Here is a 45,658-nt window from a genome sequence, read left to right as displayed (position 1 = left end):
AGTGGGCGTCACTCCGCGGCCAGAAGGATGAGCGGAACCTAATACGTCCCGGCGACTTATGCCCGAATGAGCACGCGCGGCGTCATCTTTCTCGATCAATGGATCGCCAACAACGTCCCTGGGACCACCAACGCGGACGTGATCTCCGTTGACGAACTCACGCACAAGCTCATTGCCGATGCCAAGGCAGTCGGCATAAAGCGGGGGGAGATAGACGAGGAGGTCGACAGCCTCTATCAAACCATCCTTGATGCTATAGTGCATTCCAACCCGGTTTGACGAAGTAGTCGTCGCTCGCGGTCTCAGGGCGGCGTGGTCAGTTTCTCCACAGTGGCGATGATCGCTTTGGCGAGCGCCTCCGCCTCATCCCTCGGGGCCGGCCCATAGAGCGCATTGACCATCTCTCGGCTAGGCAGGACGCCGGCGGGACACGTTTGCTCGATCACCATTCTGATCAAGCCGAGGGCCGCGTCACAGTCCTCGGCAGAGATCATTATCGAGGGCAGAGTGCGCAGTCGCTCGAAGCTCTCGGCAGCTTGCGACTTGAAAAGACTGCGCCGTAGACACGCGCCAGCAGCCTCAGCCGGAACAATCGGGACTAACATTTGTTATAAAACATGGAAAAGGCCAATCCCCCCGAACCGACCCCGGACAGCGTTTTGCTGGCCGCTGCACGGCTGCAAGCCGCTCTCCAAAAGCGATCCAGCGAAGCAAAGGGAAGTGAGGCGGCCGCAGTGGGCGTCACTCCGCGGCCAGAAGGATGAGCGGAACCTAATACGTCCCGGCGACTTATGCCCGAATGAGCACGCGGGGCGTCAATTTCCTTGACAAGTGGATGAGCTGCAATGTGTCAGGTCTGGCAAGTTCGGACGTGATTTTCAGTTGCCGAGTCTATTCAGAAGCTTTTCGCCGACGCCAAGGCGATCGGGATCAGCAGCACGGAAATCGAGGAAGAGACCGGCAGCGTCTATGAAACGGTGCTCGATGCTATCGTCCACCACGATGCCGGGTTGGCGGACTGACTGGTCTTCCTTGTGGCGGATCGTCCACATCACTGTGTCAGCGCCGTCTCCGAGGGCCGCTTGTTGTAGTCGCATTTGCCGGTCACGTTGTAGAAGAAGTCGGCGTTGCTGACTGGCGCCGGGACCGAGTTGCCGCCATCTTCCCAAGCCTGGTAGGCTGTCGCGCCGCAAGGCACCACGCTGAAGATGTCGACAGGCTGGCCGGTGGCCGTCTCGGTCAAGGTGGTCGCGCTCAAACCGCTATAGAGCCGGTTGGACGTCGTTGGATCGTTTGAGATCAGCTTTTTCGGGTTGCCCGACGGTACGTCCATCTGCAAATAGAGGCCGCCCATCGCGCTGACGTCGATCGCCGCGCCGGCGCTGTTGGCCGGATACATCGTATCGACGCAGTAGTATTTCGTGCCGCTCGCATCGGTCTTGAGGGTCACGCCGCTTGGCGGATTGTTGCCGACGGTGCAGACCTGCTTCTGGACCAGCGTGGTGACGGTCTTGCCGGCTGAATCGGTGGTGAGGACGTTGACATTGGTCGTGCCGTAGCCCTTGGGATCCTTGGTGTTCCCATAGGTATAGTCGATCGTCATCAGCGGCTTGGCCACCGTCGCACCGAATTGCGTGCCGTAAAGCGTCATTGTCTTGTTCCAGTAACCCGAAACCCCGGAGACCTTGAAGGTAGCCGCAACCAGCGCGGGCGGCTTGCTGACCGCAGAGGCGACGGCGATCGGTACGGTGTTGATCCTGGCGATGCTCATGAAAACGGTCGGCATGGCGAAGCTCGCCGTGGCCTGCGCCGTGGTGGCGGTGGTGGTGTTGCCGGCCACGAAGTTGGTCAGCGTCGCGGTGCCTTGTCCACCGTTCGCGGCGAAGGAATCCTGCAGCAGCGTCTGGCGCTGCGCCAGCGTCGACGTGATGTCCATGGTCGTGATCGTCAGGATCGCGGCATCCAGCGCCTGCTGCTGGTTGGATTTGGTCTGGACCGCGCTTGTATAGTCGACCGAGAAGCCGATGACCGCGATCAGGGGCATCAGGCTCATCAGGAAGAGCGGCATCATCGACCCGCTGCGGGAGCGGGCAAAGCCGCGCAAAATCCTGAACATTTCAAACCCCCGACAGACATTAGCGAGCGTGCAATTACCACGAGCCGGCGAACCAAGCTCTAATGTGACCCATCAAAGTTTATGCATTCTTTGCCCGTAGGTGGTTCTTTCGATTCTTTTGCCGATCTCACCGTCCGATGTTACGGCCTAAATCTCTTCGTCGAACAGGGTCACAGGCCCAACCGGCTAATCGAAGATCTGCCGTCAACGGCCCGCTGGCTCACGCCCGGCGGGCTTTGTTATTTCCGCTTTGGAAATTCTATCACCTTCGCCTCAGGCTCCAGCTCCAGCGGTTCATGACCAGGCCGCTCATGCCAGAAGACTTGGCGCAGATCCCGTTGGTCGACCCGCTGACCGCAGTGCGGGCAGTTGTAGAAGTGAAGATGCTCTTCAATGTGCTTCCCTCCATGCAGTTTGCCGGGAATCGGGGGGCCGAGGTCAGATAGCTTCGTCATGCGGGTGGCAACATCCGGCCACGCCAAACGTTCCGGAACTACTTTAGCTAAAGCTTATTGAATCGACGGTTTGCGTGAGTGAGTTGATGCGTCTGAAGTTCATTAAGCCAATGGAGCCCGAACTGGTCGACACCCCGCCACAGGGCGCCGAATGGCTCCACGAGATCAAGTTCGATGGGTACCGGACCCAAGTCACAAAGGACGACGACGGGATTCGGCTGATCACCAAGAATGGCTACGATTGGACAGGTCGCCATATCCAGCTTGCCGGCGAAGCAGCGGCGATCGAAGCGAAGGATTTCATCATCGACGGTGAGGCGATCACCATCAATGAAGCTGGCCTGTCTGACTTCCATGCACTGCAATCAGCCGTCACGAGCCGCAATCCGTCGCGAGACCTCTATCTGGTGGCGTTCGATCTCCTGCACCTCAACGGCTACGATTTGCGCGACATGCCGGTGGAAGACCGCCGCGACATTCTCCAGGCATTGATCCCGACCGGTGGCCGCATCCAGTTCAGCGAAGCGATGCCTGGGACCGGCGATGCCGTCTATCACCTTGTCAACCAAGCCGGCCTGGAGGGCATAGTTTCCAAGCGCAAGAACAGCAAATATCGCAGCGGGACGACGATGAACTGGCGCAAGATCAAGTGCTATGCCGAAAAGGAAATGGACATCATTGGCGTTCAACGCGAGGCGGGCAAACCAGCCATGGTCCTCATGGCAGACAAGGGCCGCTATGCCGGCGGCGCCTTCGTCACGTTCAAGGCTGATAAGCGACAAGCGCTTTGGATCGTGTGCAACGGAAGGTCGGCGGGCCGGCTCCGATAGGCTTGGCCAAGGCAAAGGCAGAATGGCTCAAGCCCGGTCTGGTCGGCCGCGTGCGGTTCCTGAAGGGCGAGGAGAAGCTACGTCACGCCAAGCTGCTCGATTTCCGGGATAGGCAATAGCCAACGCTTGCCTGCCGTCAGAGAGGCGGAGGCTGTCGGCGAGGGCGGCGCGATCGAATAGCGGTCCCGAAGTAGACTCTTGCTTTTCGGGTCCCTATCTCTGGTGCATGTGCGGACGAGTTTTCGTGAAAACCACAATCCCTGACATGGTTCGTCGGTTCGAATTCGCCCATCCTGGCGAGGTCGAACGGCTGGGCAACAGCTTTCCTCTCTGGAACGGCGCGCCAAGCCTGACCTATCCGATCATCATCCGAGAAGAGCTGTCGACCAGCATGGCCGGCTTTGTTTCGGCTCGCTGGGGCTTGGTCCCCGGTTGGGCTCGGGAAGGTGGCGGCCGCCCGCCACCTGTCAACGCCCGCTGCGAGACGATCGCCAGTAATGGCTTGTTCCGCAAGGCTTACAATGCGCGCCGCTGCCTGGTGCCCGTCGACGGCTATTTCGAATGGCAGAAGCTCGACGCGTCGGGAAAGAAAAAGCAGCCCTACGCCATCGCGATGAAATCTGACGAGCCTTTCGCCATGGCCGGGATCTGGGAAGAGTATACCGACGAGGTAACCGGCGAACTTGTGCGGACCTTCGCCATCGCCACTTGCGAGCCGAACGAGCTGATGGCGACCATCCACGACCGCATGCCGGTGATCCTGGCGCCGGCCGAGTACATGCGCTGGCTTGGGCCGGAGCAGGACCCTCGCGAGCTGATGAAGCCCTTTCCGTCCGATCTAATGAAGATGTGGCCGATCGACAGCAAGGTCGGTTCGCCGCGCAACAACACGCCCGACATCATTGATGAGATCGGTCGCGGGCCTACTGATCTGTTTGACGTCTAGGTTCCGGGCTTTGGAGGCCGCTGCCACGACACATAGGGCATCTGATCGTAGACCCTTTGCAGCCGGTTCGGTGCACTCCCGTCGGGCAACACGTGCCGTTTGAGCTCAGCCACTTTGCGCATTGAAAAACCTTGCTGGCGCCGAGACATTGCCGACACCCGAACTTCCTAAATCCTGCCAAGTACCACCTGCCCACCTACCTGAGACGGCAAGAACGTCAGGGGCATAAAATAGTTTCACCGGCTAATCCACGTCCGAGATTTTGCCGTTCGTGAGGTGCGTCTCGATTTTGCTGAGCGCCTTGCGAATGACGTCGACCGCCTGCAAGTTGACTGCGAAGTCGAAATTGCCTTCCGCCGTCTCGAAAATTAGGACGCCGATCTTCGTTTCGTCGTCCCTCAGCATGCCGATGCCAATTCCTGTGGGCATATACGGTGGTCTATCTACCATGGGTTTCCTCCTTCAGAGATAGCGCTCCCCGTCGCCTCGGTGCTCGAAACAGAACCAATGCGGCTCTTGGCGAGGCCGAGCAAAGCCGAACCCTCCGTGCTTCGCGCAACCCGTGTGCTCGCACATGTGCCCTAGCGGATGTTCGGCCTTCAGGACTTGGGCCAGCGCCGCTTAGGTTCTTGAGCCGCGAGAGAGATAGTATTCTCATCCCGCTCATCGATGTCGATGACGTGACGGGCCGCGAATGGCAGTTCGACGCCGCTCCAGAACACCTCGTTTTGCTCTATCGCGCCTGGATCATTGTCCAGAATGCCGAGATAGCCGCCGGGGATACGCTCGCGAACAAGCACCCACATGCGTTCCACCGCAACGGACACGTCCGGATCACCGATGCGCATACGGAAGATCAGCTTGGCCAAGTCGCCCGGCTGCAGTCCTTCCCGGGCCTCACGAGGAGGACACCAAAAAGTATCGGGTGCCGCCCGATGGTATTCCTCCCCATCATCCAAGCACCAACCATCAACGTCGAAATCAGGTTCTCTCATAGGGAAGAGCTACCGCATCGGTGGAAGGTCTGCAAACCACCCCAGCTCGGTCATCCGCATTTATGAGTTCACGGCCTAGCACTCTGGCGCGCTCGCGTGGCGCTGGCGTTATGCCGTCGGGAAGCCTGATTGGTTCGTCGCTCATCTGCGGAAAGATTCCATAAGACCGCTTGACGGGCAAGGAATTTGTTCCTTTTCTGTTCTCAGGGCGCACGAACCGATCGACACCCTGGGGAAGGCGACCCGGCACAATATGATTGTGAAGGTGGAATGCAGTTGCGGCAATGTCCGCTACTGCAGATCGGCCGATCTCATGATGGTCTATGGCGGCGGCGCTGATCCGTTGAAGCTGAAATTCGACTGCAACCGGTGCAAGCCATCGGTCAAGATCACGCTCCTCGAGGTCCATCCCGAACACCTCCCCAAGAGGCTGATGATCCACAAGCCGATGAAGGTGGACGGCAAGATCACCTGGTACATCGAAAGCTTTCGGGGATGATCGTAGCGAGCGGCCGTGGGCGTCCTTACAGCAATCGCGATATAACGTGGATCAGGTGGGCAACTCGCGTACCAAGGCCAATGGTGAATTCGCCTTCGTTGAAGGCTAAGTCCAAACCGAGGAATCCTGCCCAGCAAAAAAGCAAAGGCGAGAAGCGCACTCACAAAAGAAACATTGAATATACCTCAGCGTAGGTTGTGCGGTGATGGCGACCTCGTCGCCAAACCTTGGTGCGGGGCCTTCACAAGATCAGCGGGAACCTAATATGCGCCGGTTGCTATTGAAAAATGACCACACGCGCGCCAATTTCCTCGACAGGTGGATGGCAGAGCATCTGCCGGATGCGGTGACCGACGACCCGGGCGCGATAAACGATCTAGCCGACCACGTCATGGAAGCTGCGGACCGAGAGGGCATCGCGGTAAGCAAGATCTATGAGGAAGTCGACAGCGCCTTCGAAGTGATCGCAAAGGCGATGCAGCACCGCGATGGCAGCTTGGCCATTGCGGACCGCCGCGGACGGGGACAGTCGGTCCCGCGTCCCGTCCTGCGGCCGGCGCTATGCTGACGCTCCTACGGCTGTCCCGTTCACCGCCCGCGGCGGGGGCGAATTTCCTCCGTCCAACGCGCGACAATCGTCCGCTGTTGCGGGAGCGCGCAGGACTGCGGTTTGCACGCCCTTGCTCCCGCTCTCGCTCCACAAGCCGATCTTGAATGGATAAGGAGCTTTTCGTAGTGACGAACTATGTCGCGGAGGTAGTCTTGACCGAATCTATACCTTCAGCTCCTGTTAGGGCGAAAGCATGAGGGTCACTTCCAAACGTCCGATGCCGGTAAAATGTCACGGACGACGAGACACTGTACGCCATATGGGGACAGATAACGAATGCAGAGCCATCACATGGCGGGCGACAATCATTCTGGCCTGTTAGCGACCGGCGGACCTGCAGGTCTGGCCGGCGCGGTAGCTCTCGAGGCAGTGCGTCGGCCAACTTCATTCCAATCGTCGAGGTGTTGCTTTCGAAGAACGGCCTGCACTTTGCTGCGGCCAGGAGCATGCTGTCCGGGATCGGTTCGGGAGGTTCGGCCTTTTCCATCTATAAACAAAATGTTAATCCGGTTCCGAGCAGGCGTGCCTTCGGGATCACCCGGGGCGCCAGGAAGAAGACTTCTTTCCCGATCTTTTTCCCACCGGGAGTTTGTCATTGTCGGCTAGGTTGCTGAGGAAGCCGACGAGCATCTTCGCCTGCTCGGACGTGCAGGAATATAACCGCCGTTGGGCTTGGGTTCGGGATTTGACAATTCCGAGTTTGGCCATATCGGTCAAATGCTGTGAGAGGGCGGATTGTGTCCCGCCGATTAAAGAGACCAGCTCCGATACCGATCTCTCACCATCCATCAGATGAACCAGGATCAGCAACCGCTTGCGGAAGCCCAGCGTTGCGAGTAGCCGCGAGGCAGCGGAGAGCTGCCTTAGGGAAGGCCGGCCCTTAGCTCGCGTGCGCCTGCGAAGGTTGGGATCATCTTTGATTTCAGCCATACGCTGTCTCACGTAGGTACTCAAATCCACCTCGCGCGGCTAAACACGTAAAGCCCGCCACTGAGGGAACGGTGGCGGGCTTCGTTTGAAAGCTGTCCGAACAACTCTCGGGCGCCTCTGTCCGGGGGCGCTGGGAAGTCAACTAGAGCCGCTACAATCGGTTCCCGCCGCAAGGAAAAAAGTCAGTAGCGGGGCAAGTGCAGGAGTGCGCTGGAATCAACCAGCATGGGTCAACGGGTGGACGCCTGGGTGGTTGCGCGCAGGCCTGGCAGCCAACTTGGGTCGGCGCTGTAACGCTGCGCCAGGCTCGATAACGCCACAGCTATATGACTCCAACCGTAAGTTCCGCACACGACGGGCTGGAATGGCCTGCTGCCGGTTTCGTGGACACGGAGATAAGGTGTTTAACGGAACTGGAGAGTTGGAATGCAAAGAAGGAAGTTCAGCCGCGAGTTCAAGCTTGAGGCGGTGAGATTGATCAAGGATCGGGGCGTTGCGGTTGCCCAGGGTGCCCGCGACCTCGATCTCCACGAGAATGTGCTGCGCAAATGGGTGCGCGAGCTGTCGACCGATCCGCAGCATGCGTTTCCCGGTCATGGGCAGATGAAGCCGGAGCAGCAGGAGATCGACCGGCTGCGCAAGGAAGTGGCCAAGCTGAAGGCGGAGCGCGACATCCTAAAAAAGGCCGCAGCCTACTTCGCGAGGGAAGTGACATGAGGTTCGCTTTCATCGCGAGGCACCGGAACATATGGCCGGTGGCATGGCTGTGCAGTGCGCTGGATGTATCCCGGTCGGGCTTCCATGCCTGGCTCAACCGCAGTCCCAGCGCCCGCTCCCGGCACGACGAGATCCTCGTCTCCAGGATCGACCGCAGCTTCAAGAGCAGCGATCGCACCTATGGTTCCCGTCGCGTCTGGCACGATGTTCTGGCCGAGGGTCTCTCCTGCGGCCTGCATCGCATCGAGCGGCTCATGCGGGAGAACGGTTTGCGGGCCCGGCCTCGGCGTCGCGGACTGCCGAAGGATACGGGCGAGCGAGCGGCAGTGTCGGACAACCTCCTCGACCGCACCTTCGAGGCATCGGCACCGAACCTGTCGTCGGCTGGGCGATGAAGGCCGACATGACAGCCCAACTCGTCACCGATGCGCTCATCATGGCGATCTGGCGCCGAGGCAAGCCCGACAGCCTGCTTCATCATTCCGACCAAGGATCGCAATACACGAGCGAGCAGTTCCAGCACCTGATGGCCGACCACGGCATTACGTGTTCGATGAGCCGGTCGGGCAATGTCTGGGACAATGCGGCCATGGAGAGCTTCTTCTCGTCGTTCAAAACCGAACGCACAGCCCGCAAGGTCTACAGGACAAGAGATGCCGCCAGGGCGGATGTGTTCGACTACATCGAGCGCTTCTACAACGCTCGGCGGAGGCACTCGACACTGGGCTATCTGAGCCCCGTGGAGTTCGAGGAAAAAGCTATGTTAGCTTAACCGCGTGTCCGAAAAACCGGCAGCAGGCCAATTGGCGATTCTGGTCGTGGGGTGATCCTGGTCGTAGTTCGAGCTTGCCAGCGCGTCTAGGCGCATGAAGCCTTCTATGTTTTGAAAGGGCTAGAGGGTGGCTCAGCAAGGGTGATGCGATTTCCGTCCGGGTCCGCAAACTGGGCAATCCGTCCGTAGTCACCCTCGGACTCGCCGGTGAGTTTCACCCCAGTTTCCTCGAGCGATCTACGGGCATCATCCATTCTTGGGACAACAACGGTCAGTCTACCGGATCCTGCATTGTCCCTGTCCTGGAAGATTTGAATATTCGCCCCTGCGATGCCGCGCCATTGGATCAATCCGTCCATGGGACGATCGTCAGGCTCCCGGGCGAAAAGTTCGGTATAGAACTTCTCGGCACGATCCATGCTTGCTGTGGCGAGGGTGGCGTAGATGCCTTGGATTTCCATTAGATACCTCCGAAATGCCAGCACCTGTAACGAATAAGGCTTGGCTCGGTTCCGAACTCATTTCTAGGCGGCGGCAGAGGCAGAGGTCACTGGGGCGAGCCGCGCACGTGTCTGCTCTTAAGCCTCTCCCAAGCATCACTCAGGGGGGTGAGTCAAACGCCGAGTCGTTTTTGCTTTGCGTCGAATCTCCGAGTGAGATTAGTTTCGCGTTGCAGTGAGGGAAGGGCCATGCCGATCTATCAAAAAGTTACAGAAGCTGGCGTGTTCGATTCATCCGAAGTGGCCTTGATAGGCCGTGTGTTCGAGAAGTTGAAAACCGGGGGTCAGTCACCAGAGCATCGTGAAGCGCTCGCTTCTCGTATTATAGCAAACTATCAGGCTGGGATCAGAGACGAGGAAGAACTGGTAGCCGTATCTAAACTGCCGCTGGGGCGGTGAAGTCGAGACGTGCACGTTTCATGTCCCGGTTCTAGGCCAGACATTTGGAAGTCAGGGGCAAGTGGCAAGGCGCTGTCAGGCTTGCGCAGGATACGCCATCGATCGCTTCTTGCCTTCATCGCAGGTGGCGTTTTGTTTGCCAGTGTGATGTCGACAAGAGGTGGGGGTGGGGTCGACGATGCTCGACAAAAACGGATGTCGACAAAACTGGATAGCTGAAGGAACAAAGTTGGCGCGAGTACGTTCGCAGGGCCGGTGGGTTGCCGGGAGGAATAGGAATGTTGCTTGCCTTGGAGAACGCGATTTCGTCGGCTGTTCTGGCTCGCAGGAGTGGGCGTGCGGAAATTTACGGCGTCGTCGACCTCATCACTTGGAGACAGCAGACCTGCAGTCAGCGGCAGGCGTGCTGGCAACGCTGAAATAGGTGTGAGCTTTCGGGAGATTGTCCGTTCGGACCAGACCCAGGAGACTGTCGAGGAAGGCCAATGTCCGGCTCCTTCAAACGGAAAGCGACGCTTGGCCAGCCATAGTCGGGCGTTCCTTCGGAGCTACGATCCGGTGTGGGCTATTCTGTAGACAGTGACTTTCCCGAGCATATGGATTTCAGACTGCGGGCGAACAATGAAACGTTCCCAAAGTAATTCGGGTATATGTCGACAAGCTGTTCCACCTTATCCACCTCGACCAACGAAACCGTCCAATCAATTCCCCTTAGCGCGATCTTCTTCTCTATTTCTTCCAATTTCCGCGCCCCCATGATGAGAGTTCGGAATGATTGAATCGTAACGTTCTGATCCGCTCTATATTGCACCAAATGATGCCGAAAATGTCGCGCTGGCTGTACGAGGCTCTCTGAGCGGAGGGTAAGATTCGTGATATCTGCCAGTATACTTGTTGCACCTATACGCCTGTTGATATCCCGCAGTTCCCGCACTCGGTCATCGCGATCCGGACCACCGACACGAATTGGACACTGCTCAACCTGGGCGAATTCCGCCGACATAAGCTGGAAAAGACGTAGCCAATCCTGCTCCCCGTTTCCGTGCTTCAAATCCTGGCGCTGGAACAGCCCGACGGCCTCAACTGCAGTTGCCCATGAGTGCTGAAGTGTGGTCCGAACTTGCAATTCGATGCGTCGTCCCTCGAAAGCCTGGGTGTGGGCAGCTCTGGGTCGGTACTGGAAAACAATATGGTGACTTCGATAGCCGTCCGGCTTCGGCTCATCGATATAGTTAAATTCCCGACAGTGCATCTCATGGGGGAACTTGTCTCGCAGCGATTCTAGAAGCAAGCGGACGCTATCGATATCGGGCATGATCGCTCGGCAGCCGCCGATATCGTTCATGGTGTCCAAATTGGTGGTGGACTCTCGAAGCTTCCGACAAATGGATGCCAGACGCTTTGGACGCGATGCCATGTCGCCCTTCAATCGCAGGGCTTTGATGTGGTGACCGACAGAGAATCGAACGCTCCGCATGGGCAGAAAGTGCGAGTCGCGCCAGCTATTGGCGATTGAGAAGATTCGCATCGTGTCCACGTACTGGCCGGCAGTGGTGTCTTGTCCGAGCTGCATAGGTTTTGCCAGCCGATCGCCTGCCTTGCGAACGGCTTGCATACTGTATTTGAGGCGCGGGTACTCAGTCATTGGACCACAAAGTCAAGGTAGGCCGCTTCATTCTGAACTGGGCGGGACGACCGCAGGAGAATCGGATCTCATGTATCGTACCGCTTTGTATCCCTCGAGTCCGCTCAGGGCGGCTGGATCGAAGCCACAAGACCAGGACGGTGCCTCCTTGAGTTGCCTCTGCGGTGACTCACCGGCCCCGGTAGCTTGGGCGCACGCAACTTCGCAACCATGCAGTTGCCGTCGCGTACTAAATGCGGCTCTCGAGTGTCCTTCCTGCCGCTTGTGGTGCCGCACATGTTTTGGGTAGCGGGCGAAGGGCGGGAGGGAACCTCATGCAGGCGGATCGGAGCGCTCTTCTTGGGTGTCGCCGCCGTCACCCTGGCCATTGCCGACATGCCGCCGTCTTCGAGCCGGGCATGTCTACGGCCTTGAACTCGTCGGCCCGGCTCCTTCGAACGGTTCAAACCTATTGCAACTGCCCGGATGGGCCATTCTCGGTTGCGGCCTGTCGGTTCACGTTCAGGCCATCTGAGTTCACGTCGTGATGAACATCCCAGTGAAAGCGCCACCTTTGCGCTTGCCCTGAAGGCATCCTATTCTGGAGGAATAGCATCCGCTCGTGGGGACAGAATGTCGGTCCTGCCTTTCTTGAGAATTCACGCACCGCTAAACGCGGTGCTAGCTGCGCCTGGGCTGCTGGCGGTGGCCGCGCTCACCATGCCGGACATGTCCGCACGAAGCAGGCTGGCTCTGACTGCCGTGCTGGCGGTCATTTGGGGCGCTTATCTCCTACAGATGGCCGAGACTCTGATCAAGCACTGGGCGGGAGACCTTCGGGACAGGACGCCTGCAATCGCCATTGATATGCTCGCGGTTTTGGTTCCACTCGCTGCATTTCTGCTCGAAGGCACGCCCGACCGGAGCCTCTACTGTGCTGTCTGGCTGCTCAAACCGCTGCGCGACTCGACCTTCTTCCCGGTACTGGGCAGGGTGCTGGCCAACGAAGCGCGTAACCTGATCGGCGTCACCACGCTTTTCGGCGTCGTTCTGTTCGGTGTCGCGCTCGCGGCCTATGTCATCGAGCGCCACATCCAACCGGAAAAGTTCGGCAGCATCCCTCAGGCAATGTGGTGGGCGGTGGTCACGCTGTCCACCACCGGTTATGGCGACGCCATTCCGCAAAGTTTCGCCGGCCGCGTCCTGGCTGGGGCGGTCATGATGTGTGGCATCGGCGTCTTCGCGCTGTGGGCCGGCATTCTTGCCTCCGGCTTCTATCAAGAAATCCGTCGCGAGGATTTCGTCCGCAATTGGCAGTTGGTCGCCGCCGTGCCGTTGTTTCAGAAGCTCGGCCCGGCCGCGCTGGTCGAGATCGTGCGCGCCTTACGGCCTCGTAGTTTGCCGGCCGGCGCCGTGATCTGCCGAAGGGGCGAGACCGGGGATCGAATGTTCTTTGTTGTGGAGGGGCGGGTGAGCGTCGTGATGTCGAACCCAGTGGAGCTTGGCCCTGGCGCCTTCTTCGGCGAGATGGCGCTGATGAGCGGCGAACCGCGTACGGCGACCGTCAGCGCCGCAACGGCTGTCTCACTCCTGTCGCTGCACGCGGCGGATTTCCAGATGCTATGCAGCAGCAGCCCGGAAATCGCGGAAATCATCCGCAAGACCGCGCGCGAGCGGCACGGCACGGCGCCGACGGCTTGACCGTACCAAAGTCTTCGTCAGGAGGAGGGCGCAATGGCTAGGCTGTCCAACTGCTTGTCGAGAATGGCTGGCTGGAAGGGTCGCCATTGAGACGACGGGCCGCGGGCAGCCGCCTGGGGTAATGTCGCGTTGCGCCAAATTGTCAACTGAACGACCGCCACCAAACGGCGGGGCTAAACATCAGGTGCCTCCTCCAAGGTTAGGCGCGCGGCAGCAACAACATTCGCGAGCTTGCCAGCTAGCAGAGTATCTATCGGCGAGTTCCCGCCAAGCTTGTCCGTCGGCGCCATCAACCATCTCCAGGCAAGCCGATGGTCGCCAAACATGGCGATCAATTCGGCTATCCCATCTGCAGGGCGAGCATCGACAAACTGCTTCAATGGAAAAACAAACCTGCTGCTTCCAGATTTAAGTGCGATCACCTCATCGCGTTTCTGCCACCGAAAGAGCGTCGACCTCGGTATCCCAAAATGCCTTTCTATCACTGTTGGCCCAGCTACCGGCCCCGCCCAATCACTCGCCGCACTGAGAGGCGCTTGGGGGACCGCCGGTGGCGGTACCGCTTTGAAACGCTGCAGTCGTGGATCAAATCGGCCTTGTGCCTCTGCCACTATATGCCCGATAAATATCTGAGCGAGGTTTTCAACATCATCCTCGATAGTTGGGAGGGCTCGCTGAACAGCCTGAGTTTGAACACCGATTGCTGAAGATATATACCCTGCCAATCTCGCGGCAATTCTAAGGGCCGGCTTGCCGATTGTCGGATCGTGCTCAAGAAGAATTTTCGACACGGCGGCAGCCACCGTATTTTCCAGTCTTGGTCGGCTGGCTTGCTTAACAAGGTTTCCACCTCGTGAGAATCGCCGCCTAGTGACCATGCAGATTACCTCTTCAAATGCTACCTAAGTTGCGTGACCCCTGTTTAGCCGAGGAGACGTAGTACCTCAGTGCGTTGCGGAAGTCATAGACGGCAAACACAATGCACAATTGGCACCGTTCTGTCCAGTGGAGATGGTGACGTTGCTTGGAGTAATGCTTGGCCTACATTGTGTTCGAGCACCACCAAACCTAAACTCCGCGAAAAGACGTGGGGTCGCTGGCGCTTTTGCGCGCAGCCCTGACGAGATTTTCGTCATGGCCCGGTTTCGTTCTTGATCTCCAGCGCTGCCGGTAGCCCTTCGAGCACAGTGACGCAGCCATCGAGATCGTTGGTGGCCAGATGCGCGTAGCGCATCGTCATCGACATCGTCTGATGACCCAGCCACATCTGCACGCGCCTGATGTCGATGCCACCCTGGACGAGGCGCGCAGCACAGGTGTGACGCAGGATATGGGGTACGACCTGGTGGTCGGCGCCAAGTCCAACCTCGGCTTTCGCCTCGTTCCATATGGCACTGAACTGTGCCCGGCTCAACTTGGTGAACGGGCCTTTCGGCCGAGGGCGTCCGTCCGGAGGCATCCTGATCACCTCCTTGACCCGCTCGGTCATCGGGATGGTGCGGCTGCGGCCGGATATGATGGTTTGGAAACTGACGCGATGTTCCTTGATGTCGTTCCAGGTCAGCCCGAGCGCCTCGCCGAGACGGCAGCCGCTATCGACCAGGAAGACGGAAAGCCTGTAAGCATCCTCGCTGCGGCTCTTAATGGCGGCGAACAGCCGCGCTTCTTCATCCCTCTCGAGAAAACGAATCCGTCCCGCCCGCTCTTTCTGGCGGCGGAACTCGTGCAGGCTCTCGAGATCTCCCATGTTGTAAGCCTTGCGGAAGTGGTCGGGAGTTTCGGATCAACCAAAAGATTGAGCCTCCCCTAGCAGGGCAGCGCCTTCGACCACTCGGCCGCCTCTGCGTTGCGCCGCTGGATAAAGAAAAGCGCCGGCACAATCAACAAGGCCGTGTCATAATATGGAGAAGGTGAGCGCGCCGAACATTTCAGCCTTCCTCGGGTGCGGCAGTTCCGCGGCAATTCCTGGGCAGATGAGCCCCAGGCCTTGCATGATCCGGTCGGCCGATCGCCGGATTCGGCCGAGACAGGCGGTCGTGAGGGGACCAATGGTTAACGAGAGCTTTCCAAGTGAGGCCAAATCGTGACGTTTCTGCAACACAGGTCGGGGATAGCGGCCGAACTGTCCATGCGCCGGTACGATCGTGGTTGAACGCCGCCGGCTCATGGGTAATGTCAATTTCGAAGGAGCGGCGCGGTGCGCATCTTTTTCGGTAGTGGGGATGGGGCAGGGAACGCTGTCCTTCAGCAAAGAATACCCAGACCCGTTTTTTAACTTTTGACTGGAGGTCAGAAAATGAACATCAAGAGCCTTCTTCTCGGCTCCGCTGCGGCCCTGATCGCAGTTTCCGGTGCGCGCGCCGCCGACGCCGTCGTCGTCGCCGAGCCGGAGCCCGCTGAATACGTCAAGATTTGCGACGTCTACGGCGCTGGTTACTTCTACATCCCCGGCACCGAAACCTGCCTGCGCATCGGCGGCTATATCCGTTACGACATCGGCGTCGGCGACGTGGGTTCGTTCGACGGTGCGACAAGCGCCGATCACGAGACCCCCGGCGACAGCAACGACACCTTCTACAAGCATGCCCGTTTCGCGCTGAAGACCTGGACCGGTCAGGAAACCGAACTCGGCACCTTGAAGACCTATACCGAGACCCGCTTCAACTTCCAGAACAACAACCGTGACTCGGGCAGGTTCGGAACGCTCAATACTGCTGGCAACGGCGATACCGTCTCGCTGAACTTTGCCTGGATCCAGCTCGGTGGTCTCCGCGTCGGTAAGGATGAATCAGCCTTCGACACGTTCATCGGCTACGCCGGCAACGTGATCCAGGATACGCTGGTTCCGTATGGCGGCTTCGACACAAACGTCGTGCAGTACTACTTCGACGCTGGCAACGGCTTCTCGGCTGTGGTCTCTCTCGAAGAAGGCTCGGGCACCGACACGATCGACAGCTATGTTCCGCATGTCGTCGGTGGCGTGAAGTGGACGCAGGGCTGGGGCGCGGTTACTGGCGTCATCGCTTACGACAGCAACTATGAAGAAGTCTCCGGCAAGGTTCGCTTGGACGTGAACGCCACCGACCAGATTTCGCTGTTCATCATGGGCGGCTACGGCTCCGATGATAACCTCACCGACGGCACCTGGGCGTTCCCGGCTGGCGGTCGCGGCTTCTACAAGCCGTGGAGCGGCAATTGGGCAGTCTGGGGCGGCGGCACCTACAAGTTCAACGAAAAGACCTCGTTCAACCTCCAGGCGTCGTATGACGAAGGCAAGAACATTGGCATCGCCGCGAACGTTGCCTATGACATCGTTCCCGGCTTCACGATCACGGCCGAAGTCGACTACTCGCATCTCGGCGACGACTCCGTGTCGAACTGGACGGGTATTACTCCTGGCGATGACGACGCAATCGGCGGCATGCTCCGCTTCCAGCGCTCCTTCTAACAGGCGCTGCCTTATTGAAATCGAAAACCCGGCGGGCAACCGCCGGGTTTTTTCATGCCGTCTGTATGGAACTTCGGACAGCCGATGGCATGGCCGCCCGCCTGCTGCCACGCTTGCAGACGTGGAAGAACAACCCTAGCAGCGAAAAGGAAAGGAGGAAGCCAAACTGCTTGGCGAGCGACGCGCGAAACGGGGGAGGCTCTGTGGCCAGGATACGCCGGCGGGACAGGTGAAGGAACGCGGCGGTCAGCCTGAGGAGACCCTGTTAGACTGGTCTATCGGCGGAAAGCGTACGCCGGCGGGATTGGATGCAAGCAAACTGCGCGCAGCATCAGGCACTACCGGTCAAATCTCAGCAAGATCGCCCAAGGCTTCAATCAACGGCTGAATCTCGCTTTCGTAATTCTTCCAACGCTTGACGGACGACGTATAGATCGGCTGGCGGACCTGCCAATTGCTGTAGGTGTTTACGGAGCCGCCTTTGTCAAAAAAGCGCAGGCAGGCATCGTCCCACGGCAATCCGAGATAATCCATGAGCCGGCGCGACTGCTCCTCCTGATTTTCGATCAACGTCTCGTAGCGATTTTCGAAAATACGACCCGGGAAAACCTTGTCCCAATGCCGCATCAAGCGATCATACTCCCGGTAGTAAAGCCCCAGCGTCTCAAGATCGGCACTGTAGCTGTGGGCTTTATTGAACTGCAGGACGAAACAGGAGATGCAATTGTCGATAGCGTCGCGACGACAATGAATGATACGCGCTTTGGGGAAAAGAAGGCCAACCAGGCCAATCAGCTCGAAATTGTGAGGCATCTTGTCAACGATTCGCAGCGAGTCGGGAGCCCGCTCGCGCAGATAAGCAAGGTGCTCTTCGGCCAAAGTCCTGGTCAGATCGGGAGTAATCATCGCGATGGATTGGCCGAAGTTCACGCTGGAGCGGTCTGCGACACCGAGTCCATTGGCTGTTCGCCTAAGTTTGCTGAGCTCGCCGGCGCCATGAACATCGGGGTGAGTGGCACAGATCTGCTCTGTCAATGTCGTGCCCGAACGAGGCATGCCCACGACGAATACAGGCGCCTCCGAGGGATTGCCGTACGCGGCTCTTGAAGCCACCAGTTCCGGCGCGAAGGTTGCGATCATGCCGTCGACCCAGCGGCGGTAAGACTGCAGATCGAATGTATGGCCCCCGGCTTCATTCCCCTTCTTAAAGTGATCCATCGCCTCCTTATAGCGACGGAGGTCGTTGAGAACCTTTCCTGCGGCGTGATGGAGCGCTGCCGCTCCCTCCGGCCCATGGCCCGGGTCTTGAAGCTCCGTCAGGATTGCCCCGAGTTCTGGCGGCTCTTCAGCGAATTTGCGCGTGCGTACAAGCGCGTTGTGGGCAGCCGGTACCGCGATGCGCCGTTCTATTGCCTCTTTCAGATGAACCGCGGCTTCGGCCATACGGCCGAGGCTTGCGAGCGCGCGGGGCAACCCCAACCGGGCTACGGGATGATCTCGGTCGATCCTGAGCGCCTTCTCAAAGAGCGGCAGCGCCATCTCCCCCTTGTCAAACGCATTGTAGGCATCGCCCAAGGCGCAAAGCGCTTCCACCAGATCCGGCTTCAAGTCCAGGGCGTACCGAAAGTGCTTGATCGCCGGCGTAAATTCGCTGACCTTCAAATAGGTCTCGCCGAGGCTAAGATGGTAGTAGGGATTCTGCGGATCCTCTGCCACCGCCCGAGCGAAATACCGCAGTGACTTTTCGTTATCGAAATCGAGCCCGAGCGTTCCCAGGATATATAGGGCCAGCGGATGGTTGGGCGTGCGAGCAAGGACCCTGTGGCACAGTTCCTCAGCCTCGGATAGACGTCCGGCCTGCTGCAACTCGAGCGCCTGCCGTAAAAGCAAGTCGTCGGCGTGGCTGCGGTGGGGGCCTGCCTTGAACTGCGCTTTGGATGACGCAGCCTTCGGTGATGCCGCCTTCGGTGAGGGTGGGGTGCGGAGGTGCTTTGCCCATGCGGGCGGCAATCGGTTGCTCATCCTTGGTTCGCTAGCAAAAGGGGCTTGGAGAATCCAGCCTCAATAGCCGTTTTGCGCAGAGCGCTGGTGTCGCCCCATCGATTTGCCCATTCTTCCGGATCGACCCTTATCGGATTTCCGTTCCGCGCTATGAGGTAGTAACCTAGCTCCCTCCGCACTGCCAAGACAATCCGGTGATCACAAGTTTGGCGCGTCTCAAACCATTCATGGGATGCGATATAAGCAACCACCTGCAAACCTCGCCGCGATGTCTCGGCCAGGTCACGGCGCTCCTTCGACCGAACTCGTGGACGCCATGGCGTCGGCGCCGGCGGCGCTGTGGAGACAGGATTGCCGGTTGCCCGAGGCGCGCACGAACCCTGCCGCCTAGTGGCGATCCCCGACGTCGCTCCGGTGACGGCGCTCTTTCCTATTCCGTCGTGCTGGCTTTTTTTCTGCGACGAATGGTGTGCGATTGCGCGACGGCCATTTTCACCGCGGGTGTAATCGCCAAAGATCCGTTCTCTGCCTCATGCGGATTCTGCAGCCCTTGGACGTGGACGGTCGGAAATGGGAGTTCGATGCCCTGCTCCTTGAAGACCTGGCGGAGGCGTACGTAGAATTTGCGTTTCATACCAAAGGCGCCTCCCGGCCTGGTTGTGGCCTTGACCCTCAATACAATGCCGTATTCGCCAAACTCCTGTACGCCCTGCATCTTGATCGGGTCGAGCACCCAGTGCTTGAACTCGGGATCTTCCGCCAATTCGAGGCCGATCCGCTTGATCAGCTTGCGAGCGAATTCGATATCGGTGTCATAGCCGACGGTGATGTTGAATTTGTCGATAACCCAGTCACGGCTCTGGTTCTGGACGGCCCCGAGTTCACCGAAAGGTATGGTGAACAGCGGACCCCGATGGTGGCGCAGCTTCACCGAGCGCAGGGAAAAGCTTTCCACGGTACCCTTGTAATTGCCCGAGGAAATATATTCGCCGACACGAAACGCGTCGTCGAGCAGAAAAAAAACGCCCGAAATGATGTCCTTGACGATAGTTTGTGCGCCAAAGCCCACCGCGACGCCGACAACGCCGGCGCCAGCGATCAGTGGGCCAATCTGGATACCCAGCGAGGCGAGCATCATAAGCGCTGCCATCACGATGATCGATGCGAGCAGGATGTTCTGGAGGATCGGCAACAGCGTGTGCAGCCGCGCCTGCTGCGGATCTAGCATCGGGACCTCTTCGTCGCCGATCACAGGGTGTGCCGTTTCGATGCCCAGCTTTCGTTCGATCAAGGCTTTGATGATCGACCAGCCGAAATCGGCTGCGAGGGCAATGACCACGACATTGATCAGGCCGCGCAATATGAAGGTCGTCGTCGTATCGCTGCCGCGCATGGATTGCATGTCCAGGCCCCAGACACGCGCTAGAAAGTAAGCCGCCGCCAGGATGAAAATCATTCGGATTCCGCGATCGATGACAGCGATCGCCACCGCCGGGATCGTAGGCCGGCCAAGATCTACCGAACCTGGTCGCAGGACGAAGTTAACCCCGCGCTGCGTCGTCACGATTGCCCAAGGCAGGAAGAGTGCGGCGAAGGTAAACCAGAAGTATACATAAAGGCCCGCGATGCGCTGCAGAAACAGGACGAGGAAATAAGCTGTCAACAGCCATGTCGCTTCCGTGTGAACGCTGTGGCGCGCACCGTCTCGCTGCGTTCTTGGCCGACGCCAAATGGCCAGCAGCACGAGCAACAGCAGCACGAAATCGGCGCCAAGCGACAGGACCATCATTCCGTCCTGATCGATGCCGAGACCTGGCAAGAGGATGAACGCGGCGGCGACGAAGTCGAAGACGCCAACGATCCGGGGCAGCCAATAGGACCAATGGTCAGCCGCTTCGTTGGTGATTGGCAAAGCACGAACCTCGACGGCGTTGTCGACGTTCATGAAGGAAGGGACGAGCATGGCCATGACGTACATGCGCACCCCCCATGTAACGACTGCCGCCATCAAGAATGTCAGTACAATCTCGCGGATAAGCATTGGCCAGTCGAACAGCATGAACGCGCCGGCGCTGCCCAGTGCGAACGAGACGATCAGCATGCTGGAATAAAGCGTGCGGCCACCAATCTTCTTGGCCCGCCCAACGGGCGTATCCTTCGGTTGCGCGATAATCCAGAGACGAAATGGACGGCTCAACTTGTACGTTGCCCAAGTAAGCGCCAGGCCGGCAGCGATGAACATCGCAATCAGCAAGAGTACCCCGGCAGATCCCTTGCTGGACATATCCTCCATGGTCTCTGCCCGAACGCGCGCGAACTGACCCGGCAGCAGGGGCAAAGTTCGCACGATTCTTCCGATATGATCCCTGATCATATCGAGCGTCGAGGATGCCATCGTATTCATCTGGCCTGATGCGGCCGCGGCGCCGGACGATGCGTCGGCCGGAGAAGCGCCTGCCCCGGCAGGCGCTCTCGTTGACGCGGCGTCCTGATTTCGCTGTTCGGCCATCCAGGCCTTCACTGACGCATCGTCGAGCAGTTCGAATAGCTGTTTGACCCTTTCAGGCGGGACGGTCGCCGGCGCCTGCGCCTGCGCTGGACCAGCCAACAAGAGGGCGGTTCCAAAGATGAGCTGCCTGGCAACCAGGACGAACATCGCGCCAAGGTGTCGGAGAGGTTGTGTCGGGCGCGCCAGGTTCCTGGTTCCCAATCGTCGAATGATGAGACGCATCGTGCTGTTAACCTTCCGGTCAGATCGGCAAGCAACGACATCTATGCCCGCCATTGCTCCTAGGTTGAAGGAGCCGATGTTGTGGTACAAGAGTCCACCGTTCAAGCTAGACAATTGCGTAGGGTGTGGTCACGCAAATCAGTCATGTGATCCGCAATTCAAAGACGCTGGGCGTTACGGCGGCTTCCGATAGAGCAAAACGCGCGTATGCCGCGTTGCGCATCGCCGGCCGAGGCTATGTGATGGAAATCTGGGACCCTCACACAGGCTATACACATCAGGGCAGCCAAAAGCATCACCGTGTGCGTCTATCCCCGCATAACGCGATAGACAGTTGCATCGCCCTTTACACCTCGAAGAGGCGCATCGAAAGCGACAATGCGTGGCCCGGCAAGGGGTCGCTCACGCCTGGTGCGGAATAGAGCGCTTGGGAGATGCTGACATTGTCTACCGTTCAAACGAGCACGGCCTCGATGGTAGCAACAAAGTCGTCGAGCGAGCGATCCCCGCGAATCTCGATGCGCGGAAGGTCGATGGGGTCGCTATTAAGGTCCGCCGGTCCGTGTCTGCCGCCGAAGCCGATCCGGTAGCCGCACTCCTTGGCCAGCCTGCCGAGCCGTCGGTCGGTGACAGAGAAGGGTGCCGCGAAGGCCGTGGTTGGCCGGCCGGTCCACCGTTCGACGAACATACGAGAGCGCAGGAGCTCGGCGGCCAAATCAGAGCTCGACAGACCATCGATGGCGCGGTGCGTCGCCAGATGGCTTCCGAAGAACGCACCCTCGGCGGCGAGACGTCGCACCGTTCCGGCGTCCATAAGCCGCGTCGGCGGACCGCTGACGGCGTCCCACTTTGCACTTTCCCCCACCAGGTCCGTCACCAGGAACACTTCCGCGGTCAGGTCGTGCGCACGCAAGATCGGCCAGGCATGGTCGGCAAAGTTCTGGAATCCGTCATCGAAGGTGATGAGCACCGGGCGGCCAGTGAAAGGCTGACGGTTGGCGATGGACAATTCCAGTTGCTCGGACATGATCGCGTGAAAGCCATTGGCGCGCAGCCATGCCATCTGGCTCGCGAATGCGGCGGGCGTGAGTCGGAAACGGGCGAGCGCGGCCGGACCTTCATCGGCGACGCTGTGATACATGAGGACAGGGATACGTTGCCGCCGCTCGCTACGAGCGACGGCGCGGCGCAAGACCCGTGCCCCGCCCCAGACAATGTTTCGCGCGACCCCGATGCCGATGGGTGCGCGGACCGGCACATGATCAATCACCGGCTCCGTCGCCACGTAATCCGGCGACAGGCGGCAGAAGCGATCTATTCGATAGAGTTCGGTCTGGATCGATTGCGCAAGGACGAGACCTTCGGTCTCTGCGAAGGTTTGCGAGATCGTTTGTGCGCCGAAAGTGTTCCAGTCGAAGCCCGTCCTTTCAATATTGTCGCGTAGCACGAATGCGTGTGCATTGATGAAACTGCCGCCAGGCGCCAGTGCCTCAACGAATTTTTTGGCGATGCGCCGCAACCCGGCGAGATCTTCTAGGTAGTAGAGCACTTCCGAACAGACGATCAGTTCCATCTCATTGGGCAGCGTGTCCGCAAAAAAATCCAGTACACTGAATTCGACATTCGGCTGGTCCGAGCAGCGCGCGCGCGCCCGTTCGATGGCTACGGCGGAAATGTCTGTGGCGGTCAAATGGCCCACTCGGGGTGCCAGTTGTCGCGTGAAATGGCCTTCCGCACAGGCCAGCTCAAGCGCCCGTCCTATGGGACCGGCCGGCAGAATTTCGAGCTGCCGCTCATATTTTTCCTGCTCGTAGGCCGAGCTGTAGCTCCAGGGATCCTCGGTCGCGAAATACCGGTTCCAGAACGACTTACGATCCTTGTCGTGGCCACTCGAGGCGGGTGCACGGCGCGGCGCTGGAAGCGGCTGCGTAGCGTCAGCGCTTGACCGAACCAGTTCCCGCGCTTCCGACATCAATTGCGCGAGTTTACCGAAGTGGCTGTCCGGATCAGGCCGGCGTTCCGTTGTCGTCGACAGTGCCTCGGCTGCCAGCGTGCTTGATGTGTCGGCGCCGTCGTCCTTTTGTGGTAGGAAATTCAGGATCAGTTCAATCCAATGGCGCCTTGTCACTTTCCCGAGTACGCCGAACTGTACGATAGCCCCGATCTGCCCATCCATCATCAGGTAGGCATAGATTTGATCGATTTCTTCCGAAAGCTCGGTCGACGTTGGATTTCGAGCGTCGACGCGAATTCCGAAAGTGCGCGCCAGCCTGCGAGGAGCGGCAAGATCGTCGGCGTCGAGCAGCATTTGCTCGAGATGATACTGGACGCGACGACCCGCAACCGGGTCGCCCCAGACCTTGCCGAGTTCGATGATCAACTGTGTGATGGCGCCGCCAAACCTGTCCCACCGGGCAGCCATATGGGCTGGCACCGATAGGCTTCCTACCATCAGGCCGTCGAAGGTCACCTTGGCGATCTCGCGCGCCCACTTACGCCTTGCCGGCAGCGCGCGCAGGGATTGCGGGTTGATCGAGCCGCCGCCGCTGCCGCAATCCGACGCAGCGTTCCACAGGGCGAACCACGCCAGTGCTTCGGAAGCGGTGCGGCCGCCCGCCGAGATCGCGCCATTGGCATGCGCCGGCGCTGGGTGCTTGACCCTGGGGTCGGTGGCAAAGCCGCGGGCGATAATGATTTCCGCGTCTGCCAGCGTCTGCCTCGAATTGCGGGTGAGCGCGTTGGGGCTGGCTCGACAAAAGGCGAGCGGCTCGTCGACCATCACCCAATTTGTGCCCTGACGTGCGACGCGCTGCCATAGATCCCAATCCTCGCAGCTGCGCAGCGACACGTCAAAACCGCCCAATTCGACTATTGTTTCCCGGTCGACCAGCAGCGCGTGAGTGGCGATGGCACATCGGCGGGCGAACGTTTCGAAGGGCTGGCCTGCGACCTCGGGCGCGATGCTCGCCGGGGTGAGCGCTCCATCGGGCATCACGCGCCGCGAACCGCAATAGGCGGCGACTGCATCGGGAGCGGTTTTCAGCGCAGCCAGCATTTTTGTAAGAAAGCTGGCATCCAGCCAGTCATCGGCATCCAGGAACATCAGCCAGTGGCCGCGCGCCGTCGAAATCCCGTTGTTACGTGCGCCGGCGGGGCAATTGGCGCAAGAACTCAAGGTGCGAAATCGGGCATCCTGTTCCACATAAGCGGCGATGATCGCGGGGGTGCGGTCCGTGGAGGCGTCGTCGACGATGATCGCCTCCCAATCCGCGGTTTCCTGATCGACAAGGCAATCGAGTGCCCGCGTCAGCGTTACCTCCGCGTTGTGCGCAGGAACAACGATCGAAACCAATGGATTATGCGCCACGTGTCTCACCCGCGCCTTGTTCGTTCAGATAGAACAAATGCGTTGATCTTTGTCGGCGCAAGCCGTCGCGATCAACCCCGGTCCATTCGAGCCCATCGTCGACCATAACTATATCAATATCCGGTAGGTCTGCCGGCGGATGCCGGCATGCATTGTGCCGAATGTTTTGCTCGACATTGAACATCGATACCACACCGCCTTGCGGTAGCATTATTCTGGATCATCGAGCTTTCGTATTCTTCGGAGAGTCACCGAATGTCAAAACCGGATAACGGCATCGGATGGCCGCACTGCCCTGTCAAGATCGGGGCTGATTAGGTAGCAAAAAAAGACCTGAAGACAGGCTTGAATGGCAAGCGCTCATGCCCGTGCCTTAGTTGCTGCGCCGCCCGGCAACAAAAGATGATCGCGTGCGAAGACGCGAGGGCAAGCTGATCCTGATCGAACTAATCGGAACCGCGGCCGAACTGCGAGCGCGCCGCAGTTGTTGATCATGGATCCATGGCGCCGCCAATCTACGCGCATGATGACGCAAAAGGGTCTGTTCGCTGGACAGATTGTGGAGCTCGAGCCGCATGTCAAATTTACGCGTGACCCGCTTAGGCGGAGAAGATTCCGGCTTGCGAGCCGGGTATTTTGCTGACATCTTTACTAGTTGCTAAATTAGCACGCTGTAGCTGTTTAAATGAAGGGTATAGGGATGGCCAAGGAATCTTCGAGTACCGCTTCTCCGGCAAATAAAGCGGACGGAAATCTGACAAGTAATGCAGACGCCAACGGGCTCGCCTTCATGGCGGGCCAGGCTCGCGAGAGCGGGACCCCCGGCGACGCTGTAGGTGTCGACAAGATACGTGATCTGCTGTTCGGCAACCAGATGCAGGACTATGACCGCCGCTTTTCCAAGCTTGAAGAACGGGTCTTGCAGCGGTTCAAGGATGTCGAATCGGAGGCCAAGCGCAATCTTGAAATGTACGAGTCAAATGCGAAAAAGCAGATCGACTCGCTTGCGGCGCAGTTGCGGAACGAAAAAGACGCGCGAGCCGACGCCGACAAGGAGATTGACCGAAATCTTCGCGAACAAAATCAGGCGCTTGAAAAGCAGGTGCGCGCATTGTCGGATCAATTGAATGAGCTTGAGCGCGAAATTGCCGACCGGATAAATCGAAACGACCATTTGCTGCGTGAGGAAATCAAGCAAAAGAATGAAGCCATTCAGATGCTGATGGAAAAAATGTTTTCCGATCTCGGCAACGTCAAGACCGACCGAAATCTTTTGGCCGGCCTGTTTGTCGAGGTTGCAAAATGTCTGAATCAGGATCCCGTCGGCAGCAAGAGCAACTCGGACCGTAGCTGGAAAGTGAGTTGATCGGATTTGACGTCGACCGTCGACCCAATCAGCCTTCCGCATAGAACAGCCTCGAACGATACAGAGATTGATCGCGAGGCTCTGGCCCGTCTTTTGATCGAAATTGCCCGGAACGTTGATCCGGACTACCGTGCGCGACTCGACGGAGTTCCATCCGCCGATCCTCGCATGGAAACGCTGCGCCAGTTGCTGGTCAGCCGCGAAATTTCAGAGCTTTCACGAGTTACGCATCTGCTCGACGAACCGGAGCAGCTTGCCGCAGCAGTGGGCGACGTGCTTCCCAATGCGGCCGCCCGAGCCCCTCATGCGCAACTCGGCGAGGCCCTTGCGCCGGCTGTCGAAAGGGCTGTGCAACGGTCGATCCAGAAGAGCCCGCGCACGCTGACCGATATATTATACCCCGTGTTTCTTCCGGCAATTCGCAAGTCAATCGGGGAAAAAATCGACCAGACATTTCAGTCGCTTAATGAAACTCTACGACATATATTTACCTGGCACGGGCTCAAATGGAGAATTGAGGCGTGGCGAACCGGAGCCAGCTTCTCGGAAGTTGTTCTTAAGCACTCTCTTCTTTATCGTGTTGAACATGTCTTTCTCATTAACCGAACTTCTGGGCTATTGATAGCGCATGTAGCTGCCGACAATGCGACGAGCGAAGATCCTCAACTGATCTCTTCTATGCTGAGTGCAATCCAAGACTTTGTGAAGGACTCATTCAACGAGAAGGAGCAGAGCGGCCTGGACACTATTCGTTTTGGCGACCTTCGTCTCTGGTCAGAAGTAGGACCGTTCGCGACCCTGGTGTCGGTGATCCGAGGAAACCCCCCAGAAGGATTGCATGACATAGTTCGCGACGTGTTGCTCCGTGTCCATGAGGACTACTCGCAGGCTTTAATGGAGTTTGACGGCGACGGATCGCAGTTGGCCGGCATAGAGGCGCAGCTGCAGACTTGCGTCGAGCTGAAGCAGGAGGAATCAAACCAGGGATTTCCGTGGCTGGTGGTGGGCCTGGGCCTGCTGCTGTTGGTTCTGGCAGGCGGTTGGTTCTTTCTTTCATGGCAATCCGGGCAGCGCTGGCAGGCTTATGTGTCACGACTGGGGACCCAGCCGGGCATCATCGTTGCCGAACAAAAGATACGCGATGGCCAATTCTATATTGCCGGCCTGCGAGACCCGCTTGCCGTCGACCCGCAAGCCCTGCTGTCTGGAACGCAGGTCGATCCCGGCAGGGTCCATTCACAGTGGCAATTTTACCAGAGCCTCGAACCGGAGTTCGTGTTGAAGCGGCTGACGGCATCGCTGGCCCCGCCGGAGTCAGTACGGCTTGCCATCGTCGATGGGCGCATCGTTGCCGAGGGTGAGGCTCCCGACACCTGGATAGATCGGGCGCGCGCAGCGGCCCGACAGCTTTCGGCAGGCGGCCCGGTATTCGATATCTCAAGGGTCCGCGATGTAAGCCCCGAAGCACGCGCGGCAGAGCACTGGCAGGCCTATGTGTCGCGACTGGAGACCCAGCCGGGCATCATCGTTGCCGAACAAAAAATACGCGATGGCGAATTCTATATTGCCGGCCTGCGGGACCCGCTTGCCGTCGACCCGCAAGCCCTGCTGTCGGGAACGCAGCTCGATCCTGTCCGGGTCCATTCGCAGTGGCAATCCTATCAGAGCCTTGGACCGGAGTTCGTGCTGAAGCGGCTGACGGCGTCGCTGGCTCCGCCGGCGTCAGTACGGCTTGCCATCGTCGATGGGCGCATCGTTGCCCAGGGTGAGGCTCCCGACACCTGGATAGATCGGGCGCGCGCCGCCGCCCGACAGCTTTCGGCAGGCGGACCGGTATTCGATATCTCAAGGGTCCGCGATGTAAGCCCCGAAGCACGCGCGGCCGAGCACTGGCAGGCCTATGTGTCGCGCTTGGAGACCCAGCCGGGCATCATCGTTGCCGAACAAGATATACGCGATGGCCAATTCTATATTGCCGGCCTGCGGGACCCGCTTGCCGCCGACCCGCAAGCCCTGCTGTCGGGAACGCAGGTCGATCCCGGCAAGGTCCATTCGCAATGGCAATCCTATCAGAGCCTTGAACCGGAGTTCGTGTTGAAGCGGCTGACGGCGTCGCTTTATCCGCTGAAATCGGTTCGGCTTTCGATCGTCGACAATCGCATTGTTGCCGAGGGTGAGGCTCCCGACACTTGGATAGATCGGGCGCGCGCCGCGGCCCGACAGCTTTCGGTAGGCGGACCGGAATTCGACATCTCCAGGGTTCGTGATGTGAGCCCCGAAGCACGCGAGGCCGAGCACTGGCAGTATTATGTGTCGCGACTTGAGGCCCAACCGGGGATCATCGTCGCCCAGCAGACGGTTAGAGGCGGCCAATTCTACATTTCCGGCCTGAGAGACCCGCTTGCCGCCGACCCGCAAGCTCTGCTGTCCGGAACGCAGGTTGATCCTGCCCGCGTTCATTCACAGTGGCAATTCTTTCAAAGCCTTGATCCAAAGTTCGTGGTGAAGCGGCTGACGGCGTCGCTGTCCCCGCCGAAATCGGTTCAGCTTTCGATCATCCAAGGTCGCATCCTAGTCGTGGGGGAGGCGCCTGCCGCGTGGATCAACCGGGCGCAGGCCGCCGCTGAACAGCTTTCGGCCGACGGAGTGGTTCTGGATGTCTCACAGCTGCGCGAGCTGAACCTTGCAGAACTTAATTATTTGAGAGAGGCCATCCAGACGACCGATATTTTCTTCTCTTCCGGCAAAGTTGTGCCGGGACCAGAGCAGCTGCCGGTTCTCGACAGGCTGGCGGATCAGATAAAGGAATTCGCCCAAAATGCCCGCAAGTCAGGCGTAGCTGCGCGCTTCATGCTGACCGGGCATTCGGACGCCACTGGCCGTGAGACGGCCAACGCGTCGATCAGTGCAGCCCGCGCCGAGACCGTTCGTGCGCTTCTCAACAAACGCGGCGTCGCTCCGGAACTGCTGCTGGTTCGAGGCGCGGGCACTTTTGAGCCGCTGGTGCCTGAAAACAGTCAAGCCGGGAGCTCCACCAATCGCCGGGTTTCGATTACGGTAAACCTGGACTAGGGGAGCCCAAGATGGTGCAAAGAAAGATCTGCATGCTGGGCGGGTTCGCCGTCGGAAAGACGAGCCTGGTTCGCAGGTTTGTGCAAAGCATTTTTTCAGAAACCTACCTGACCACGGTGGGAGTGAAAATCGACAAGAAGAATGTCGCACTCCCGGATAAAACCGTCGATCTGATTTTGTGGGACTTGGCCGGCGAAGACGACATCGGCTCATTCCGCGTCAGCTATGTTCGAGGTGCAACCGGGCTTGTGCTAGTCGTCGATGGAACCCGCGCTGCGACACTTGCCGTGGCGCTCACGCTGCGGGAACGGGCCGAGGCCGAATTCGGCGCAATGCCGTTCGTAGTGCTGATCAACAAATCCGACCTGGCCGATCGGTGGGCAATATCGGATGGTGATATCAACGAACTCAGGCAGCGTGGATGGCAAATCTATCTCACGAGTGCACTCTCGGGTGAGAATGTCGATGATGCGTTTCGTCAACTTGCCTTGATGGTAACCAAGTAGACCATGCACGGATTGCCCAAAGAAGTTAGCAGTTGGATTTTCAACTTCTTCTACAATGGGAACTCCGTCGCGTATCTGAAAATCGACCCTCAGCTTTGCGTGGCTGCGAAGGGCGGTAATGTTGAGCATTACGGGCTCTCCTCGCTTCGCATTGGCGAGCCTGTTGCCGAGCAGCTTGAATTCATGGAAGGTTTGCTGCCTTGCCCGGAGCTTCCGTTTCACGTTGCCATGGTCGAACTGCCCAGCGGGCGTGTCGCTGACCTTCATTTTTTTGCTGACAATGCCTGCGTGTGGCTGCTCTTTCTTGACGCGACTGCCGAACGCGACAATAGGCAGCGGCTTCAACAAAAGGCTTATGAAATGACCCTCCTGCAAGAGAGGGAGCGTCAACTCAACAAGGAATTACAATCGACGAACGAGGCGTTGAGGAAGAGCCAGGAGGGGTTGGCGCGTGAATACCATCGCGCCGAAACCCTGCTCCTCAACATTCTTCCTGCGTCCATCGCGGAGCGGCTAAAGGCGCACAAAAAAATTGCTGACAACCATGCAGAAGTGAGTGTGCTTTTTGCCGACATAGTCGGTTTCACAGAACGAGCGCGGAGCGTCGGAGCCGTAACGACACTCGCAATTTTGAATTACTTCTTCAAGGCGGCGGATCGGCTCTCGGAACGATACGGCTGCGAAAAGATCAAGACAATCGGCGATTGTGTGATGGTGGTCGCTGGCCTGCCCACCGCGCGTGCCGATCATGCGAAGGCACTCGCGCGCTATGCACTTGAGCTGCGTAAGGCGGTCAAGCGCGAACGCTTCGCAGGAGAACCGCTGAGACTCAGAATTGGAATTCACTCAGGGCCCATCGTCGCCGGCGTCATAGGCAAGAGGCGGTTCGCCTATGACCTGTGGGGCGAGACGGTTAATCTCGCCTCGCGTATTCAAACCTCCGCGGAGCCCGATGAAATCCGCATTTCGGATGCAACTCGCCAAATGCTTGGACCAAATTTTGCTTGCGACCCACTCGAGGAAACGGAATTGCGTGGTACCGGTCGTGTGCGAATGTGGCGGCTCCCGGCCTGATTGCCGCGCAGCAGTGCCGATCCTAGGCCCATTCATCTCAAGCCCCAAGCTGTAACGCGAAGTTTTGACCGATAGTGGCCTTCTTGTCCGCATTGCAGATGGCTGCAATGCAGTCTTCCGAAAAACTTATTGGGCGACTTGGGACACGGCTGACATCAGCTCTTGCGGGTTGGGCGCCCCAAACATGTATCGCCCACCTTCTGGCACCTCCGTGAAGCTCCAGCGGACAATCCCTTGCCGGTCCAGTAGGAACTGGCCTATCAGTTGTCCGTGTCCCGTCGCCATCATCTGCTCGTCGGCTTCGGTCACTTCATAATTATCGCTCTTGTTGAGGATTTCGGTGGCCGCAAAAGGATCCATTGGACCGGGCAACTCGCTTGGCATGTCGACCAGCATATCCTTTGCGGCTGCGATCGAAACCTTGTACGGCCAGTTCGTCTCGTTTTGGGTGAATTCGAGATTGGGCAGCCCAAAAGCACGATGCGAAGCGCGTTCAGGATCCGAGGCCGCAAGCAGAGTCGGCATCGGGTGGTAGCGGAAATAAAGACGAGCCCGTTCGATCGGTGTGTTGACCACGGTCAGGCTCTCCACGCCCTTTTCGCGCAGCTCCGGATCAAGCCGCGCCTGAGCGGCGATATGGCGCCGGCAAAACGCACAATGCAGACCTCGAAACAGACCAACCAGCACCGGTTTTTGTCCGCGAAAGTCGTCAAGCGCGATCTTGCCATCCTGGGTAATGGCGTCGAGGACCAAGTTCGGCGCACGGTCGCCCAGTTGAAGCGGTACCAAGTCACTACGCGCGGACATTTCCAACCTCCAACCCCGGCTAATCGAGAAAGGGCAGCACCACAAGCGCTTCCGGGTCGAGCCCGTGCTGGGCGCATATACCCTGCGCCAAGGAAAAGTAGCGTTCTGCCTCGGCAAGATTGTCGAGGTCGAGATTAAGCGTTGCCAGACCATCATAGCACGGAAACAGCAGTTGGGGTTCGCCCGTTTCGCGCGCTACCTCCAGTGCCTCGTGGAACAAGCCAAGGGCCAGTTCCGGACGGCCGTTGCACTGGTGGATTTGCCCAAGCACAAGCAACGGCACCGGCAGGTGCTCTCGCTGGTCGAGTGCGCGGTCGATCTCGATAGCTTTCTCGGCAGCAGGCACGCCCTCTGTTGGACAGCGATCCGTGAAAGTACAACAAGCGACCGCCAGATTGGCGAGAAGGCGCGCCTGGAAGCCCAAATCCCCAATATGGCGCGCGACTTCAAGACCGCGCCGACAGACCTCCATCGCATGTGCGGGATCGATGGTCGTGTAAAGCACGCCTAGATTGGTGTAGCCGCGACAGGCCGCGCCCAGCAGACCGGCGGCTTCGGCCAATTCAATGCTATGCTCGACCTGACGCACGGCTTCACGGTTTCGTCCAAGGCGAGCCAGTGCGACAGCCTTGGTATTGAGTGCCTCGGCGGTCACAAGAGTGGCATCACGCCCCACCTCGGAGACATGCTCCGTGGTGCGAGTGCGTACGCAATCCAACGCCGCGTCTGCCCATTTTGCCGCGAGAGCGTGATCTCCGCTACGGAACGCCTGTCGGCCACGTTCTTGCCAGAGATGCGCCTGCTCGACCGGAGCATCCGCTCCTTCGAGGAGCGCTGCCGCTTCAGCGTAGCGGAATTCTGCTTTGTCCCGCTTGCCGACGTCCCAGAGCAGCCGACCGATTTTACGCAAAACGCGCGCAGAGGCTACGCGATCAGCCGACTCACGGTATGCCTGCAAGGCCGCCTCGTAGTGGTGGTGCGCGATCTCGCGGCGGCCCGCCGAGCCGCTCAAATCGGCAATGCGCTCGGCAATTTTCAGTTTGAGCGGTGTTTGCCCGGTCGCCTCCAACGCAGTCAGTGCTCGCTCGTAGAAACGAAGGGCGTCGTCGTTGGCGTAAATCATGCGGGCGCGATCGCCGGCCGCCTGCAGGTAATGCGCGCCCTTCTCCCGCTCGGCGCTTTGTGCGAACTGGTGACCGAGCACGGTCAAGTCCTCGAGCCGTTCCGGATTATCGCCGCACAGTTGCTCCAAGGCAGCACCTATCCGCCCGTGGATTTCGGTCCGGCGTTGCCGGAGCAGATTCTGGTAGATCACGTCCTGCAACAAGCTTTGCGTAAAGCGGTAGCTTTGCGACGAGATGGAGCCTGATCCGGCAACTTCCTCGATGATTTCCGCATCGCAAAGCAGTTCGCAGCCTGCTTCTAGCCGGGCGGGGTCGGCTGTCACGGTCTTCAGAAGGGTGGCATCGAAGCGCGCGCCGATTACCGCGGCTTCCTGGGCCAACCGGCGCACCTCTTGTGGCAGCCGGTCGACGCGAGCAAGCAACATTGCCTGGATAGTGGCGGGAATGTCGGTTGCGACTTCGCCTGCTACGGTCCGCCATCGTTGCCCCTCGCGCACCAGTACACCGCGATCAACAAGGCCGCGAACAATCTCCTCTACAAAAAGAGGGTTGCCACCCGCTCGGTCGAGGATCTGATCGACGAGCCCTGCTGCGGAGCTTACCCAGCTCTCGCCGAAAAGCGCCACCAGCAGGCTGCGCCCTTCATCGCCGTTGAGCGGCGAAAGCCTGAGCGCCGTTTGACTGACCCGACCTGAGTCGAGCTGGCCGCTCTCCGGTGCCGAGCGATGCGTGACCAGCACCATTAACCGCGTGCGTTCCAACCTGTCCATCACGAAACGTAGTGCCTCGAGCGAAACGGCGTCGGCCCAGTGCAGATCTTCGACGACAATCAACAGCGGCGACAACGCAAGCCGCCGTTCGATGATGGTGCGGACCGCGTAGAAGATTTGCCGCCGTAGCTGCTCGGGTTCGACATGCTGCAAGGTGGCATCCGGGTCGCCAAGCCCAACCACATGGTAGAGCAAAGGCATCAGCCGCTTCGCCTCCTCGCCCTGCAGGCCGAGATCGGCAAGCAAGCCTGAGAGCTTCCCCCGCATATCGTTCCCATCGTTGTTTTGCATCATCCCGGCAGCACTGCGCACCACTGCCCCCAGGGCGCCAAATGATTGTTCGCCCAGTGGTGAGCACGTGGTCTGTCGCACGGCGACGTTGCGAAAACGGTCCTCGTCGCCGACACGGGCGACGAACTCCTTCACCAGCCGCGATTTCCCGATACCGGCTTCTCCGACGAGGCGGACAAGTTGGGCCGTGCCGCCGCACGCCTGGTCAAGGCTCGCCAGCGTTCTGTTGAGCTCCGCACCGCGACCTATCATCGGCGCGCTGAGGCCGAGCGCCTCGAGCCCACGCGCTGCACGCGGCTCCGCAAGCGGTGCATCCAATCGATGAACGAGCACACTGCCAGCCTTGCCGCGAAGCACGACATCACCCATCGACTCGTAAGAGAAGGCATGCCGGGTCAGCCTGTGAGTGAGTTCGCCTACCAGCACTTCTCCCGGTGCAGCCAGCGATTGCAGGCGTTGTGCTGTATTCACCGTGTCGCCGGTCACGGAATAGGATTTGGCGGTGCCGATGCCTAATCGTCCAGTAACGACGGGGCCAGTGTTTATGCCGATATGAAGTAATAGAGGCGAGCCGGAGTGGGGGGTGCTTTCGCCGAGCCGCGCCGTCCGGGCGATCATGTCGAGAGCGGCGCGAAGCGCGCGTTCCGGATCGTCCTCATGCGCGACCGGCGCACCGAACAAAGCGAGCAGTGCATCGCCGATGAATTTGTCGACGAACCCACCAAAATTTTGCACCGCCGCCGTCAATTCCTTGAACAGCTCGTTCTGTAGCGTTTGCATGACCTCAGGGTCGAGCTGCTCGCTGAGTGTCGTGAAGCCGCAAAGGTCGGCAAAGAGGACGGTTACCGTCCGGCGATCGGCGTCAGAGATGGGCTGCAGCCCTTCGTCGTTGTCAATGTTCGCAAGCAGCGACGGAGTTCGAGAGGGCGGCACAATGGTTCGGCTTGGTGTCGGAGCAAGCCGTTCGACGGCTTTTGCCGGCGCACCGACGCTTGCCCCACATTTCGGACAGAACCCGAAATCAGATGCGCAGGGATAACCGCAACTGGCGCATGGCACGGGCTGGCGCTTGCCACACCTCGGACAGAAAGCGTAACCGCCCTCAACCTCGAAACCGCAGCCTGCGCAGTCCATCGAGCCAGACCTCACTAGGGGCCGCGACGGCGTGTTCTCCCTACGCATTTCCCGGCCGGTGTATTCACAAGCATGAACCCATAGCGGTGGATGGGCAAGTGGCAGCGCAAATGGGCATCGGGCGATCGGGTGGGCCTGTGACAGCGCGCGCAGCCAATTCGGTTCTGCGTGGCTGTCGGTTGCAAAAGTTCCCTCTTGGTTCGGTCTTCCTGCTATCGTGAAGATAAGGAGACGGACCCTTGAGCGAGAATCGTAAGCTAGCCGCAATTCTAGCTGCGGATGTGGTCGGATATAGCCGGCTCGCGAGCGCGGACGAAGATCGTACATTGGCGAGGTTGCGGGCACTGCGCAGCGACCTGATCGATCCGATCATCGCAGTGCACCACGGCCGGGTGATCAAGCGCACTGGCGATGGGGCCCTGGTTGAGTTCCGCAGTGTGGTGGATGCCGTGCGCTGCGCCATAGAGGTTCAGAATGGTATGGTTGAGCGCAATGCCGGCGTGCCGCAAGACCGCCGTATTGAGTTCAGGATCGGCATCCATCTGGGAGATGTGGTCGAAGAAAGCGACGGCGACCTGATGGGCGACGGCGTCAACATCGCGTCGCGTTTGGAGGGACTCGCGGCGGCCGGCGCCATCTGCCTGTCCGAGGATGCCTATCGCCAGGTCAAGGCCAGGCTCGACCTCTCCGTCAGCGATCTCGGCAGCACACAGCTCAAGAACATCGCCGAGCCGATCCGGGTCTATTCGCTACAAGTTGGCAGCGCTGGGACCGCGATCCCGGAAAGCGCAACTAGCCGGCCGGCTACGGCAGTGCCGCCGAAGCTGTCGATCGCCGTGCTGCCGTTCGCCAACATGAGCGGTGACGCCGAACAGGACTACTTCGCCGACGGCATCTCCGAGGATATCATCACTGCCCTGTCCAAACTGTCGCAGCTCTTCGTCATCGCACGCAATTCGTCGTTCACCTTCAAGGGCCAGAACGTCCATGTGCAGGAGGTGGGCACGAAACTCGGCGTGCGGTATGTTCTTGAGGGTAGCGTACGCAAGTCAGGGAACCGGGTGCGCATCACCGCGCAGCTCATCGACGCAACTTCGGGCGGCCATCTTTGGGCGGAGCGGTTCGATCGCGACCTGACCGACATATTCGCCGTGCAGGACGACGTGACGCAACAGATCGTCGGCGCGCTGTCGCTTAATCTGACCGCGGGCGATCGGCAGCGGCTGGCGCCCGAGTACCCGCGCAATACGGAGGCGTATGACTATTTCCTGCGGGGCAGGGAGCTGTGGCACCGGCTGACGAGGGAGACGAACGTCGCGGCTCGCGACCTCTTGCAACGTGCCATCGAACTGGACCCGAAATTTGCCTCTGCCCACGCATTCCTGGCCCTTACCCACGGCATCGATTACCTGAACCGCTGGGGTGCGTCGCCGCCCGAATCGATGGCGCAAGCGGACGAGGCCGCAACGCGAGCGGTAATGCTGGATGGCAGCGATCCCTGGGCGCACTGGGCGCTTGCTATTGTCAAGCTGTACACACGGCGACACGATGGGGCCGTCGACGAGGCCGAGCGCGCGCTCGTCCTCAATCCGAACTTCGCCGAAGCGCACGTTGCCCTCGGCGAGGCGTTGTACTATTCGGGCAGATCCGAAGACGCCCTCGAGAGTTTTGCCCGGGGGAAATTCTTGAATCCATATTTCCCGGATGTGCTTCTCCACTTTCAAGCTTTGGCCTTGTTTCAACTTGGAAGGTACGAAGAGGCCGCTGACCTCTTGCTGCAACGGCTGGCTCGCAACGCTGTCACCGACGTATCGCGGGCGCTTCTGGCCGCCAGCTACGGCCAGCTGGGCCGTTTCGCCGAGGCCCAAGCGGCATGGCGGGACGTGCTTCGCGTCAATCCCGACTATTCGCTGGAATACCCGTCGCAAAATCCTGCCCTACAAGAACCCTGCCGATTTCGAACTCATGGTGGAGGGGCTCCGCAAGGCCGGTATTGAGCAATAACAAGTGAGGCCAGGCGTCCGGATCAGACGCTGTAGGCTTGGCCGATCTTGCGCCATCGCGCGTTTTCGCGGACGAGCTTCAGGTTGTCGGTGGCCTCGGCAAATGTCCGCGAACGGTATTGCCGGAGCAGGTCCGCGAAGAGCGCCCCTTCCGGTAGGCCGGCAAGCTGCTCGCGGACCGAAATCTTTTCATCGATGACCCGGGTGCCCCAAGCATTTTCCCTTACCTGCAGCTCCGCAGCCAGATCACGCTCTTCCGGTGCGGTTTCGTCCAACGCAGCTAGGAGGATCGAGTGGAAAAGCGCTACATAGCCAATCTGTCTCAGGCCGCCGACAACCCGCACCCGCGGCAAGATGGCGAGAACCAGGAACGTCAGGAACAAGTTCGGCAGCAGCACGCCGTCAAGCAGCGCCTGCTTCAGATGCGGCCGCTCGAAGGGGATGGACAGACCATGCGGCTTATCAAGCTCGATCAGGGTCCCGTCCTCAAGAACGAGCTTGCGCACGCGCTCCTCGCGGATGCCCCAGAAATAGTCCGTGGCATTGGGGAGGAACCTGCCGAATGGGCCCGATGCGGCCTCTTGCAAGGCATGTTCGAGACGCCGGCGTCTTGCGGGTTCGATGAGCAGCCTGGAAAGAAGACCGCCGTCATATTGTAGATGCCGCGCCATGGCAGCCGCGGCGAGGCGATCATCGATGAAAACCGGCAGGGCCATGCCGGAGCGATCCCAGTTGGCGACCAGATCCTCGTTCAGCGCTGTCATGGCATCGGCGGCGGTTCCAAAGACCTTATCCTGGCGGGCAAGCAGTGTACCTAGCCAGCGGCTGGCATCCGTCTCATCGCCCACCGCTTCGAGCGCGCGCTTGTTGAGGGAGACGGGACCGGCTGCGCAGGCGCTTTTGCGGCACAGCTTGTGGCGCCCCATGCCAAACAGGTTGACCTTGTCGTCACCGACATCGAGCCACCCGGGCCCCTCCCGGCCAATTGTCTCCATGGTCATCGTCGTTCCCATGAAGCCGACGAAGGCTGACAGCCCGTTTTCGACCGCGCCGAGCCAGGCAAACAGGAGGGCATCGAAGGTGGTCCGGTCCATCAGAAGCAGGCAGTGCAGACCGGACTGAATCACCGGTCTGTACTCAAACTCATCGAGGGCGTTGCCGATCTGCTGAGGCTGCATAATTACACCGAGGCGCTGATGCAAGACTTCGCGCAGGATCGAGCGGGCAGCGATCGCCGGGCTTGATACTGGCCTTGCCACCGGCCGCCACAGATGGCGGGCGTAGTCGGAAACGGGAGCATTCCAGTTCTGCTCGATGTCACGCACGACTTCCGGGCAGAGCAGCGACAGTACAGCCAGAATTTCCGCCGGAGGCGCAGGGGTTGGATCAAAGCCGTCGGTCATCGGTCCCGTCTAGCCGCTTGCGGGGCAAACGCCAAGTGAGAGCGGATCCGGGTAGTGGGTCAGTTTGAAATCAACCGCCAGATCGTCCAATAGTAGACTGCTACATGCGTCGCTTCGACCATTGCCAGTGTAGCTGCAAAGACTCCGACCAAAGTGACGGAAGGATGCCGGTCGAGCCATGACGGTGGCTGGTCGCAGTCGCCTTTGATAGCAGCGAAAATCGGTTTCCAAGTAGCGATGGCGCGAGCCCCGTCCAAATAGCGGCCCACACCAAAACGAATTCAACGGTTAGGCCCGTAAAGCGGCGCATGTGCATCCGCACGGTGAGGTTCTGGCGTTCGGCAAATGACGTGCTGACATACTTGAATTTCAAACTGACCCACTACCCGGATCCGGCACGAATTGTCTACGTCAACGCCATAAACTAGGCTGTCGGGGACGATGCAATGAGCCTCAGATTGCGTGTTGTCGCGGTCCCGGCACTCCGAGGATACCTGCTGTCGACCGCGCTCGTGTCGCCAGCAGCGTTGATAAAAGCGGATCTTAGAACCGCAGCCGGGCCATACTCAGGAGGTCGCGGTACTGGCCGTCGGTAAAACCGGCCTTCACATGCCGGCCTTCGACCTCGAAGCCGTGGCTGGTGTAGAGGTGGATGGCCGGTTCGTTGTCGGCATAGACGCTCAATTCGACCCGCTTCAGGGCGCGCCAGTTGTCGGCCACGTCAAGCAGCGCGCCAAGGATGGCAGAGCCGATACCTTTGCCGACAAAGCCGTCGTCTAGGCCGATATTGATTTCGCCGATATGTGAACGGCGCGGCGAGCTTTGCACGACCAGGCTGCCATGGCCGACGACCTTGCCGTCCAATTCGGCGACGATCCAGGTGTCTTCCTGGCCGGACTTGGCGATGCGCCGCTCAACCTGGTCCACCGTCTCGAAGGGCATCCTGAACGTGCCCCAGCGGAAGCCCGGCATGTTGAAGATCGCGCAAAGCGCCTCCGCATCGCTTCGCCGGACGGCCCGGAGCTGCGGCTGGATCTTCTCGGATGGCGAGGTCGTGCTGGTCATGGCTTCCTGGCGAAATGTATCGGCCCCTCACGATGCACCGGACGTCACCTGAAAATCCAGCCGTCTCTGCCGCCTATGCTGTCGAATGCAAACCAAAATACCGAAAGCCGGTGTAGAGTTTTAAGGCGCCGCTGATGCCGATCCAGCCGAAAAGGGCGAGCCAGCTCAATGTAGCGGCCGCCGTCCAGTCGATCCGGTGCACCGCGCCGTCGGTGATGACGAGGCCAAGGATGGAAAGCAGGCCGACCAGAAATTGCGCCAGGCCTAGCACCAGCAATTCTTCGCGCGGCGCGCTTTTCCAAATAAGGTAGGTGCCGTCAGCGCCGGCGAGGAAGATGGCGCTGTAGACCTGGGCGTGGAAGGGATCGACCGTCCATGGCCAGGTGCTGCTGACCATAGCGGGAAACAGCAACATGCCCAAGCCATAGAGGCAAAGGACCGCCGTTTCCGCCAACATGTAGCTGCGCCATGCCGGGCTTGGGGTCACGCCACTTGCTGGCTGACGGGCCCTGGCCCGCCACAGGAACAGCCCCGATACGGCGACCGAACCAAGATAGACCAGAAACCAGAGCCAGGCCGCTTTTCGCTCGAAGTCGAAATAGCCGAGATTGATCAACGAAACCACCGACACTATGAGGGTGAAGATGAACGCCATGACCAGCACGAGCCTGCCCGGCGACCAGCGATTCCAGAATAAGAGCGCCGCCATCACTGCCATTTCGGCGGTGTAGAAGCCGCCGAGAAAGCGGGCACTGAACGGCGTGACGGGCCAGGGCCAGCGCGGCTTGACCAGCGCAGGCGCGAAAAACAGGCCGGCGCCGACGATGAGGACAATAATGACCCCAGCCGAGAAAAGCCGTAGCGACGCGGGAAGTGGCGGGTTGTTGGATGTCGGCACGGGAGAAAGCCCCACAGATGAATGCCCCATGCACCCATCATAGTGCCGCTTGCGGCCGGTGAAAATCCGCCGCATGCAAATTGAGCTGTCATCAGATCTATCCATTCGAATGGCCGTTCGATCCCTTTCGACGTAAGATGGGGTGCGCGGACCGAAGCCCGGTCCGGCCAATACGCCTCGGGGCGCAATTTTCCGGAGCCTGCACCATGACCGAAGCTCAGGATCTGTTCTCACTTCTGCGGCAATCGACCGATGTCGAACCGCAGGCAATCGATGCGATCCGGCGAACCATCGCCGAGGGCAAGGACCGCGAGCTTTGCCGCATCAATGCGTTGGCCTTCGCCAGCAAGAATGGCCTCGACGAGGAACGCGCCATCAGCGCCTTTCTCCATGCGGCGCGGGTGGGCATCTTCGACATCTCCTGGAATGTTCTATGCCCGGGCTGCGGCGGCGTGCTCGACACCAACGCCACGCTGAAAACCATGCAAAAGGACGAATACACCTGCGCGCTTTGCTCCGAGGGCTATTCGCCAACCCTCGACGAGATGGTCGAGGTGACATTCACCGTCAGTCCACGCATACGCAAGATTGCCGCCCACACTCCACACGAACTGCCGTTGGTGGAATATTTCCGCCAGATCTACTTGGCGTCCGGCGCCGACCTGCCGGAAGAAGATTTGGCGGAGAAGATGGAAGCGTTTTCGCTGGAGGATATCGAGCTTGCGCCCGGTGAAAAGGCGGTTCTGCCCATACAGCTTCCGCCTGAATTCGTCATCGTGTTCGAGCCGGTCACGCATTCAGCGCAGTTCATCGACGCTAAGGGCGAACCAACAAAAGAGCGCCGAAGCCTCTCCTTGGTTTTCGACCGCGACCATGTCCAGAACCAGACGTTGGAGATGCAACCAGGCCCTTTGCGCATTTCCCTGGAAAACAGGACCGAAACCCGCGTGCTGCCGACGGTCTTCATCGCCGGCCACGCATTGCACGATTTCCTGGGCAAGCGCCGGCCCTTCCTGACCGCCAAGCGCTTGCTCACCAACCAGACGTTTCGCGATCTCTATCGCACGGACACGCTCGATATCAACCAGCGGCTGAAGATCACCAGCCTGACCTTCCTGTTCACCGACCTGCGCGGATCGACCGAGCTTTACGAGCGGGTCGGCGATCTGTCAGCCTTCGATCTGGTGCGCGAGCATTTCCAGGTGCTGCACGAGATCGTCGCGGCGGAGGCGGGCGCGGTGGTGAAGACGATCGGTGATGCGGTGATGGCGACCTTCGCGACGCCTGATCGTGCGGTGGCCGCGGCCCTCAGGATGCGCGATGCCATGCGTGGGCTCAATGGAAAAAGCGGGCGCGAGGACCTGCTGCTCAAGATCGGAGTCCATGCCGGCCCTTGCATCGCCGTGTCCATGAACGAGCGGCAGGACTATTTTGGCCAGACAGTCAACATTGCTTCACGGGTCCAGAACCTGGCCAACGCACAGGCGATCTTCGCCACCCGCGCGGTGATCGACGACAATCTCACCGCCGATCTGTTGCACAGGAACGCGCTGACGCCCGTGCCTCACGAAGTCTCGCTGCGCGGCATTGAGCGGGAGATCGCGGTGTATACAATCCCCTGAGGAATTGCGGGATGAGTGCGAAACGTTTCCGGGGGAAAGGCGGGCGTAGCGCTCTCGCTTGGGAACTGCGTTAAAACAAAGAGCTGGAGCAGCGTTATGGTAGAGCGCTCTCGGCCGCTCACAAGCGCTTGCAGAGGAAATAACGATCGGCAGGCTCCGACGTCGGCGCCGGAAGGCGTTGCAGCAGCGGGTGATCGAGCGGCGTGCCACTGACGGCGAAGCCGCCAACGCGAAGCAGGCTCGCAATCAGATCGGGAAGCCAGGTAGCGGTCACTGCATCGCGATCATCATAGCCGGTCCCGATGTCGGCATGAACAAGGGCGGCCTCGATGCCAATGAACTTGCGGCCGGTTTCGCGTATTTCGCCGAGCACGAGGTTTTCAGCTTCGGGAATTGAGCTGGCGTGTGCGCCGACTTCGCGGTCGAACACCACGATCCGGCGCCCGGGCAGGCGCTCGCGCAGATGGTGGAACGTCCGGCCATTGCCGAGGCCGAGCTCGAGCACCAGCCCTTCCATCTTCGCCACCTCGGGGCAGACGTGATCGAGAATGTCACGCTGTGCTGTCATCCTGCTGATGAAATTCTCGAGACGACTCATATGCTTTTTGTATCCTGAACCAGATCAAGAGATCGGCTATGCCCGCGACACGACCTGTTCACGAGTGCATCCCCAAGGCGACGCGCTAAGCTCGATTGAGTGTCGGCACATATAAGGGCGGACGATGAACACTGCAACAAGTACGGCCGCAGGGATCATAACGGGTGGAACAGGCGGCACAGCGTGCCGCCTGAATAGCGATCTCACTTGTAGGGGTCTGCGGCATCCCGCAGGCCGTCGCCGAGGAAGTTGAACGCCAAGATGACGAGAACGACCGGGAGCATCGGCAAAAGTAGCCATGGATAGAACGCGATCACGCTGACGCTGCGCGCCTCGGTTAGCAGGATGCCCCAGCTGGTTGTCGGTGGCCTCAAGCCCAGCCCAAGGAAGCTCAGCGCCGTCTCGCCCAGGATCATGCCGGGTATGGAGATCGTGGCGGTCGCGATCAGATGCGACATGAAGCCGGGGATGAGGTGCCGCCGGATAATGCGGCTGCTGCTGGCGCCCATCAATTGTGCCGCCAGAACGTAATCCTCCTCGCGCAAGGCCAGAAGCTTTGAACGCACGGCCCGCGCCAGTCCGGTCCAGTGGAGCAGCCCGAGGATGACGGTGATGCCGAAATAGATCAGGATTGGGCTCCAAGTTATCGGCATGATCGCCGCCAGAGCCAGCCATAGCGGAATGCTGGGGATCGATTGCAGAACTTCGATTATCCGTTGAACGATCAGGTCGAAGATACCGCCGTGATACCCAGCCAGTCCGCCTATGACAATGCCAAGCAGGAAGCTGAAACTGATGCCGACCAGGCCGATTGTTAGTGAAATGCGTGCGCCATAGATGATACGCGAGAGCACGTCGCGCCCCAGCCTGTCCGTGCCGGCCAGAAAGAGCTGGCCATTTTCGGCAGGACAGAAGAAATGCCTGTCACCTTCGAGGAGGCCCCAGAACCTGTACCTGTCGCCTTTGCAGAAGAAGCGAATCCGCTGAACGTCATCCTGTTCGTCGATGTAGTTGCGCTTGAGTGTGTCCATATCCAGCGTCATCTGGCGACCATAGACGAAGGGCCCGACAAGCTGGCCGTTGTGGAACAGGTGTACCCGCTGCGGCGGCGAATAAATGTAGTCCATGTTGCGCGTGTGCAGATTGTAGGGCGCTATGAATTCGCAGATCAGTATCCCGAAATAGAGCGCTGCCAGAAATATGCCGGATACAAGAGCAAGCCGGTGCCGTCGGAATTTCCACCACATCAGCCGCAACTGCGACGCCTGAAAGACCTTCGACTGCTCGGCCGTCATCGCCTCGACCGATTGCAGGTCAAAGGGCGCGATGGAAACATAGTGTTGCAGTGGGGCACCCGGAGCGGGCAGGGGCGATTGCTTGTTCATTTGGTGCTGCCGCCCTGCAAACGAATTCGTGGATCAAGCAGCGCCAGCGCCAGGTCGGAAATCAGGACACCGATCACGGTCAGAAAGGCAAGGAACATCAGGAAAGACCCTGCCAGATACATGTCCTGGCTTTGCAGCGCTCTGATCAGCATCGGCCCCGTCGTTTCCAAAGACAGCACTATCGCGGTGATTTCGGCACCGGAGATGATGGCCGGCAGGATAGAGCCGATGTCGGAAATGAAGAAATTTAGCGCCATGCGCAGCGGATATTTGACGAGCGCCCTGAAGGGATGAAGGCCTTTGGCGCGCGCGGTCACGACATATTGCTTGTGAAGCTCATCGAGCAGATTGGCGCGCAGCCGCCGGATCATGCTTGCCGTGCCGCCGGTGCCGATGATCAAGACCGGGATCCACAGATGGGCGAGGATCGACTTCGCCTTGGCCCAGCTCATTGGCTCACTGAGATATTGCGGGTCCATGAGATGACCGATGGAGGTGCCGAACCAGATATTGGCGAAATACATCAGGATCAGCGCCAGCATGAAATTCGGAATGGCCAGGCCGAGAAGCCCGAACAGAGTAAGGCCGTAGTCGCCCCAACTGTATTGATGAGTGGCGGAGTACATGCCGATCGGAAAGGCGATGAGCCAGGTGAAGATGATCGTGACGAAGGAAACCAGCACGGTCAGCCACATTCGGTCCCCGACGACGTCGCGAACCGGCAGCTCATATTCGAAGGAATAGCCGAAATCGCCGTGCAGCATCCCGCCCACCCAGTAGAAGTAGCGAATGACCGGCGGCTGGTCGAAACCATATTCCTTCCGCATCATTTGGATGCGGTCGGAATCTACCGCTTCGCCCTGGGCCCGAAGCTCGGAAATGTAACTGTCGAAATAGTCGCCTGGGGGAAGCTCGATGATCGTGAACACCAGGGCCGATATGATCAGCAGCGTTGGAACCATCACAGCGATGCGCCAGACAATATATCGAAACACGCTCAGGACTCTCCAAGCCAGAATGTATCGGGCATGTAGACACCGAAATAGGCGGTCGGGTCATAGCCGTAGAGCGCCTTGTCAGGCAGATTGCGCAGCCGTGAGGACGCCAGAACCGGCTGATGCGTTCCGTTCACCGTGCCGATCGAAAACACCTGATCGGTATAGATCGACAGCATTGAATTCCAGATCTCGGCGCGCTCCGCGGCCTCGGTCGATGCGTTCCAGCGCTTGAGCAGAGCCATCAACTCGACCACAGGCGGAAGATCGGGCGCCTCACCGAGCGTGCCACGAGACAGGTAGTGAGCGCCCCACAGCGGCCATTGCAGCTGGTCGTCGATGGTGGGGGCCAACTGGTACGGATTCATGTCGGAGGTCGGCACGCCATTGTCGATGCCCGACCACATCGACATCATGATCTGGCCGCCAAGCGCGCGGCTGCGGAAGATGTCGCGCTGCGAAGTGCGGACGAACAGGGCGATGCCGATCTGACGCCAGTGATCGGTGATGAGTTCGAGCGCGTCGGTTTCCAGCGTGCTTTCGCCGGCCGTTTCCACTATGATCTGCGCCGGGCGTCCATCGGGAAGTACACGCAGGCCATCATCGTCGCGTTTTTGAAGCCCGACCTCGTCGAGCAGCGCGTTGGCTTGGTCGGGATCATGGGCGACCCAGGCCTTCGCGAATTCCGGCCGGTAGAGCGGGCTCTCCGGCAGGACCGTATCGGCACTTTCCCGCGCTAATCCGTAGAATACTGCCAAATTGATCTCGCGCCTGTCCACAGCGAGGGAAAGGGCGCGGCGCACGCGCACGTCACGAAAAAGGCTGCGCCATACCTTGTCGGCACAATTCAGATTGGGCAGCAGCGCCAGCCGGGAACCCTGTGTGCGTTTCCAGAGATGCATTT

33 protein-coding genes and 4 pseudogenes (1 of these 37 running past the window's edge) are annotated in these 45,658 nt (G+C 59.5%); 15 read left to right on the top strand and 22 right to left on the bottom strand.

All coding sequences use genetic code 11. From position 1 onward, the window contains the following. Nucleotides 1–66: 66 nt before the first annotated feature. Nucleotides 67–279 (top strand): DUF768 domain-containing protein, encoded by a 213-nt coding sequence (locus FJ954_RS11630; protein ID WP_140661373.1) that lies wholly within the window; start codon nucleotides 67–69, stop codon nucleotides 277–279. Nucleotides 280–302: 23 nt separating this feature from the next. On the opposite strand, the gene FJ954_RS11625 is transcribed toward FJ954_RS11630, so the two are convergent. The 3 genes from FJ954_RS11625 to FJ954_RS11615 form a co-directional block, all read right to left on the bottom strand. Further along, on the bottom strand, nucleotides 303–449 hold the full coding sequence (locus FJ954_RS11625; RefSeq protein WP_224720446.1) for a hypothetical protein: 147 nt from the start codon (nucleotides 447–449) through the stop codon (nucleotides 303–305). 429 nt (nucleotides 450–878) lie between these two features. Then, entirely contained in the window at nucleotides 879–1,052 is a 174-nt protein-coding gene (locus tag FJ954_RS32360) for a hypothetical protein (RefSeq protein ID WP_318011847.1), read from the bottom strand. Then, a complete protein-coding gene (locus FJ954_RS11615; RefSeq protein WP_140661371.1) occupies nucleotides 1,052–2,116 on the bottom strand; it encodes a TadE/TadG family type IV pilus assembly protein in 1,065 nt (354 codons plus the stop codon). Before FJ954_RS11615 ends, FJ954_RS32360 begins: the two co-directional genes overlap by 1 nt. Nucleotides 2,117–2,657: 541 nt before the next feature. On the opposite strand from FJ954_RS11615, the pseudogene FJ954_RS11605 reads away from it, so the two are divergent. Then, nucleotides 2,658–3,520 (top strand): annotated as a pseudogene (locus FJ954_RS11605) (RNA ligase family protein). A gap of 107 nt (nucleotides 3,521–3,627) precedes the next feature. Further along, nucleotides 3,628–4,347: an SOS response-associated peptidase gene (locus FJ954_RS11600; protein ID WP_140661369.1), complete on the top strand. Its 720-nt coding sequence runs from the start codon at nucleotides 3,628–3,630 to the stop codon at nucleotides 4,345–4,347. A gap of 243 nt (nucleotides 4,348–4,590) precedes the next feature. Here the strand turns inward: FJ954_RS11600 and FJ954_RS11595 are convergent, their stop codons facing one another. Both FJ954_RS11595 and FJ954_RS11590 read right to left on the bottom strand, forming a co-directional pair. Further along, nucleotides 4,591–4,797: a hypothetical protein gene (locus FJ954_RS11595; RefSeq protein WP_140661368.1), complete on the bottom strand. Its 207-nt coding sequence runs from the start codon at nucleotides 4,795–4,797 to the stop codon at nucleotides 4,591–4,593. 149 nt (nucleotides 4,798–4,946) lie between these two features. Beyond that, nucleotides 4,947–5,216: a hypothetical protein gene (locus tag FJ954_RS11590; RefSeq protein ID WP_210241316.1), complete on the bottom strand. Its 270-nt coding sequence runs from the start codon at nucleotides 5,214–5,216 to the stop codon at nucleotides 4,947–4,949. A 379-nt stretch (nucleotides 5,217–5,595) separates the two neighbouring features. Between FJ954_RS11590 and FJ954_RS11585 the strand changes: the two genes are divergently transcribed. Both FJ954_RS11585 and FJ954_RS11580 read left to right on the top strand, forming a co-directional pair. Next, nucleotides 5,596–5,841, top strand: a complete 246-nt coding sequence (locus FJ954_RS11585; RefSeq protein WP_140661366.1) for a hypothetical protein — start codon at nucleotides 5,596–5,598, stop codon at nucleotides 5,839–5,841. Nucleotides 5,842–6,106: 265 nt separating this feature from the next. Continuing rightward, nucleotides 6,107–6,409: a DUF768 domain-containing protein gene (locus FJ954_RS11580; RefSeq protein WP_140661365.1), complete on the top strand. Its 303-nt coding sequence runs from the start codon at nucleotides 6,107–6,109 to the stop codon at nucleotides 6,407–6,409. Nucleotides 6,410–6,985: 576 nt separating this feature from the next. Here the strand turns inward: FJ954_RS11580 and FJ954_RS11575 are convergent. Next, nucleotides 6,986–7,381, bottom strand: a complete 396-nt coding sequence (locus FJ954_RS11575; RefSeq protein ID WP_140661364.1) for a metalloregulator ArsR/SmtB family transcription factor — start codon at nucleotides 7,379–7,381, stop codon at nucleotides 6,986–6,988. 426 nt (nucleotides 7,382–7,807) lie between these two features. Here FJ954_RS11575 and FJ954_RS11570 point away from each other — a divergent pair. Further along, nucleotides 7,808–8,870 (top strand): annotated as a pseudogene (locus FJ954_RS11570) (IS3 family transposase). A 104-nt stretch (nucleotides 8,871–8,974) separates the two neighbouring features. Here the strand turns inward: FJ954_RS11570 and FJ954_RS11565 are convergent. Further along, nucleotides 8,975–9,331 carry a VOC family protein gene (locus FJ954_RS11565; protein ID WP_140661363.1) on the bottom strand — a complete coding sequence of 119 codons (357 nt, stop codon included), beginning with the start codon at nucleotides 9,329–9,331 and terminating at the stop codon, nucleotides 8,975–8,977. Nucleotides 9,332–9,559: 228 nt separating this feature from the next. On the opposite strand from FJ954_RS11565, the gene FJ954_RS11560 reads away from it, so the two are divergent. Beyond that, nucleotides 9,560–9,769: a hypothetical protein gene (locus FJ954_RS11560; protein ID WP_140661362.1), complete on the top strand. Its 210-nt coding sequence runs from the start codon at nucleotides 9,560–9,562 to the stop codon at nucleotides 9,767–9,769. 565 nt (nucleotides 9,770–10,334) lie between these two features. Here the strand turns inward: FJ954_RS11560 and FJ954_RS11555 are convergent. Continuing rightward, nucleotides 10,335–11,414: a RelA/SpoT domain-containing protein gene (locus FJ954_RS11555; RefSeq protein WP_140661361.1), complete on the bottom strand. Its 1,080-nt coding sequence runs from the start codon at nucleotides 11,412–11,414 to the stop codon at nucleotides 10,335–10,337. Nucleotides 11,415–12,026: 612 nt separating this feature from the next. On the opposite strand from FJ954_RS11555, the gene FJ954_RS11550 reads away from it, so the two are divergent. After that, nucleotides 12,027–13,094 (top strand): cyclic nucleotide-gated potassium channel, encoded by a 1,068-nt coding sequence (locus FJ954_RS11550; RefSeq protein WP_140661360.1) that lies wholly within the window; start codon nucleotides 12,027–12,029, stop codon nucleotides 13,092–13,094. A gap of 173 nt (nucleotides 13,095–13,267) precedes the next feature. Here FJ954_RS11550 and FJ954_RS11545 read toward each other — a convergent pair whose 3' ends face one another. Together FJ954_RS11545 and FJ954_RS11540 are read right to left on the bottom strand one after the other, a co-directional pair. Continuing rightward, nucleotides 13,268–13,897, bottom strand: coding sequence for an antitoxin Xre/MbcA/ParS toxin-binding domain-containing protein (locus FJ954_RS11545; RefSeq protein ID WP_181174552.1), 630 nt, complete (start codon nucleotides 13,895–13,897; stop codon nucleotides 13,268–13,270). A gap of 329 nt (nucleotides 13,898–14,226) precedes the next feature. After that, a pseudogene (locus tag FJ954_RS11540) lies at nucleotides 14,227–14,856 on the bottom strand (site-specific integrase); the annotation flags it as partial. A gap of 534 nt (nucleotides 14,857–15,390) precedes the next feature. On the opposite strand from FJ954_RS11540, the gene FJ954_RS11535 reads away from it, so the two are divergent. Then, a complete protein-coding gene (locus tag FJ954_RS11535; RefSeq protein ID WP_140616480.1) occupies nucleotides 15,391–16,542 on the top strand; it encodes a porin in 1,152 nt (383 codons plus the stop codon). Nucleotides 16,543–16,887: 345 nt separating this feature from the next. Here the strand turns inward: FJ954_RS11535 and FJ954_RS11530 are convergent, their stop codons facing one another. The 3 genes from FJ954_RS11530 to FJ954_RS11520 all read right to left on the bottom strand — a co-directional run bounded on the left by FJ954_RS11530 (nucleotide 16,888) and on the right by FJ954_RS11520 (nucleotide 24,641). Further along, the gene (locus FJ954_RS11530; RefSeq protein ID WP_140661358.1) at nucleotides 16,888–18,564 is read right to left on the bottom strand and encodes a sulfotransferase; all 1,677 of its coding nucleotides are present in this window, start codon (nucleotides 18,562–18,564) and stop codon (nucleotides 16,888–16,890) included. Between the two features lie 409 nt (nucleotides 18,565–18,973). Then, a complete protein-coding gene (locus FJ954_RS11525) occupies nucleotides 18,974–21,274 on the bottom strand; it encodes a mechanosensitive ion channel family protein (RefSeq protein ID WP_224720324.1) in 2,301 nt (766 codons plus the stop codon). A 454-nt stretch (nucleotides 21,275–21,728) separates the two neighbouring features. After that, entirely contained in the window at nucleotides 21,729–24,641 is a 2,913-nt protein-coding gene (locus FJ954_RS11520; protein ID WP_140661357.1) for a trifunctional glycosyltransferase/class I SAM-dependent methyltransferase/polysaccharide deacetylase, read from the bottom strand. 700 nt (nucleotides 24,642–25,341) lie between these two features. On the opposite strand from FJ954_RS11520, the gene FJ954_RS11515 reads away from it, so the two are divergent. The 4 genes from FJ954_RS11515 to FJ954_RS11500 all read left to right on the top strand — a co-directional run bounded on the left by FJ954_RS11515 (nucleotide 25,342) and on the right by FJ954_RS11500 (nucleotide 30,659). Continuing rightward, a complete protein-coding gene (locus FJ954_RS11515) occupies nucleotides 25,342–26,007 on the top strand; it encodes a hypothetical protein (RefSeq protein WP_140616482.1) in 666 nt (221 codons plus the stop codon). 168 nt (nucleotides 26,008–26,175) lie between these two features. Further along, nucleotides 26,176–29,079 (top strand): OmpA family protein, encoded by a 2,904-nt coding sequence (locus tag FJ954_RS11510; protein ID WP_246681055.1) that lies wholly within the window; start codon nucleotides 26,176–26,178, stop codon nucleotides 29,077–29,079. A gap of 11 nt (nucleotides 29,080–29,090) precedes the next feature. After that, nucleotides 29,091–29,585 carry a Rab family GTPase gene (locus FJ954_RS11505; RefSeq protein ID WP_140661355.1) on the top strand — a complete coding sequence of 165 codons (495 nt, stop codon included), beginning with the start codon at nucleotides 29,091–29,093 and terminating at the stop codon, nucleotides 29,583–29,585. 3 nt (nucleotides 29,586–29,588) lie between these two features. Further along, nucleotides 29,589–30,659: an adenylate/guanylate cyclase domain-containing protein gene (locus FJ954_RS11500; RefSeq protein ID WP_140661354.1), complete on the top strand. Its 1,071-nt coding sequence runs from the start codon at nucleotides 29,589–29,591 to the stop codon at nucleotides 30,657–30,659. Between the two features lie 126 nt (nucleotides 30,660–30,785). On the opposite strand, the gene FJ954_RS11495 is transcribed toward FJ954_RS11500, so the two are convergent. Together FJ954_RS11495 and FJ954_RS11490 are read right to left on the bottom strand one after the other, a co-directional pair. Then, on the bottom strand, nucleotides 30,786–31,466 hold the full coding sequence (locus tag FJ954_RS11495; RefSeq protein ID WP_140619026.1) for a redoxin domain-containing protein: 681 nt from the start codon (nucleotides 31,464–31,466) through the stop codon (nucleotides 30,786–30,788). Between the two features lie 19 nt (nucleotides 31,467–31,485). Then, nucleotides 31,486–34,785: an adenylate/guanylate cyclase domain-containing protein gene (locus FJ954_RS11490; RefSeq protein ID WP_181174553.1), complete on the bottom strand. Its 3,300-nt coding sequence runs from the start codon at nucleotides 34,783–34,785 to the stop codon at nucleotides 31,486–31,488. 239 nt (nucleotides 34,786–35,024) lie between these two features. On the opposite strand from FJ954_RS11490, the pseudogene FJ954_RS11485 reads away from it, so the two are divergent. After that, nucleotides 35,025–36,789 (top strand): annotated as a pseudogene (locus tag FJ954_RS11485) (adenylate/guanylate cyclase domain-containing protein). A gap of 22 nt (nucleotides 36,790–36,811) precedes the next feature. On the opposite strand, the gene FJ954_RS11480 reads toward FJ954_RS11485, so the two are convergent. The 3 genes from FJ954_RS11480 to FJ954_RS11465 form a co-directional block, all read right to left on the bottom strand. Then, nucleotides 36,812–38,191, bottom strand: coding sequence for a hypothetical protein (locus tag FJ954_RS11480; protein WP_140661352.1), 1,380 nt, complete (start codon nucleotides 38,189–38,191; stop codon nucleotides 36,812–36,814). A 543-nt stretch (nucleotides 38,192–38,734) separates the two neighbouring features. Further along, nucleotides 38,735–39,256 carry a GNAT family N-acetyltransferase gene (locus tag FJ954_RS11470; protein WP_140661350.1) on the bottom strand — a complete coding sequence of 174 codons (522 nt, stop codon included), beginning with the start codon at nucleotides 39,254–39,256 and terminating at the stop codon, nucleotides 38,735–38,737. Nucleotides 39,257–39,329: 73 nt separating this feature from the next. Beyond that, nucleotides 39,330–40,229 (bottom strand): hypothetical protein, encoded by a 900-nt coding sequence (locus FJ954_RS11465; protein ID WP_246681054.1) that lies wholly within the window; start codon nucleotides 40,227–40,229, stop codon nucleotides 39,330–39,332. Between the two features lie 131 nt (nucleotides 40,230–40,360). On the opposite strand from FJ954_RS11465, the gene FJ954_RS11460 reads away from it, so the two are divergent. Continuing rightward, entirely contained in the window at nucleotides 40,361–41,776 is a 1,416-nt protein-coding gene (locus tag FJ954_RS11460; protein ID WP_140661349.1) for an adenylate/guanylate cyclase domain-containing protein, read from the top strand. A 118-nt stretch (nucleotides 41,777–41,894) separates the two neighbouring features. Here the strand turns inward: FJ954_RS11460 and FJ954_RS11455 are convergent, their stop codons facing one another. The 4 genes from FJ954_RS11455 to FJ954_RS11440 form a co-directional block, all read right to left on the bottom strand. Then, nucleotides 41,895–42,374, bottom strand: coding sequence for a class I SAM-dependent methyltransferase (locus FJ954_RS11455; RefSeq protein WP_140619036.1), 480 nt, complete (start codon nucleotides 42,372–42,374; stop codon nucleotides 41,895–41,897). Between the two features lie 203 nt (nucleotides 42,375–42,577). Then, complete coding sequence (locus tag FJ954_RS11450; protein WP_140661348.1) at nucleotides 42,578–43,759, bottom strand: ABC transporter permease; 1,182 nt, start codon at nucleotides 43,757–43,759, stop codon at nucleotides 42,578–42,580. After that, on the bottom strand, nucleotides 43,756–44,754 hold the full coding sequence (locus tag FJ954_RS11445; RefSeq protein ID WP_140619040.1) for an ABC transporter permease: 999 nt from the start codon (nucleotides 44,752–44,754) through the stop codon (nucleotides 43,756–43,758). The genes FJ954_RS11450 and FJ954_RS11445 overlap by 4 nt, the downstream gene beginning before the upstream one ends. Before the next feature lie 2 nt (nucleotides 44,755–44,756). Next, on the bottom strand, nucleotides 44,757–45,658 hold the end of the coding sequence (locus FJ954_RS11440) for an ABC transporter substrate-binding protein (protein ID WP_140661347.1). The gene runs 997 nt beyond the window's last position; 902 of the gene's 1,899 nt are visible here — the last part of the coding sequence; its start codon lies beyond the right edge, outside the window; the stop codon is at nucleotides 44,757–44,759.

The sequence above is a fragment of the Mesorhizobium sp. B2-3-15 genome, assembly GCF_006442875.1.
GTDB lineage: Bacteria > Pseudomonadota > Alphaproteobacteria > Rhizobiales > Rhizobiaceae > Mesorhizobium > Mesorhizobium australicum.
The sequence above is the reverse complement of the archived record's forward strand: the minus strand, read 5'-3'. Positions and strand labels throughout refer to the sequence as shown.

Bases quoted from the DNA above. Each gene is read 5' to 3' on its own strand.
- FJ954_RS11630 (WP_140661373.1), top strand. From the start codon at position 67: ATGAGCACGCGCGGCGTCATCTTTCTCGATCAATGGATCGCCAACAAC.
- FJ954_RS11625 (WP_224720446.1), bottom strand. From the start codon at position 449: ATGGTGATCGAGCAAACGTGTCCCGCCGGCGTCCTGCCTAGCCGAGAG.
- FJ954_RS32360 (WP_318011847.1), bottom strand. From the start codon at position 1,052: ATGTGGACGATCCGCCACAAGGAAGACCAGTCAGTCCGCCAACCCGGC.
- FJ954_RS11615 (WP_140661371.1), bottom strand. From the start codon at position 2,116: ATGTTCAGGATTTTGCGCGGCTTTGCCCGCTCCCGCAGCGGGTCGATG.
- FJ954_RS11600 (WP_140661369.1), top strand. From the start codon at position 3,628: ATGTGCGGACGAGTTTTCGTGAAAACCACAATCCCTGACATGGTTCGT.
- FJ954_RS11595 (WP_140661368.1), bottom strand. From the start codon at position 4,797: ATGGTAGATAGACCACCGTATATGCCCACAGGAATTGGCATCGGCATG.
- FJ954_RS11585 (WP_140661366.1), top strand. From the start codon at position 5,596: ATGATTGTGAAGGTGGAATGCAGTTGCGGCAATGTCCGCTACTGCAGA.
- FJ954_RS11580 (WP_140661365.1), top strand. From the start codon at position 6,107: ATGCGCCGGTTGCTATTGAAAAATGACCACACGCGCGCCAATTTCCTC.
- FJ954_RS11575 (WP_140661364.1), bottom strand. From the start codon at position 7,381: ATGGCTGAAATCAAAGATGATCCCAACCTTCGCAGGCGCACGCGAGCT.
- FJ954_RS11565 (WP_140661363.1), bottom strand. From the start codon at position 9,331: ATGGAAATCCAAGGCATCTACGCCACCCTCGCCACAGCAAGCATGGAT.
- FJ954_RS11560 (WP_140661362.1), top strand. From the start codon at position 9,560: ATGCCGATCTATCAAAAAGTTACAGAAGCTGGCGTGTTCGATTCATCC.
- FJ954_RS11555 (WP_140661361.1), bottom strand. From the start codon at position 11,414: ATGACTGAGTACCCGCGCCTCAAATACAGTATGCAAGCCGTTCGCAAG.
- FJ954_RS11550 (WP_140661360.1), top strand. From the start codon at position 12,027: ATGTCGGTCCTGCCTTTCTTGAGAATTCACGCACCGCTAAACGCGGTG.
- FJ954_RS11535 (WP_140616480.1), top strand. From the start codon at position 15,391: ATGAACATCAAGAGCCTTCTTCTCGGCTCCGCTGCGGCCCTGATCGCA.
- FJ954_RS11530 (WP_140661358.1), bottom strand. From the start codon at position 18,564: ATGAGCAACCGATTGCCGCCCGCATGGGCAAAGCACCTCCGCACCCCA.
- FJ954_RS11525 (WP_224720324.1), bottom strand. From the start codon at position 21,274: ATGCGTCTCATCATTCGACGATTGGGAACCAGGAACCTGGCGCGCCCG.
- FJ954_RS11515 (WP_140616482.1), top strand. From the start codon at position 25,342: ATGGCCAAGGAATCTTCGAGTACCGCTTCTCCGGCAAATAAAGCGGAC.
- FJ954_RS11510 (WP_246681055.1), top strand. From the start codon at position 26,176: ATGGAAACGCTGCGCCAGTTGCTGGTCAGCCGCGAAATTTCAGAGCTT.
- FJ954_RS11505 (WP_140661355.1), top strand. From the start codon at position 29,091: ATGGTGCAAAGAAAGATCTGCATGCTGGGCGGGTTCGCCGTCGGAAAG.
- FJ954_RS11500 (WP_140661354.1), top strand. From the start codon at position 29,589: ATGCACGGATTGCCCAAAGAAGTTAGCAGTTGGATTTTCAACTTCTTC.
- FJ954_RS11495 (WP_140619026.1), bottom strand. From the start codon at position 31,466: ATGTCCGCGCGTAGTGACTTGGTACCGCTTCAACTGGGCGACCGTGCG.
- FJ954_RS11490 (WP_181174553.1), bottom strand. From the start codon at position 34,785: ATGGACTGCGCAGGCTGCGGTTTCGAGGTTGAGGGCGGTTACGCTTTC.
- FJ954_RS11480 (WP_140661352.1), bottom strand. From the start codon at position 38,191: ATGACCGACGGCTTTGATCCAACCCCTGCGCCTCCGGCGGAAATTCTG.
- FJ954_RS11470 (WP_140661350.1), bottom strand. From the start codon at position 39,256: ATGACCAGCACGACCTCGCCATCCGAGAAGATCCAGCCGCAGCTCCGG.
- FJ954_RS11465 (WP_246681054.1), bottom strand. From the start codon at position 40,229: ATGCGGCGGATTTTCACCGGCCGCAAGCGGCACTATGATGGGTGCATG.
- FJ954_RS11460 (WP_140661349.1), top strand. From the start codon at position 40,361: ATGACCGAAGCTCAGGATCTGTTCTCACTTCTGCGGCAATCGACCGAT.
- FJ954_RS11455 (WP_140619036.1), bottom strand. From the start codon at position 42,374: ATGAGTCGTCTCGAGAATTTCATCAGCAGGATGACAGCACAGCGTGAC.
- FJ954_RS11450 (WP_140661348.1), bottom strand. From the start codon at position 43,759: ATGAACAAGCAATCGCCCCTGCCCGCTCCGGGTGCCCCACTGCAACAC.